The sequence below is a fragment of the Lactobacillus corticis genome (assembly GCF_018327645.1).
Taxonomy (GTDB): domain Bacteria; phylum Bacillota; class Bacilli; order Lactobacillales; family Lactobacillaceae; genus Lactobacillus; species Lactobacillus corticis.
Genome location: NZ_BMAY01000009.1, coordinates 1 through 53,741, shown reverse-complemented (window position 1 = coordinate 53,741; position 53,741 = coordinate 1). Strand labels below are relative to the sequence as shown.

The 53,741-nt window shown below is 42.7% G+C and carries 51 protein-coding genes, 16 tRNA genes, 1 rRNA gene, 1 riboswitch and 1 other annotated feature; of the genes, 18 read left to right on the top strand and 50 right to left on the bottom strand.

Annotated features, from left to right (window positions below; translation table 11 throughout):
• Positions 1 to 229: 229 nt before the first annotated feature.
• Entirely contained in the window at positions 230 to 1,093 is an 864-nt protein-coding gene (locus tag KI210_RS06545) for an alpha/beta fold hydrolase (protein ID WP_212781089.1), read from the bottom strand.
• 163 nt (positions 1,094 to 1,256) lie between these two features.
• Here KI210_RS06545 and KI210_RS06540 point away from each other — a divergent pair, with 163 nt between their 5' ends.
• Positions 1,257 to 1,868 (top strand): DedA family protein, encoded by a 612-nt coding sequence (locus tag KI210_RS06540; protein ID WP_212781088.1) that lies wholly within the window; start codon positions 1,257 to 1,259, stop codon positions 1,866 to 1,868.
• A 50-nt stretch (positions 1,869 to 1,918) separates the two neighbouring features.
• On the opposite strand, the gene KI210_RS06535 is transcribed toward KI210_RS06540, so the two are convergent.
• Both KI210_RS06535 and KI210_RS06530 read right to left on the bottom strand, forming a co-directional pair.
• Positions 1,919 to 2,479 carry a TMEM175 family protein gene (locus KI210_RS06535; protein WP_212781087.1) on the bottom strand — a complete coding sequence of 187 codons (561 nt, stop codon included), beginning with the start codon at positions 2,477 to 2,479 and terminating at the stop codon, positions 1,919 to 1,921.
• Between the two features lie 31 nt (positions 2,480 to 2,510).
• A complete protein-coding gene (locus tag KI210_RS06530) occupies positions 2,511 to 2,993 on the bottom strand; it encodes a GNAT family N-acetyltransferase (protein WP_371870190.1) in 483 nt (160 codons plus the stop codon).
• Positions 2,994 to 3,291: 298 nt separating this feature from the next.
• Here KI210_RS06530 and KI210_RS06525 point away from each other — a divergent pair, with 298 nt between their 5' ends.
• Positions 3,292 to 4,635 (top strand): APC family permease, encoded by a 1,344-nt coding sequence (locus KI210_RS06525; protein WP_212781085.1) that lies wholly within the window; start codon positions 3,292 to 3,294, stop codon positions 4,633 to 4,635.
• 44 nt (positions 4,636 to 4,679) lie between these two features.
• Here the strand turns inward: KI210_RS06525 and KI210_RS06520 are convergent, their stop codons facing one another.
• From KI210_RS06520 to KI210_RS06500, 5 genes are all read right to left on the bottom strand, one after another.
• Complete coding sequence (locus KI210_RS06520) at positions 4,680 to 6,446, bottom strand: DUF2075 domain-containing protein (RefSeq protein ID WP_212781084.1); 1,767 nt, start codon at positions 6,444 to 6,446, stop codon at positions 4,680 to 4,682.
• Between the two features lie 23 nt (positions 6,447 to 6,469).
• Positions 6,470 to 7,831: a 5-methylcytosine restriction system specificity protein McrC gene (locus KI210_RS06515; protein ID WP_212781083.1), complete on the bottom strand. Its 1,362-nt coding sequence runs from the start codon at positions 7,829 to 7,831 to the stop codon at positions 6,470 to 6,472.
• The gene (locus KI210_RS06510) at positions 7,831 to 9,270 is read right to left on the bottom strand and encodes an McrB family protein (RefSeq protein WP_212781082.1); all 1,440 of its coding nucleotides are present in this window, start codon (positions 9,268 to 9,270) and stop codon (positions 7,831 to 7,833) included. Before KI210_RS06510 ends, KI210_RS06515 begins: the two co-directional genes overlap by 1 nt.
• A gap of 65 nt (positions 9,271 to 9,335) precedes the next feature.
• A complete protein-coding gene (locus KI210_RS06505; protein ID WP_212781081.1) occupies positions 9,336 to 9,770 on the bottom strand; it encodes a hypothetical protein in 435 nt (144 codons plus the stop codon).
• Between the two features lie 30 nt (positions 9,771 to 9,800).
• Positions 9,801 to 9,977: a hypothetical protein gene (locus KI210_RS06500; RefSeq protein WP_212781080.1), complete on the bottom strand. Its 177-nt coding sequence runs from the start codon at positions 9,975 to 9,977 to the stop codon at positions 9,801 to 9,803.
• Between the two features lie 142 nt (positions 9,978 to 10,119).
• Here KI210_RS06500 and KI210_RS06495 point away from each other — a divergent pair, with 142 nt between their 5' ends.
• From KI210_RS06495 to relB, 5 genes are all read left to right on the top strand, one after another.
• On the top strand, positions 10,120 to 10,614 hold the full coding sequence (locus KI210_RS06495) for a methylated-DNA--[protein]-cysteine S-methyltransferase (RefSeq protein ID WP_212781079.1): 495 nt from the start codon (positions 10,120 to 10,122) through the stop codon (positions 10,612 to 10,614).
• 169 nt (positions 10,615 to 10,783) lie between these two features.
• Positions 10,784 to 11,278, top strand: coding sequence for a TetR/AcrR family transcriptional regulator (locus tag KI210_RS06490; RefSeq protein ID WP_212781078.1), 495 nt, complete (start codon positions 10,784 to 10,786; stop codon positions 11,276 to 11,278).
• Positions 11,279 to 11,292: 14 nt separating this feature from the next.
• Positions 11,293 to 12,303 (top strand): zinc-dependent alcohol dehydrogenase, encoded by a 1,011-nt coding sequence (locus tag KI210_RS06485; RefSeq protein ID WP_212781077.1) that lies wholly within the window; start codon positions 11,293 to 11,295, stop codon positions 12,301 to 12,303.
• Between the two features lie 121 nt (positions 12,304 to 12,424).
• A complete protein-coding gene (locus tag KI210_RS06480) occupies positions 12,425 to 14,935 on the top strand; it encodes an excinuclease ABC subunit UvrA (RefSeq protein WP_212781076.1) in 2,511 nt (836 codons plus the stop codon).
• Between the two features lie 55 nt (positions 14,936 to 14,990).
• Positions 14,991 to 15,221, top strand: a complete 231-nt coding sequence (gene relB / locus KI210_RS06475; protein WP_212781075.1) for a type II toxin-antitoxin system RelB family antitoxin — start codon at positions 14,991 to 14,993, stop codon at positions 15,219 to 15,221.
• 142 nt (positions 15,222 to 15,363) lie between these two features.
• On the opposite strand, the gene KI210_RS06470 is transcribed toward relB, so the two are convergent.
• From KI210_RS06470 to KI210_RS06450, 5 genes are all read right to left on the bottom strand, one after another.
• Positions 15,364 to 15,813 carry a hypothetical protein gene (locus KI210_RS06470; RefSeq protein WP_212781074.1) on the bottom strand — a complete coding sequence of 150 codons (450 nt, stop codon included), beginning with the start codon at positions 15,811 to 15,813 and terminating at the stop codon, positions 15,364 to 15,366.
• 470 nt (positions 15,814 to 16,283) lie between these two features.
• A complete protein-coding gene (locus KI210_RS06465; protein WP_212781073.1) occupies positions 16,284 to 16,427 on the bottom strand; it encodes a hypothetical protein in 144 nt (47 codons plus the stop codon).
• A gap of 147 nt (positions 16,428 to 16,574) precedes the next feature.
• Positions 16,575 to 17,573, bottom strand: coding sequence for a lipocalin-like domain-containing protein (locus tag KI210_RS06460; RefSeq protein ID WP_212781072.1), 999 nt, complete (start codon positions 17,571 to 17,573; stop codon positions 16,575 to 16,577).
• A gap of 24 nt (positions 17,574 to 17,597) precedes the next feature.
• Positions 17,598 to 19,133, bottom strand: a complete 1,536-nt coding sequence (locus tag KI210_RS06455) for a sialate O-acetylesterase (protein ID WP_212781071.1) — start codon at positions 19,131 to 19,133, stop codon at positions 17,598 to 17,600.
• 25 nt (positions 19,134 to 19,158) lie between these two features.
• Positions 19,159 to 20,157, bottom strand: a complete 999-nt coding sequence (locus KI210_RS06450; RefSeq protein ID WP_212781070.1) for a lipocalin-like domain-containing protein — start codon at positions 20,155 to 20,157, stop codon at positions 19,159 to 19,161.
• Positions 20,158 to 20,333: 176 nt separating this feature from the next.
• Between KI210_RS06450 and KI210_RS06445 the strand changes: the two genes are divergently transcribed.
• Entirely contained in the window at positions 20,334 to 20,912 is a 579-nt protein-coding gene (locus tag KI210_RS06445) for a TetR/AcrR family transcriptional regulator (RefSeq protein WP_212781069.1), read from the top strand.
• A gap of 100 nt (positions 20,913 to 21,012) precedes the next feature.
• On the opposite strand, the gene KI210_RS06440 is transcribed toward KI210_RS06445, so the two are convergent.
• Both KI210_RS06440 and KI210_RS06435 read right to left on the bottom strand, forming a co-directional pair.
• Positions 21,013 to 21,339 (bottom strand): hypothetical protein, encoded by a 327-nt coding sequence (locus KI210_RS06440; protein WP_212781068.1) that lies wholly within the window; start codon positions 21,337 to 21,339, stop codon positions 21,013 to 21,015.
• A 12-nt stretch (positions 21,340 to 21,351) separates the two neighbouring features.
• On the bottom strand, positions 21,352 to 21,489 hold the full coding sequence (locus KI210_RS06435) for an AbrB family transcriptional regulator (protein WP_212781067.1): 138 nt from the start codon (positions 21,487 to 21,489) through the stop codon (positions 21,352 to 21,354).
• A 185-nt stretch (positions 21,490 to 21,674) separates the two neighbouring features.
• On the opposite strand from KI210_RS06435, the gene KI210_RS06430 reads away from it, so the two are divergent.
• Positions 21,675 to 21,986 carry a type II toxin-antitoxin system RelB/DinJ family antitoxin gene (locus tag KI210_RS06430; protein ID WP_212781066.1) on the top strand — a complete coding sequence of 104 codons (312 nt, stop codon included), beginning with the start codon at positions 21,675 to 21,677 and terminating at the stop codon, positions 21,984 to 21,986.
• A 2-nt stretch (positions 21,987 to 21,988) separates the two neighbouring features.
• A complete protein-coding gene (locus tag KI210_RS06425) occupies positions 21,989 to 22,183 on the top strand; it encodes a hypothetical protein (RefSeq protein WP_212781065.1) in 195 nt (64 codons plus the stop codon).
• A gap of 939 nt (positions 22,184 to 23,122) precedes the next feature.
• Here the strand turns inward: KI210_RS06425 and KI210_RS06420 are convergent.
• The 3 genes from KI210_RS06420 to rlmD form a co-directional block, all read right to left on the bottom strand.
• On the bottom strand, positions 23,123 to 23,719 hold the full coding sequence (locus KI210_RS06420) for a DUF3841 domain-containing protein (protein ID WP_212781064.1): 597 nt from the start codon (positions 23,717 to 23,719) through the stop codon (positions 23,123 to 23,125).
• 2 nt (positions 23,720 to 23,721) lie between these two features.
• Entirely contained in the window at positions 23,722 to 24,618 is an 897-nt protein-coding gene (locus KI210_RS06415; protein ID WP_212781063.1) for a restriction endonuclease, read from the bottom strand.
• Positions 24,619 to 24,935: 317 nt separating this feature from the next.
• The gene (gene rlmD / locus KI210_RS06410) at positions 24,936 to 26,279 is read right to left on the bottom strand and encodes a 23S rRNA (uracil(1939)-C(5))-methyltransferase RlmD (RefSeq protein ID WP_212781062.1); all 1,344 of its coding nucleotides are present in this window, start codon (positions 26,277 to 26,279) and stop codon (positions 24,936 to 24,938) included.
• A gap of 454 nt (positions 26,280 to 26,733) precedes the next feature.
• On the opposite strand from rlmD, the gene nhaC reads away from it, so the two are divergent.
• Both nhaC and KI210_RS06400 read left to right on the top strand, forming a co-directional pair.
• Positions 26,734 to 28,107 (top strand): Na+/H+ antiporter NhaC, encoded by a 1,374-nt coding sequence (gene nhaC / locus KI210_RS06405; protein WP_212781061.1) that lies wholly within the window; start codon positions 26,734 to 26,736, stop codon positions 28,105 to 28,107.
• A 74-nt stretch (positions 28,108 to 28,181) separates the two neighbouring features.
• Positions 28,182 to 28,895: a Bax inhibitor-1/YccA family protein gene (locus tag KI210_RS06400; RefSeq protein ID WP_212781060.1), complete on the top strand. Its 714-nt coding sequence runs from the start codon at positions 28,182 to 28,184 to the stop codon at positions 28,893 to 28,895.
• Between the two features lie 56 nt (positions 28,896 to 28,951).
• Here KI210_RS06400 and KI210_RS06395 read toward each other — a convergent pair whose 3' ends face one another.
• From KI210_RS06395 to lysA, 7 genes are read right to left on the bottom strand one after another with little or no spacing between them, the layout of a single operon-like run.
• The gene (locus KI210_RS06395) at positions 28,952 to 30,004 is read right to left on the bottom strand and encodes an aspartate-semialdehyde dehydrogenase (protein ID WP_212781059.1); all 1,053 of its coding nucleotides are present in this window, start codon (positions 30,002 to 30,004) and stop codon (positions 28,952 to 28,954) included.
• 15 nt (positions 30,005 to 30,019) lie between these two features.
• Positions 30,020 to 31,192, bottom strand: coding sequence for an aminotransferase class I/II-fold pyridoxal phosphate-dependent enzyme (locus KI210_RS06390; protein WP_212781058.1), 1,173 nt, complete (start codon positions 31,190 to 31,192; stop codon positions 30,020 to 30,022).
• Positions 31,193 to 31,201: 9 nt separating this feature from the next.
• A complete protein-coding gene (gene dapB / locus KI210_RS06385) occupies positions 31,202 to 31,966 on the bottom strand; it encodes a 4-hydroxy-tetrahydrodipicolinate reductase (RefSeq protein WP_212781057.1) in 765 nt (254 codons plus the stop codon).
• The gene (dapA, locus tag KI210_RS06380; protein ID WP_212781056.1) at positions 31,963 to 32,889 is read right to left on the bottom strand and encodes a 4-hydroxy-tetrahydrodipicolinate synthase; all 927 of its coding nucleotides are present in this window, start codon (positions 32,887 to 32,889) and stop codon (positions 31,963 to 31,965) included. The genes dapB and dapA overlap by 4 nt, the downstream gene beginning before the upstream one ends.
• 9 nt (positions 32,890 to 32,898) lie before the next feature.
• Positions 32,899 to 34,044 (bottom strand): N-acetyldiaminopimelate deacetylase, encoded by a 1,146-nt coding sequence (locus KI210_RS06375; RefSeq protein ID WP_212781055.1) that lies wholly within the window; start codon positions 34,042 to 34,044, stop codon positions 32,899 to 32,901.
• Positions 34,044 to 34,751: a 2,3,4,5-tetrahydropyridine-2,6-dicarboxylate N-acetyltransferase gene (gene dapD, locus KI210_RS06370; RefSeq protein ID WP_212781054.1), complete on the bottom strand. Its 708-nt coding sequence runs from the start codon at positions 34,749 to 34,751 to the stop codon at positions 34,044 to 34,046. The genes KI210_RS06375 and dapD overlap by 1 nt, the downstream gene beginning before the upstream one ends.
• A 39-nt stretch (positions 34,752 to 34,790) precedes the next feature.
• Positions 34,791 to 36,107, bottom strand: a complete 1,317-nt coding sequence (gene lysA / locus KI210_RS06365; RefSeq protein WP_212781053.1) for a diaminopimelate decarboxylase — start codon at positions 36,105 to 36,107, stop codon at positions 34,791 to 34,793.
• 80 nt (positions 36,108 to 36,187) lie between these two features.
• A riboswitch (Lysine riboswitch) is annotated at positions 36,188 to 36,364 on the bottom strand.
• Positions 36,365 to 36,570: 206 nt separating this feature from the next.
• Here lysA and KI210_RS06360 point away from each other — a divergent pair.
• From KI210_RS06360 to KI210_RS06350, 3 genes are all read left to right on the top strand, one after another.
• Entirely contained in the window at positions 36,571 to 37,926 is a 1,356-nt protein-coding gene (locus KI210_RS06360) for an aspartate kinase (protein ID WP_212781052.1), read from the top strand.
• Between the two features lie 8 nt (positions 37,927 to 37,934).
• Positions 37,935 to 38,948: a diaminopimelate epimerase gene (dapF, locus tag KI210_RS06355; protein ID WP_212781051.1), complete on the top strand. Its 1,014-nt coding sequence runs from the start codon at positions 37,935 to 37,937 to the stop codon at positions 38,946 to 38,948.
• 92 nt (positions 38,949 to 39,040) lie between these two features.
• A complete protein-coding gene (locus KI210_RS06350) occupies positions 39,041 to 39,745 on the top strand; it encodes a DUF975 family protein (protein ID WP_212781050.1) in 705 nt (234 codons plus the stop codon).
• A 728-nt stretch (positions 39,746 to 40,473) separates the two neighbouring features.
• Here the strand turns inward: KI210_RS06350 and KI210_RS06345 are convergent.
• Positions 40,474 to 43,434 (bottom strand): collagen-binding domain-containing protein, encoded by a 2,961-nt coding sequence (locus KI210_RS06345; RefSeq protein WP_212781049.1) that lies wholly within the window; start codon positions 43,432 to 43,434, stop codon positions 40,474 to 40,476.
• Positions 43,435 to 43,857: 423 nt separating this feature from the next.
• Complete coding sequence (locus tag KI210_RS06340) at positions 43,858 to 44,721, bottom strand: NAD(P)-dependent oxidoreductase (protein WP_212781048.1); 864 nt, start codon at positions 44,719 to 44,721, stop codon at positions 43,858 to 43,860.
• Positions 44,722 to 44,897: 176 nt separating this feature from the next.
• Between KI210_RS06340 and KI210_RS06335 the strand changes: the two genes are divergently transcribed.
• The gene (locus tag KI210_RS06335) at positions 44,898 to 45,950 is read left to right on the top strand and encodes an acyltransferase family protein (RefSeq protein WP_212781047.1); all 1,053 of its coding nucleotides are present in this window, start codon (positions 44,898 to 44,900) and stop codon (positions 45,948 to 45,950) included.
• A 12-nt stretch (positions 45,951 to 45,962) separates the two neighbouring features.
• Here KI210_RS06335 and dhaM read toward each other — a convergent pair whose 3' ends face one another.
• Genes dhaM through dhaK form a run of 3 tightly spaced genes read right to left on the bottom strand, consistent with a single transcriptional unit; the run spans position 45,963 to position 47,922 of the window.
• Positions 45,963 to 46,331 carry a dihydroxyacetone kinase phosphoryl donor subunit DhaM gene (dhaM, locus tag KI210_RS06330; protein WP_212781046.1) on the bottom strand — a complete coding sequence of 123 codons (369 nt, stop codon included), beginning with the start codon at positions 46,329 to 46,331 and terminating at the stop codon, positions 45,963 to 45,965.
• Positions 46,331 to 46,912, bottom strand: a complete 582-nt coding sequence (gene dhaL / locus KI210_RS06325) for a dihydroxyacetone kinase subunit DhaL (RefSeq protein WP_212781090.1) — start codon at positions 46,910 to 46,912, stop codon at positions 46,331 to 46,333. The genes dhaM and dhaL overlap by 1 nt, the downstream gene beginning before the upstream one ends.
• Positions 46,913 to 46,920: 8 nt before the next feature.
• Positions 46,921 to 47,922 (bottom strand): dihydroxyacetone kinase subunit DhaK, encoded by a 1,002-nt coding sequence (dhaK, locus tag KI210_RS06320; protein ID WP_212781045.1) that lies wholly within the window; start codon positions 47,920 to 47,922, stop codon positions 46,921 to 46,923.
• Between the two features lie 155 nt (positions 47,923 to 48,077).
• Positions 48,078 to 48,324, top strand: a binding site (T-box leader).
• A 52-nt stretch (positions 48,325 to 48,376) separates the two neighbouring features.
• Here dhaK and KI210_RS06315 point away from each other — a divergent pair.
• The gene (locus KI210_RS06315) at positions 48,377 to 49,519 is read left to right on the top strand and encodes a 5-methyltetrahydropteroyltriglutamate--homocysteine S-methyltransferase (protein WP_212781044.1); all 1,143 of its coding nucleotides are present in this window, start codon (positions 48,377 to 48,379) and stop codon (positions 49,517 to 49,519) included.
• 18 nt (positions 49,520 to 49,537) lie between these two features.
• Positions 49,538 to 50,014 carry an S-ribosylhomocysteine lyase gene (locus KI210_RS06310; RefSeq protein ID WP_212781043.1) on the top strand — a complete coding sequence of 159 codons (477 nt, stop codon included), beginning with the start codon at positions 49,538 to 49,540 and terminating at the stop codon, positions 50,012 to 50,014.
• A gap of 91 nt (positions 50,015 to 50,105) precedes the next feature.
• Here the strand turns inward: KI210_RS06310 and pnuC are convergent, their stop codons facing one another.
• The 20 genes from pnuC to rrf form a co-directional block, all read right to left on the bottom strand.
• The gene (pnuC, locus tag KI210_RS06305) at positions 50,106 to 50,846 is read right to left on the bottom strand and encodes a nicotinamide riboside transporter PnuC (RefSeq protein WP_212781042.1); all 741 of its coding nucleotides are present in this window, start codon (positions 50,844 to 50,846) and stop codon (positions 50,106 to 50,108) included.
• A 229-nt stretch (positions 50,847 to 51,075) separates the two neighbouring features.
• Positions 51,076 to 51,498: a GNAT family N-acetyltransferase gene (locus tag KI210_RS06300; protein ID WP_212781041.1), complete on the bottom strand. Its 423-nt coding sequence runs from the start codon at positions 51,496 to 51,498 to the stop codon at positions 51,076 to 51,078.
• Between the two features lie 85 nt (positions 51,499 to 51,583).
• Complete coding sequence (locus KI210_RS06295; protein ID WP_212781040.1) at positions 51,584 to 52,105, bottom strand: hypothetical protein; 522 nt, start codon at positions 52,103 to 52,105, stop codon at positions 51,584 to 51,586.
• Between the two features lie 139 nt (positions 52,106 to 52,244).
• Positions 52,245 to 52,334 (bottom strand) — tRNA-Ser (locus KI210_RS06290).
• Positions 52,335 to 52,337: 3 nt separating this feature from the next.
• Positions 52,338 to 52,411 (bottom strand) — tRNA-Ile (locus tag KI210_RS06285).
• A 5-nt stretch (positions 52,412 to 52,416) separates the two neighbouring features.
• Positions 52,417 to 52,487 (bottom strand) — tRNA-Gly (locus KI210_RS06280).
• 21 nt (positions 52,488 to 52,508) lie between these two features.
• Positions 52,509 to 52,581, bottom strand: a tRNA-Phe gene (locus KI210_RS06275).
• A 6-nt stretch (positions 52,582 to 52,587) separates the two neighbouring features.
• Positions 52,588 to 52,661 (bottom strand) — tRNA-Asp (locus tag KI210_RS06270).
• Positions 52,662 to 52,664: 3 nt separating this feature from the next.
• A tRNA-Met gene (locus KI210_RS06265) sits at positions 52,665 to 52,738 on the bottom strand.
• Positions 52,739 to 52,786: 48 nt separating this feature from the next.
• Positions 52,787 to 52,860: transfer RNA gene (locus tag KI210_RS06260), tRNA-Ile, on the bottom strand.
• Positions 52,861 to 52,874: 14 nt separating this feature from the next.
• Positions 52,875 to 52,948, bottom strand: a tRNA-Met gene (locus tag KI210_RS06255).
• 28 nt (positions 52,949 to 52,976) lie between these two features.
• Positions 52,977 to 53,050, bottom strand: a tRNA-Pro gene (locus KI210_RS06250).
• A gap of 4 nt (positions 53,051 to 53,054) precedes the next feature.
• Positions 53,055 to 53,128: transfer RNA gene (locus KI210_RS06245), tRNA-Arg, on the bottom strand.
• A gap of 8 nt (positions 53,129 to 53,136) precedes the next feature.
• Positions 53,137 to 53,222, bottom strand: a tRNA-Leu gene (locus tag KI210_RS06240).
• 12 nt (positions 53,223 to 53,234) lie between these two features.
• Positions 53,235 to 53,306: transfer RNA gene (locus tag KI210_RS06235), tRNA-Gly, on the bottom strand.
• A gap of 4 nt (positions 53,307 to 53,310) precedes the next feature.
• A tRNA-Thr gene (locus KI210_RS06230) sits at positions 53,311 to 53,383 on the bottom strand.
• A gap of 7 nt (positions 53,384 to 53,390) precedes the next feature.
• A tRNA-Leu gene (locus KI210_RS06225) sits at positions 53,391 to 53,472 on the bottom strand.
• Positions 53,473 to 53,485: 13 nt separating this feature from the next.
• A tRNA-Lys gene (locus tag KI210_RS06220) sits at positions 53,486 to 53,558 on the bottom strand.
• Between the two features lie 4 nt (positions 53,559 to 53,562).
• Positions 53,563 to 53,635: transfer RNA gene (locus tag KI210_RS06215), tRNA-Val, on the bottom strand.
• Between the two features lie 8 nt (positions 53,636 to 53,643).
• Positions 53,644 to 53,741 (bottom strand): 5S ribosomal RNA (gene rrf, locus KI210_RS06210); the annotation flags it as partial.

Here is a 53,741-nt window from a genome sequence, read left to right as displayed (position 1 = left end):
AAGATCTTGGCATATCATACTCCAGATGAAATCTTTGAGAAAGAATTAGATCATATCTATCAAGCAGTATAAATGTTCAATTTATTATTGCAATTTACGTTTAACTTATTTTTATAATATTAATCAGAAACAATTTTGTCAATTTGGCAAAACAAAAACAACACTGCTTTCGGTTTTACCCAAAAGCAGCGTTGTGCAGCAAGTTACCAACTAGCTTCAAAAGTACAAGTTACTTCCCATACAAAAATTGGGCCAATAAGCGATCAACTTGCTTATTTTCGTGTAATTGACTGTGCTGAGCATGCTTAGTAATTTTCACCTCGCGATAACTCTTAGCTCGGCTTGCTAAATATCGGTATGATTGTGCCGACTGCACCGCAACCGAACCGTCAGTGCCATTGCCAATATCACCATAAATATTTAGCACCCTGATCGTCTTAGGATATGTCTGGTGCAATTTTAATAAACCGCGATAGCCATTGGAAATTTTGCTAGGCAAGCCCTCTTTGTTAAAAGTAACTTTTTTCGGGGCGTTGGGTTCGCCCAAAAAGCCATTATAGTGCCCCGCAATCGAAACCACCTTTTTAACTTGGGGCAGCTGCGACTGATTTTGATAATTTTTCAGGTAGTAGGCAATTTGCAAATTCCCCATTGAATGTCCGACCAGATTGACACTAGTAACCCCAAATTGCTTATTTAAAGCATGCAAAACATCGTAGACGTAGCGACTTGAGCGACGATAGCCACTAGCAATATCTGATGAACCGCCATTAACGCTGCGATTATTTTCTAAATTCACTTCAACAACGGCGTTTTTAGCCTTTTTCCCAAGCTGGCCGTAAAAAGCAACTTGCCCATTTTTGGCCACTTCAGCACGGATTATTTTATTAGTGGCATGCACCTGCTCCAAATAATTAGCCATTTGTTCTTCAGCATGGTAACTGCTGCCCCAACCGTGAAAAAAGACCGTTGCGGTTGGCGTGACCCGATACTTATGGGAGTCCACCTGCAAATTAGCCCGATATAAGCCAAAGCCCCCAGCTGCAACTAGCAGTAATATTGCCAACGTCCATAAAACTGTTTTTTTCTTCATTATTTTCCTCCCTGGTTATTTTTTATCTTAATCCTTAGAGTAAACTTCAAGTCAAGCATAAACTTGGCTATCATTAAGAATTTTTAATATCTATTTTGCCCTAGCTGTCACTAATAAATTTATTTGCTATAGTTAGCCTAAAGGATTTATCAGGAGAACAATGATGACTACACTTATCTCAACCCTAATCAACCAATTTGGATATCTTGCAGTCAGTATGCTTATTGCAATTGAAAATATTTTTCCACCAATTCCCTCAGAGGTAATTCTCGCTTTTAGTGGGTTCATGGTTACTAAATCTGAGCTGCAGCTAATTCACTTGATCTTCGCTTCAACTTTAGGGGCCTTGATCGGGGCCTTGATTCTCTACTGGATCGGCTCGCTGTTTAAAGAAGAAAAAATCAGCCAGCTCATTGATCGGCCCTTCTTCAAAAAGATGGGCTTCAAAAAGAACGACGTCAAAAAAGCCAACGCCTGGTTTCAACGGTATGGTATCTGGACGACATTCTTTGCCCGCTTTATCCCGATTGTCCGTAGCCTGATCTCCCTGCCGGCCGGGATGGCGAGGGTAAATCTGTTTAAATTCGCCCTGTTTACAACTTTAGGAAGTCTCATTTGGAACACCGTTTTGCTGAGCTTTGGTACTTATTTAGGGCAAAACTGGCAGCAAGTTGTTATGGTCTTTGAAGAATATTCATTAATTACCTTGATCTTGCTGGGGATTATTTTTCTGGCAGCTTCTTACTTCTGGTATGCTAAACGCATCAAAAAATAGCAGAAAAGGAGTACTTATTCGGCATGAATAGTACTCCTTTTTGTTTGCTATTAATTAATTTCATGGCTGGGCCAAATCCAGTAAACAGCGATCACGGCAATGATCAAATAAGTAACCAGTGGCCAATATAGTGCAGTAAATAGCCCGATAGTATAAAAGGTCAGAGACCAGACTGCCCGTTTATCTTTTACAAAAACCATCTTGAAAGCCTCGCCCAAACTCTTAGAAGGTAGAATGGCCATCATTAACAAGTGATAGGCAATGGCAGTAATCCAAAAAACGAAGATATACACTAAAGTGGGAACGGGCTGAAAATTAGTTTGCGTCACCCAGGCCGTCGTAAATGGAATAAACGAGGTAAAAAACAACCAACTAATGTTGGCCCAATTGATTTTCCAACTAATCTTTTTGGCTTGTTTGATTAACTTATAATGGTTTGACCAATAAATTGCGATATAAGCATAGCTTAAGGTATAGCCCAAAACCGTCGGCCACAATTTGCTTAAACTCTGCCAACTTGCACTCACTGGGGCTTTTAACTCCAATACCATAATCGTGATAATGATGGCTAAAACCCCATCGCTAAAAGCTTCTAGTCGTCCTTTATCCATATTTTTCACCTTTAATTATCGATACTGCGAACTACAATTTTTTCACCAAGTCATACCAAACTTCACCAGCATGCTCAGAATTAGACACGCCGACTTTTATAAAGCCATTATGCTGGTAAAACGGCACATTCTTGGCCAAAGAGGTTAAGGATATTGTTGCTCGTCCAGCTGCTTTGGCAACTTGGGCAAGTTCATTAAGAAGGAGCGTGCCAATACCTTGACCGCGGTAAGTCGGCGAGACGGCAATTGACAAAACCATCTGATGGCCGCCACGAGGCAAATTATGCGGAGTATGTTCATACATTTCGTCAGTCACAAATTGCTCTTTAACTGCTGGCCCCACGATAAACCCCACAACCTGATCTTGATCAGTCGCTACTAAGAAAGTATCAGGAATTTTTGCAAAACGCTCGCGGATTTGCGCAATTCCAGCTGCTTCAGCTTCGTTGAAACCAGCGCGCTCAATCGCCGCCACTTGGGGTAAATCTTGCTTGGCTACCTGTCTAACTTGGATCATCTGTCCACCTCGTTTAATTGTTTTTGTTCATTATACTGAAAAAGTCAACTAAGTTACTAGTTATGTTGCTTTTTTTAAGCTACCATGATACTATAATTAAAAATTATCAAAAGGAGAGCTCACAATGAGACATTTAAGCAATGTTGAATTTAATACTTCATCCTCCTCATCTTCTAACAACAGAAGACGAGTGATTTAGTATACCTTAAAAATTTGAGCTCAGCAGCCTAAATTTACTAGTCACTTGCAGCAGAGTGACTGGCAAATTTAGGCTTTTTGTTTTGGGAGAAAAAATATGGACAAGCAAGATAATCAACTCAGAAGAACGTTAGGCTTTGGTTCAGCCATTGCGATTGTCATCGGGACAATTATTGGTTCAGGCATCTTTTTCAAACAGGCTTCCGTCTTAGCAAGTGCGGAAAATTCCACGCTGGCCATTGCGGCTTGGATTTTTGGCGGGATTATTACTTTGGCAGCCGGCTTAACCATTGCAGAAATTGGCGCGCAAATGCCGTATACTGGCGGGCTTTATGTTTACCTTGAAAAGCTTTATGGCCGGACTTTAGGCTTTTTGGCGGGTTGGATGCAGGTCATTGTCTACGGTCCGGCGATAATTGCTGCCGTTGCCGGTTTTACGGCGATCCTGGTCTGCAATTTTCTCGGCATTAGCACAACTTGGCGCATCCCCATCGCCTTATTGCTAATCATCTTAGTCGGACTAATCAACTTTTTTGACAATCAGGTCGGAGCTGCTTTTTCAATTATCACCACTATCGGCAAGATGATCCCCATTTTCGCCATCATTATCTTTGGCTTATTCTGGGGACAAAATGATGCCTTAAACCAGACCATCGGGGAAGTTCACCAAACCGGCGGCAACTTTGGCGTGGCTGTCCTTGCCACCTTGTTCGCCTATGACGGCTGGATTTTAATTGCCAATTTAGGCGGTGAAATGAAAAATCCGCAAAAAGTTTTGCCCAAAGTAATCATCCTGGGAATTACCGCAGTTTTGCTCATTTATGCCCTCATTACGATCGGAATTTTTCGTTTTATTCCGGCAAACTTAATAAATAAACTAGGTGAAAATACCACGGCCTACTTGGCCACCAAGGCTTTTGGCCAAATCGGCGGCAAGCTGCTAACTTTAGGAATCATTATTTCCATGTTGGGCACCCTGAACGGGAAGATCATCACTTTCCCCAGAATTGTCTATGCCATGGCCAAACGGCAGGACTTGCCATTTTCACGTCAATTAGCCTATTTAACTCCCAAAGGCAAATCACCAGTTGTTGCGACGATTTCGATCATTGCCCTGGCTGGCATGATGCTAACTTGCTTTGACCCTGATCGTTTGTCGGACCTGTGCGTTTTCACCATTTATTGTTTCTATGTGCTGGCATTTTTCGGCATCTTCAAGCTGCGTAAGGAAAATCCTGTCCGGCCTTTCAGCACGCCTTTGTATCCTTTTGTGCCAATCTTGGCAATTGCTGGTGGCTTGTTTGTCATTGTCAGCGAGCTGCTCAATGATCCAGCTGGCGTAGTCTTGTTCATTGGAATTGTGGTGGTGGGCTTGCCAGTCTTTGCTTGGGTTAGACGGAAAAATAAGCAAGTTATAGTGCAGGAATTGGATGAAAACTAGGTATAAAAACAACCAGTCTTGAATGGACTGGTTGTTTTTTGGGGTTATTTACCTCTAGCAACTTCGCTCAGTTTTCTTCTCAAATTTGGATCCATCGCATAAATATACAAACCATGGACTCCCCGAGTTAGCAAGACATTTAATTCATTCCGAATTAACTCTGGAGCAAAGCTTTTCTTACTCCCGTCTTCCAAAGTTCGTCTTTGTACGGCATCCTTATTAGCATGTTTTTCTGGATAATAAACTATCTTGCCGTTTTCGTAACCAACGCTCGGCCCAATAATTACGCCGGCATAGTTTAAGTCAGAGCCTTGAATCGTGTAAATTGAGCCAACTTCATCTATCGTTTCTGGCCTTTCAGCCCAAGATAAATTCTTATTAATCCCACGCTTTTTGGCTTTTTTCTGCTCATTCCATGGCATCTTCCAATCGGAAGCAGAATCTTTTACCATCCAATAATCCTCATCTTTTGGTTTAGAAGCAGAAGAAAATTTCCAGTCAAAAGTTGCGATGATTCTAGAAATACCATTAGCGTACCCTGAATCAATATCAACTTTATTTTTAGCTTTTATAGCTTGCTCCAATTTAGCCGGACTTTCAAAGACCTTAATATCATATTTCGAATCGGTAGGCAAAGTCCCTACTATTCCCTTATCAATAAAATTATCTAACCAATTAATGGTAGCTGGATCTGCATCTATTCGGAGTTGATTATGCAAAGTTATCAGGTTGTCTTTTTCATGAGCTTCACTTTCCAATGAGGAAATCTCATCACTAGTCAAAATTTGTTGCGTCCGAACAATCTGCTTTGGGTCAAAAACTAAAATTACTATTCTTGCTCGCTTTTGCAAATCCTTCAGTTGGTTTTCTCCCCGATAAGCTTGTTTACCCTGTGTCCAGAGCAAATGCCCTTCATCAACTAAGATGACATCAACATGTTTATCTTCTGTCTTTTCACTATTGATGAAAATTGTTGGCTTATCTACTTTCCCTTTTCCTAAGCCAAGTTTCGAAGCAACATTTTGGTAAATCTTAAGTTGCTGATCATGATTAACCAATAATCTAGCTTCAACAGGTTTTCTATCAATCGGATCCGGATTACACAGATCATAAAAAAGATTGCTAAGGAGCACGGTTTTTCCAGCACCCGCTTCTCCTTCAACCAAGATTAATTGCCCTGTTTCATTGCGATCCATTGCGTCCTTCACTTTTTGAAGTATTTGGTTTTTTGCTTTCAGTTGTTCGTTAGTCAGCTTGTGGAATGGTGACGCTTTAAACAAGGCCGAGTCTCTGATAAGCTTCATTTCTGGAAAAAGATGCTTATCTTTGTAATTCAATTTCGTCCAAATATTGTTGAAGACTTCGTCTACTTCTTCTACCGGATAATATTGATCTTGGCTATTAGTACGCCGGTTGTAAAGGGCTTTGACGTTCTCCACGCTGCCTAAATACAACATAAATCTGTTTTCAATATCCAGAGTCATAGATTTATTGAAGTGTCCGTAGGCAATGACGTAAATTTGCGCAGTCTTCGATTTGGATAACTTTTTCCAATCATCCCTGTTTTTGGGATCTTCATGCAAGTGTTGCGTCGTCCTTTGAACTATATTGTTAGTTTCACCTACATACACAGAATATTGCGTGTTTCTTTGCTTTACTTTTTGATTTTTATCATTAACAACATAAACTGTTGGGTAGCGCAAAAGGAGCTTACCGTTAGGCTTATTTTCGTCTAGCTCCTTTATTTCATTTAATCCTTTTTCGCTGTATTCAAATTTTTTGATAATTGGATCAGGTAATTTTCTTTCCAATGTTATTTACCTCAATGAATGTATTAAACTTCATCAACCACTTCAGCTTGCAATAACTGCTTGACTTGCTGCGGTGCTTGATCCATCGCTTTTAAGCCAAATGCTAAACCACATATGACAACTCGATTGGCCAAGCCACCTAATCGATCGGCTGAATAATCAATTACGCGATAGCTAGTTTCATTAGCCGGATAGAACAAAATGCCCGTCTTATCAGTATTTTGTGGTTCAAATGAGCAATATGCCAGAATTTGATGTAAATCTGCTCGATGAGTTTCTTTCAGGATCTCACTCTCATTTAAACGAGCATAGTAGTTCGCCTTGTACTTGGCATCGGCCATATAAAGTCGCTCACCAATCCGAATGGTAATATCCGGCTCTAGGTATTTCAATCCCCATGAAGGAATATGACCGCTGCCGTGAATTTTACCGTTAGCAAAGACTTTACCAGATAATTCCCGTGCTGCTTGAGCTGCAATGGTTTGAACATAGCGTTCAAAAAGTTCAGCCATATCCATTCTCCAAGCATTACTTTGGGTGCTGCCATTTTTTAACACAACATTGGCCTGCTGCTTGGCCTCAGTAATACATTTGGGATCATGGGCACGTAGTTGAACTTCTTTCGTGAACTGCGGCTGAATATTAGCTACTTGCCTGGTTAAATTATTTATTTTGGTCAGATAGCGATAACGAATTTCGGCCGGAGTATCAGCAGAAAGCAAGATTTCTCGTGCTAAATCAAAGACATATCTTAGCTTTCGCCATTCAAGGTGATCGGTTGTTAAAAAGCTATCACGCGCAGGAAAAACTAACGCCTTTCTAGGGTCACTACTGGTAAGTGAATACTTCTGCCAGTCAGTACTAGCTTTCGGATAAGCATAGTCGTGCCTTCTAGTATCAAACTTTCTCCAAGTATAACGGTAAGCTGCTTCAAATAAATCAAGATATTTTACCGCTTCTGTATAAACTGGTGGTTTAAGTTGCATAGGACTGCACAGTGGCTGATCTGCAAATTCTGGAGAGATTGAAAACTCTAACTTTGCCAAAATTTGGGTTAAATCAGCAAAGACATTTTTGCCCAGATCAAACCTGGGTAATACTTGAAAATCTTTGCGAGCAATGCCATCATATGGCATCTTTAATGGGATTGCCCCAATATAATTCGAAGTCTGAAAAGCAATCGTTAATCCTTCACCCGCACCCTGGGTGACAACCTTAATCCCGAGAAAATCCAGCATAGTTTGGTTCAATTCGATGAACCGTCTCACTGCCACTTCCAAGTACCGTTTATCGACTTTTTTATCAAAAAAATCTTGGTAGATCTCTAATTTATGAAATTCTCTAGAGCTTGAAAGGCAGGGCATGCTGTAAAACAACTTACTCATTACCTAAACATCTCCTCATGGATGGTGCGCCGGAAGTAATCAACAAAGTCATCTTTTGAGCGTGCCAACATCCCGTTAGCAAGGTATTCCTTAATCAAAGGCATCACTTCATACTGCAGGCGAGTTTTAATTTCATCACCTTGATCATGCTCTGAAACAATAAAATATGCTTGGCCTGGTTGCAAATTCAACTCTTCATCAGTCGCATATTTTTCAAAAATATCACTGATATCGTTAAACTCTTTTTGACAGAATTTGTAGCCGCTATCTGGCTTCACAGCATGTGGCACCAAAGTGTACCAAGCAAACCGTCGTCTTAAAGCAAAGTCGACAACTGCCAAACTTCTATCGGCAGTGTTCATGGTGGCAATAACATACAAGTTTTCTGGAAGTTTGGTTAATGCTAGTCCTGGGCAAACCTCAATTTTTACGCCACTATTTGCCATGGTTGGTTCAAATAAGTAAAAAGCTGGCCCCAAGACACTAGCCAAGTTAGCCCGGTTAATTTCATCAATGATTAAATAAACGGGCTCATCTGCTTTTGCCTGTGCAGTTTTTATTGCCTGAACAAAAATCCCCTCATGTGCCTGATATTGCAAGTTTTCAGCGTTAACGTTGGGAAGAATGCCATAGACAAAGTCACTATATGAAGTTTCAGCATGGAATTGCGTAAAGAAGACATTACTACTCTCTGCCGTAATTTTTTTAGCCATCCGAGTTTTACCAGTACCAGGAGCACCTTGCAAAACTACATACTTTCTTTGACCGAGTAACTTTTTAATTTCAGCTTCTTCATTTAGCTTACTGTCGTCAATTAGAACGGCTTCTTGGACTTTCTTCCGCTTAGCATTGCTGGTTGGCCAATCACGCACCATTGCATACAAACCTAGGTAACGTCCTATTGTTTCTTTGCATGCCAATTCATTATTAGGATTAATTACACTAGCAGCCAAAATCACTTTGCCATAATTCTTAATGGCATTAGCTAATGTATCCGGGATTTCATTGTTATCACAAAAACTCTTGAAGCCATCTTGTGATTCAACGTCTAAAAAGTCGTTTTTAACAAATGATTCTTTTGTTAGGTCATTTCCAAGCAGGTGCTTGGTAAACATCCTTCTAGTTCCAGGCAAGGTGACAAGATCGTAGTCATTCTTAAACCCGAGACTCCCAACCACTAAAGCAATCATCCACCGGTCCTGGAGATCATCAGCTTCATTACTTGGAAACACAACGATGCTTAAGTCAGAATATGCTCCATTTTTTTCTTCACCTTCACTAATGCAGCCAAAGTAAGCTCCCTTAGCTGGAAATGGATCATTCACATTTTTTCTGGCGACATATTTAAGTCCGGATCGCCCTTTTCCACCAAAGTCTTCTGCTGTGGTGAAAAAGAATTCACGATAGCTTAAATCATTTGAGTCAAAATTTTTATACATATTGCTTCTCCAAAGTTTAGATAAATCCTTTTAAATATTAATGAGCAATAGATGCCACTAGCAACCTATTTCCATCCCCCAGTTTCTAAATCAATAAACTGATTTAACTTGATATCGGAATGGTAGTTTTTGCCATAGTCTCCTGCTTCGGTCTGCTCATCATGCTTAAAGGAAATATTGTAAAGTCGCCCTGTCTTAGTCTTACGGATCAGCTTGTTTTTCAGGAAAAATGAAATTACTTTTTTATGCCCCTCAAAATCATCATCATTTAAATAAAAACAGGAAACTCCGTCATTGGCATTGCTATGCTTGCATTCTTGAACGATGCCTTCTTCAATCGCTTCTTTGCACATTTTCTCCATAAAATTTCTATCTGAAAAGAAGTACATCCATTTTCCCACTTTATTTGGATCAAACTGAGGATCTTTGTCTGACAGATAGTAAATCCAAAAAACATTATTGATTATTCTCATTGCTCTATTTTCGCTTTCTTCATCCACGATCATTACACTAAAAATAATAGCATATTATCAGTCGTGGTGGATTCTGGCAAATAGTTCTGCCCCCGCCCAGCAGACTGCCGCACCAAGCAAAAACACTACCGTATGAACCAGCAAATTGCCTTCTTCACCCGTCCTAAATCGCAACCAGCCATCTAAACAGCCCCCGCCAACCAGGGCAAGCACCACTTTGGTCCAAGTCTTCATTTTTTCCACCATCCCATCCACAATCGTCTCAAAGAAAAGCCAAAGCTTGATATTTTTATCGCCTATTTCTTGCTATGATAAAGAAAAAGCAGTTACTTGGTCAATGCCAATAACTGCCAGTATTTTTTATATGGAGGTCCACATGTACACTACACGCTACACTTCACCCCTAGGCGAAATGACAATCTTAGCTGATGATCAAGCACTTTATGGACTTTGGTTTAATGATCAAAAATATTTTGGGGCTGGCTATGACCTAGCTGCCTATCCTCAAGGCCGCAGCCGGCAAGGGCAAGCAGCGATTGACTGGTTAACGCAATATTTTGCTGGCCAAAATCCTGACCCTTCCCAATTAAAGCTAAAACTGCAAACGACGCCTTTTCGGCAAAAGGTCTATCAAGCCTTGCTGACGGTGCCATACGGAGATACTGCTACGTACAAGCAGCTATCTGACCAGCTCCAAGGCGCGCATCCCCGTCAAAATTTAGCACGCGCAGTTGGCGGAGCAATTGCCCACAATCCGATCATGTTGATCATTCCTTGTCACCGCGTGGTGGGAACTAGTGGCCAGCTAACCGGGTATTCTGGTGGCTTAGCTAGAAAAAAGGCGCTCCTCAAGTTAGAAGAGGCAAAATAGCATCGGTGCCTTTAACGTCTAACTCCCCCTTTGCAATACTGAAAGCAACATTAGCGACTTCTTGCCGGCTTTCAACCCAACATATTTAAGAAAAGTGTTGGTTGTTGCCATCCTCCCATCCCAATATAATAAAGCATAAGGTAAATATGAAAAAGAGAGGATAATCACCATGACGGCTGCACGTAAAAAAATTCAGACTGCAGTTATCAAACTTTTAACTGAGAAATCCATTGATCAGTTGAAAGTTACTCAAATCTGTAAATTAGCTGGAATCAATCGGTCCACTTTTTACGCCAACTATGAGGACATCTACGAAATGGTTGACCAATTGCGTCAAGATATTATTGACCAGTACCAAGAAAAAATTAAAGAAGATCGGCAAAAATCTTTCCTCAACTTTTTGCTTGAGATGGCCAATAACCCAGAAACCTATCGCCTATTTTTTAATTTGGGATTGGATCAACAACTGTCAGTAGATAAAAATTTTTCTGAATGGATGACCTACCCTGCTAACAGCAGCAAACTAGATAAGGTCTTTGTGCGAAATGCCGTCAGAGCAGTTATCAAGGCATGGATTGATGATGGTTATCAAGAATCCCCTGAGGAGATCTTCAAACTCATTTATCAAAAATTACAGTTGCTAGGCATGAAAATAAGCAAGTAAGGGAGAAAGCAGCAATGAGGTCAGCAATCTATTTAGGAAAGAAAAATATTAATCTAATTGAAACAGCTATACCCAAACCTGGTCCTAAAGATGTTTTGATTCATAATCTTAATTCTAGCATCTGTGGATCTGATGTTGCAGTCTATGAACATGGTACAAAGACCGGCCACAAGATCAGTGTAGGCAGCAAATTTGGCCATGAAATGGTCTCTGAAATAGTTGAAGTTGGGAGCGCAGTTACTGATTTCCGAGTCGGACAACGAGTATATCCCTACCCGTTATATGCAGCTGGCGATCCAAGTAAAGCTGGCACTCTTGGCGGTTTTACCGAATATTTATTAATAAAAAATGCGAAACTCAACCATGATCTGTATCTTGTCCCACCGACAATCCCTAATGAAGTAGCAGCGCTCACGGAACCATTTACTGTCGCTACTCGAGCAGTCAAACGAGCCCATCCGCAAACTGGTGACCATGCCTGTGTTTATGGTGCTGGGACCATTGGAATAGCTGCAGCCTTTGCCTTGAGACATTTAGGCTGCACTAAAGTGATGATCGTTGATCATAGTGATTATCGCTTATCTTTGGCACGTAGTTTTGGTTTTGCAACAGTATATTCAGCTAAAGAAAATTTAACTCAAAAACAATTAGAGTATTTCAAACCAGGGATGAGTCTTGGTGGAACGCAAGCCAATATAAACATCACAATCGACGCTGTAGGCGTGCCAGAAATTTTGCAAGACTACCTCGACAGCAAAGTAGTTGACAGCCGGATCGTCTTAATTGGCGTTGATAAAGCAGACCAAGAAATTAATCTGCTGCAAATGATTTTTGCTTCTCAGGCTGTAATCGGTTCTGGTGGATATCGACCAAATGATGTTGAAACGGTTTTTGAAATTTTTAGTGAGAATGTAAATAACATTCAAAAAATGGTAACTAAGGTATTACCTTGGGAAAAATTAGTTGAAGGCATTGAGCTTGCAGCAAATCCAAATAAGGCACTTAATGTTCAAGTTAAATACTAAAATATTTATTCTAATTATGGGTATCCTTTCCGTTTAATGCGAAAAGGATACTTCTTTTTTTCATTTTGCTCCATTTGCATATAATGATCATATGAACCAAGTGCAAAGAAGGAGATATTTCATGCAAAAGTTACCAACTAAAATTGAAGTTCGCGGGGCTAAAGTCCACAACTTAAAAAATATTGATGTTGACATCCCCCTCCACCAATTCGTTGCGATCTCTGGCTTGTCTGGATCAGGGAAAAGCTCGCTAGCCATGGGGATTTTATACGAAGAAGGTTCGCGGCGCTACCTTGAAGCTCTTTCTACTTATACCAGGCGGCGCATCAAACTCGGCGCTCAGGCTGACGTCACCAGCGTTAAGCATATCCCTTCGGCCTTAGCCCTCAAGCAGCGGCCGCAAATTCCTTCTGCCCGGGCGACCGTGGGCACGATGAGCGAAATTTTTAACATGATTCGCCTAATTTTTTCACGGCTCGGGGCACCAGTTTGTCCAAATGGCCACCGCGTTGCCCCCAGCCTGGAAATCGCCCATGCCATGAGTCAGAGCGGCGATAAAATGGGCAAAATTACCTGCCCGGTTTGCGGGGTAAAGTTCATGGCTTTTTCTGCCGAAGATTTTGCCTTTAATGCTGATGGTGCTTGCCCCGAGTGTCATGGTACCGGAAAAGTCCGCAGTCTGGACGAATCTAAATTGATCTTAGATGAAAACCTGTCTTTAGAAGACGGAGCAGTGGCTTCTTGGCACTTGCCAGGGCGCAATTTCATGCCGACTGTCGCCGAAGCGGCCGGGGTTCGGATCAACGTTCCATACCGGGAATTGACCGCAAAAGAAAAAGATTTTGTCTTGAATGGACCAGAAAAGAAATATAAAGTTGATTTTCACTCTAGCACCGGCCGAGTATTTCATGATTTCAACGCGCTTTACGAAAATGCTCACCAAGCGGTGATTGCCTCGGCTAAATCGAGCAAAAGCGAACGGGCCCAAAAGCGGATCAGTGAATTTTTCCATTATTCAACTTGCCCCACCTGCCGCGGCACCAGGCTTCGCCCAGAACTATTAACGCAATTAGCCGGTGGGTTAAACATCGCCGAGGTCAGCGACCTCACCTTGGGTGAACTGCCTAATTGGCAAAATAAGGTCACTAGCAGTTTGCCTGCCAACATGCACACTTTGGCAGAAAACCTGTTCAAAGAATTTAACGACGACCTCCGGCCCCTTCTTGAATTAGGGCTAGATTATTTGACGCTTTCCCGCAATGGCAACACGCTTTCAACGGGCGAACTGCAGCGAATTCAGCTGTCCCGCACCCTGCGCACCGCTACTACGGGTGTCCTTTACATCTTGGATGAACCCTCAATCGGGCTTCATCCCGACAATATCAAGGGCCTCTTGCATGTCTTTCGCGAATTAGTCGCCCAAGGAAATTCGCTCGTTGTGGTGGACCACAATGTTGATATTATCAAGGCAGCCGACTGGATTATTGAAATTGGTCCGGGCTCGGGGGATGCTGGTGGCGAAATCATCGCCCAAGGTTCGCCTAAAACTATCACCCAGCAATCAGCTTCAAAGATTGCTCCTTATTTAAATGGTTCAGCTAAATTAGCAGCGCGCAAAATTGCAACTACCCCTGCAACCAGAGCTATCGACTTCAGAGTGCAAAACTACTACAACTTAAAAGATGTTCAGGCTCAGATTCCGCTTAACCGTTTGACAGCGGTCACTGGTTTTTCCGGGGCGGGTAAAACTAGTCTGATTCTCGATAATTTAGTACCGGGAATTCAAGCGCAAAATCGCCAGCAAACTCTGCCAGCCAGCTTAACCTACCTGCACTCGCCTTTAAAGCAAGTTGTAAGCGTTGATGCTGCCCCAATTGGTAAAAGTTTACGCTCCACCGTTGCTACCTACACCAGTATCATGGATAATTTGCGTAAGTTATTTGCTCAGCAAAAGTCGGCAAAAGAAAAGCACTACACGGCTAGCTATTTTTCCTACAACAACAAACAAGGTGCCTGTCCAACTTGTGGAGGTGCCGGCGTAGTAACGCTCGATATTCAATTTTTGCCTGACATGCAGCAAGTGTGCCCAGAGTGTCATGGCGACCGCTACAATCAAACCGTGCAAGCTGTTAAATGGCAGGGTTATTCGATTGTCGATCTGTTAAAGTTAGACGTTAAAGCTGGCCTAAAAGTTTTCAAGGACGTGCCGAAAATTTATGATGAACTGGTCCTTCTTCAAGAAGTTGGCTTGGACTATCTGCACTTAGGTGAAGGCACGCCAAGTCTGTCAGGTGGTGAAGCGCAGCGGCTAAAGCTGGTCAAGCACCTCAACCACAAGCAGGATACGACCCTCTTCGTGTTTGATGAACCAACGATTGGCCTCCACCCAGAAGACGTCAAGACCTTAGTTCATGTGATGCAGGAGTTGCTGGATCGCGGGGCGACAATTGTGACTATTACCCACGATTTAAACTTGATTGCTAATAGTGACTACATGCTCGATTTGGGACCACGTGGCGGCAGCAAGGGCGGCCGAATTGTGGCCAAGGGCCAGCCAAGGGAATTAATCAAAGAGCCAAAAACACTGACAACTAAATACCTGGCTGAATATTTGCACAGGTATGAGCAGTAAATAGAATGCAAATGCGTTCTTTTATGCTATAAATTAATTTGAGGAGGCTATCAAAATGGCACAAGCTACTAAATATACGACTATTAGTTTTGACAAGGATATCTTAACTATGATCCACAAACAAGCCAATCTTGACGGGATTTCAGCAACCGAATTCATGCGTAATGCAATTCTAGAAAAACTCGAAGATACTCTCGATTACCAAGATGCTGTGCGCAATTTACGTACATCTAATGGCGAAACAGTATCAAGAGACGATGTGAAAAAACAACTGGGGCTTGATTAATGCAATACACATGGTCTTTTGATAAGAAAGCATTAAAAGATTTTCAAAAGCGGCAACACCATCAAGGGCAAAATGAATTAAACCCGAACGTAAAATACAGCTCCTAGCCTCAGTAGTTCGAGGTTGGGAGCTGTTTTGGCTATTACCATTCATATTTATCAAATTCATCCTCATCAAGGACTTCTTTGATGAAAATGGAAATAGACATCACCGTATTATCGTTAATATCGTCTTCTATCCAATATCCTGCTTTAGAATTCCAATCTTCATTCCAGTCATCATACTCTAAGCTTGAGTCAAGGATCTTTGCTTTTTCCATTGACATCCCAATTCTTATCCCATTTTCAAGAATCCATTTGGAACTATCATCTATTATATAAATTTTGAAAAGTTTATCATTTGCAAAAAAGAAATTTAGATGATTTGTAGCGTGTATAATAATCCATTTTACAGGGGGTGTGCAATTATCATTATTCCACACTTCAGTAGAATAATTTATTTTATTTTTGTTTAAGAGACCTTCAATTTCTTTTTGAGGAGATAGCAATTTATAATCTCCAACTCCTACAAAAAGTTTGATAATATTGTTCATTTATTTTCTTCTAAATAGTAACGTGGCTGTTTCTTTATTGTCTGTTTTATAATTAGCTTCATTTGCCTAATCTTCCCGTAATCGGACATACTAATTTTTACATACGGCACATTTCCGTGTCGAGAACTACGGCATTTTGAGGTTCGGAGCTGTTTTTGTTCTTATTCTGCCATTGCCAATTGTAATCGCGTCTGGTCATCAACACTAATTGAACTATCTATCTCTATCAGACGAGCTTTAATTTCTTCAATAAATCAAGCAGTTCATTTCTATGTTTATCTAAAGTTTTTGGGTTAAAGCAGCACCTTTGCCATGTGACTCAAACTCATAAAAGCCTTGAGCATTCAATATTCCATGCTGCTAATTTTGCATCTTCATCTATCAATCTGTTACCAGTAGTAGGACCTCCAGTAAATGGATCTGCTGGCCGATAAGTTCTTAATTGCATAATTTTTTGCTAAATCAAATTTTTAATAGTTGCTGGCATCGCTGATATTTCCCCGGTTGATTGCTGAAGCAGCCTTACTCCATTCACTAGAATTAGAATCAATTGGTCCTAAATCTTGATAGTTGATGTTATACCTCAATAATTCAGGATTAGTTGAGGCCTGCATGGCGTTCTCAATAATGTCGGGGGCCCCTTTGGGACCGCCTTGAATTAGCAAAAAAAGGAAGCGTAGGCATCTCCCACACTCCCTATCTGTTTAAACTATTTTTAAATTGTGCATGCTATTACTTTTTTTAACAATCTGTATAATATCTTAATCGTCTAATTGAATACCACCTATCATTTCAACAATCATAAATGAGTCTACCTTTTTTCCATTCGCAATACCTTTTACAGAAAAAGGAGCTTGTGATCCAGAAAGAGCAGCTGCAGCGGGTTGAATAAACTCTTGATTTTCTACCATAACCTGATAGTCCAATTCAATATTTACCACAGGGATAGAAATATGAAATTTTTTAGGATAAATATTCTTAGTCTGGCTACTTGTCCACACATCTGAATACGTTACAGTTGCAGGTGTATATAATTGACCGCCATTCTCCATTACAACAGTGGCATATGTATATCGCTTTCCATTCAGATAATTGTCCCAAAGAGAGAACGCACCAACTCCCGTTGATACTCCTGCTGGATTAAAGCCAATCCACGTCCACGAAGGTGCTCTGAATTCCTTAGATGTAAAGTCTTTAATAGACATCTGATCATTAATCTGTCTATCAAACCATGCCGATGCATTTTTGATTTCATAGGTCTTACCTGCCAAAGTAATTGTGCCGTTTGCACACATATTTGGCCATGCATATTCCCAGCAATCACTGGTGTTAAAAAGTTTGAAAAAACCTGCACCGGAATTAAAAAGAGTGGTGTCTCCAGGAGTTAAAATGAGATCGACTCTATCATCATCAACTGCTACATTTAGATGCATTTTCTTTTCATTACCCTTTAGTCCGCCATAAATAGATTGAACATTCAGCTCCTTTTCGGAAGTAAAGGTTTGATGATCTACAGGAAGACAGTCAGCCTTTGCAAACCAGATATCTCTTGTCAGATCCATCATGCATATTTCAACACTAGAATTCATTTCCTTGCCTATGGCCATAGTAGACTGATGCCAGGTAAAGCCTATTTTTGATCCGTCTACCTCGGTATTTAGGTTAATATACCATGAGTCTACCTCATGATCTCTTTCAGCTGTAAGAGACTTGTATTCATCAACTAAAGTGATAAGTCCTTCATTTTTCATTTCTTTCATTGCTATTTATCCTTTCTTCTGATTTTAGATTTTAACCATAAAAGGTTTGGCTGGAATTTCAGCTGCATTATAAAGGTTAACTTCATAATACGGTGTTGTCGCAAAAGTAATGGTTACACTTTCTGGGAAATCTCCAATTAGATGCAAAACATTTTCTGAAATATCAAACTGCTTTACCTCTACCTCTTGAATGTATGCGTCAGTAACTGTAAGGTCATTAACCTTTTCGCCCTTGATTTTTAAACCGTCTGCGTTTGCAAAATACAAATCAATTCCTTCGGAGGTTCTCTTAGCTTCCACAAATTCTGGTGCTTCACAGAGAATATCTTCACCATAAATTTTCCCAGTTGCCATAAGAGCTAGTCTTTCTCCAACTACTCTCTTATGTTTCGGGTGAACATCCCAGTACATTCCAGCATCTGATGTGCTAATCATATATGTGTTTGCAACATCCTTAGATACTTTCTCCTGTTGTCTTCTGACTTCAGGGAAATGTACTCCAGTTGTTCCGAGCATTTCTCCAAATGGAGCTAACTGCACGAATAAAAACGGCATTTCTTCATTCCAAAGCTTTCTCCAACTTGTGATAAGTGCCTTCATGACATCGCCATAAATAGATGCCCTCTTCTCATCACTCTCTCCTTGGTAATAAATAAATCCTCTGGCAGTAAATGGTGCAATAGTTTTAAGCATAAACTTATATAAAGCACCAGGTCTTCTCTCATCAAATGGTCCAAGCTCTTCTCCACCCATAAAACTAAGTTTATCTGGTGGAACAACTTTCAATAATAGCTTTTGTTCCTTTTCACCCATTCCAGGATAGAAAATTTTCTTTGCCGGTGCAGGAAGATCCTTCAAAGGATTAGATCTATTATTTAGAGGATTCTTACGAAATGCCTCTTTATATTCATCATTATCTAAAGCAGATACATTTAGCTCATATGAATCAATCCAAGCTTTACCTGCTCCCTTTTTTAGTTCTTCAGGATCTGTCCATGTACAAGCTGGTGTTCCATTCCAATCACACGCTACGACTCCAACTGGAACCTCAAGTGTCTTTTGAAGTTTTGCTGCAAAGTAATAGCAAACAGCCGAGAAGTTTGGAAGATCTTTCTTAGTGCATGATCTCCAATATCCGTATGCTGAGTAATCATGTTCTGTAATTTGTCCTTCATATGAAACTTTAGGTGTATCAAAGAAATGAATATCTGGATTCATTGGTCCATTCAATACAGATTTTTTCTCAGCATCATAAGCTAGAAAATATTCCATGTTTGACTGTCCACCAGCAATCCAGACCTCTCCTATGCTGACATCTTTATAGGTTAAAGTCGTTTCACCGTTTGTAATCTTAAGTACTAAATTTCTGGCAGCTTCCTGTTCCGGCAAATCAAGCTCCCATGTGCCATCTTTTTTTACTTCAGTGGAAGCGGAGACTGTTTTATCTCCGATCAGAGAAACTGTTACATTTTTACCGGTATCACCTTCGCCCCAAATATGAATTTTCTTTTGACGCTGTAAAACCATATTATCTCCGAATACGATTGCGCTTTTTAACATAGCTTTTTTCTCCTTTTATCGAAATTTATTTGCTCCAGTCCCCTACGAGTTCTACAAATGTATTTCCTGTTACTTTTTTTCCGTCAAAAATACCATCAACTTCTGCAGTGCCTTCATACTTGATTCCAGTTACTTTGCTGATGATTTCGGCTTCCTTAAATACAACAGATACATTTAACACGGAATTATTATATGGCAATTCAATTTTGAACCGAGTTGGATAGGAATGTCCGGTTGCCGGGCTTACCCAACGATGACTGGCCTCAATTGGCTTCATGACAGCAAGGACGTGACTCCCATCTGGATACATAACTGTACAATGGATCTCCATTTTCTTATTATCAAATTGTGTGCATTGGAAAGGAACAACAACCACACCCGAGTCCAAAACTATGTTCATCCACAGCCAGTTTGTGCTGGCCATCTGATCCTGATCCGCTAAAGTAGCTGGCATTTTGCCGTACTGGCGATCAAACCATGTGGTCCCATCGGTAATCGGGTATTGAGTTCCTTCAATCGTTATCGTTCCCCTTGTTGCCATAGCTGGAATTCCATAGTCATACTGATCTTCACCGATGAAATGGACATAACTGTTGCCACATACCTGAAGAACCGGATCATCATAGGCTCTTGTTGTTGTCAGATCGATCGCAGCATCTTTCAGATTCACTTTGCAAGTGAATCCGCTTAGGTCGCCTTCAAATGTGAGATCCTTTGTTTTTAACGAGAACCTTTCTTCATCTAACTTAAACATTCCATCTGGAAAAATAAAATCGTATTGTTTGTACCATCCCGTTGTAAGATTGGTAATGCTGACGTTCAGGGTTGCCACCCGCTGTGGTCCTTTTTGAACAACGCCGGTATGTACTTGAAGAGAAAGCTTTTGGTCATTGCTTAAGAGATTGGAAACAATAAACCAGGATTCCAATTGATATTTGCCTTTGTGGTATGGAAGTTCTGCAGCCGGATCAACTGCTGGCCATGCTTCTTTTTTAAATCCTTTGTAATTATTTTCTGTACTCATAGACTTTTCCTCCTTTAATTGTCATCGTGTACTGTTAATTGACGTGCTGTATACTAAGTAGTATATTTTGAATATAAAAAAGTGCAATAGGTCAAAATCCACCATATGTCAATTAATTGACATTATTCTTATTGTGTCTTTTAAATCTTATGCTAGACAAAGGAATCAATATCATTATGGAAAAGAAATTAGATCTCAGAGTTCAGAAAACATACAAAGCTTTAACTGAATCATGCCTGAAATTGTTAGGGAAAAAACCTTTTGAAAGTATTACTGTCAATGAAATCTGTGAAGAGGCAATGGTCAGACGTGCTACTTTTTACAAGCATTTTGCCGACAAATACGAATTATTTGAATTTATCACACACGAATTTCAAAGGAATTTTGCCGATATGGCAAAAAAGATGAACACAAGTGATCGTGAAGAAGGCTATTTTCTTAATTCGATTGTACTGGTTTTGAATTTTCTAGATCAGAATAAAACTTTATATCGCTTGTATGCCACCGGTAATTTGCCTGCATCATTAATGACTTCTCTAGAAGAAGCATGTTTACAAGAATTAGATATATATATCAGAAATTTAATTAATAATGGTGTAATTTCACCAATCCCCCCAGATGTTCTGAAGTATATGCTTTCCGGAGCCATTTTAAACGCCGCTAAATGGTGGTATTACCATAGAAATACTGTTACTAAGGAAGAAATGACTACCCAAATGCAAATTTTTATCCGCAATGCAATCGGCATATGTTGATTTTCTTTCATATTTACATGCATGGTTATCGCCATATATCTTTTTCAAAAAGTAACAGCTCCCCTCCTCGGCATTTCGAGGTTGGGAGCTGTCTTAGTACTTATTCTTCCGTTAACAATTGTAATCGTGTCTGGTCATCAATACTAATTGAGCCATCTATCTCTATCAGACGAATTTTAATTTTATTCAATAAATCAAGCAGTTCATTTCTATGCTTATCAAAAGTTTTTGGGTTAAAGTAGCAACTTTTGCCATGTGACTCAAACTCATAACATTCATCATAGAGCCTTGAGCATTCAGTATTCCATGCTGCTAATTTTGCGTCCTCATCTATCAATCGGTTACCAGTAGTAGGACGTCCAGTAAATGGATCTGACGGCCAAATTGGCCCATGCATAAACTCAAGCATTAACTTAATCTTTTGCATTCTAATTTGCTCCTAGCCGTTTACCATCCAGTCATGAAAGTCAGGTGATTGTTTAGGGTCATAGTGACCATTCTCATCAATTTCAATATTCTCAACTGAGATACCTTTAATCAACTTAGAGCAATCGTCTGCAGTTGGAATTTTATCCATGTCAATCACCTCAGTTAACCATACTCATAGGTATTTTCCCATAAATACCCAGTTATATCCACGAAAGGAATTGATAGCATTTCTGCTTTTAATTTTACATTTTTGCTATATGATTGCAAATGATGGCCAACAGATTGCAAAAATGCTATTATGATACCAATCATTAAAGTATGGAGGTAGCTAATATGACAACTGCAACTAAAAAGACGGCAAGTGTTTTCACCAGGGTCACTCCCGAACTAAAAAATCAGGCTGAAGATGTATTAGACAAACTTCAAATCCCAATGTCAACTGCCCTCAGTATGTTCTTGCAACAGGTCGTGGAGCAGCAGGGGATTCCTTTTGAATTGAAACTTCACCGTAAGCCTTTAGATGCTTCCAAATTGTCTAAAGAACAGTTTGATCAAAAAATTCAAAAAGGATTTGATGACTTTAAAAACGGTGATACATACACTGTTGACCAAGTTCGCCAAGCATTACGTGATAGGAATCGCTAATTATGGCTAAACATTGGAAAGTTATTTATTCGAAACATGCTCGACAAGATCTATTTAACATTGAAGATCTCAATTACATGCCACAAAAATCCCCGCATTATCCTGAAGAGAAAGAAAAAGTAGTACAAATTATCAGAATTATGTACAGCGGACAAGATGCTTCTAAGCATTTAACTAATTCATCAAAAACTAACTAAGCATGGCTATAATACCCTGTGGACTTTGGTCTGCAGGCTTTTTGTTATTTCTATGGTAAAATATCATCAGGCCGGAAGTGATGACTAGCTACCATTATGGAAGGCTTAGTGATAAGGACATGGTCGCATCACCCCTCAAACATTTCTAGACACGCGAGGTGATGACTATGTTAAATTGGAGAGAATCGAGGAATCGGCATTACTGCTGCCATAGTTATCGTGGCAATCGGCCAGTTGATCATCGACTGTGCTAAAGCCTACGCGATAATAAAAAAAGCTAACCATAAAGGCTAGCTCAAACTCGATCATTCCAGATCACGCTTGAGGGTAACGAGATGCAGCTCGTTGCCCTCTTTTCATTTACAATAATATCTAATCTAACAATATTTTTCAACTTTTCTGCTAAGCGTTCTTCTATGGTAGAATACCATCAGGCTGGAAATGATGATTAGCTACCATCATGGAAGGCTTAGCAGTAAACGTGGCTACACGCCCCTCAAATAATCCAGGCTGTGGAGGTGAAAGTCATGTTAATTAGGAAAAGACTGGAAGAGTGGCAATCACTGCCGCCATAGTTATCGTGGCAATTGGCCAGTTGATTATCGACTGTGCTAAAGCCTACGCGATAATAAAAAAAGCTAACCATAAAAGTTAGCTATCCTTCAGTCACCTAAGCTGTGTTTGAGGGTAACGAGATGCAGCTCGTTGCCCTCTTTTCTTCTGTTATCATATCTGATCTATTCGAATTTTTCAACTTTTTAGCCGGCAGTTTTCTGTTAGCTTTTTTCTTTTGCTACGGTTTACTTTTTGGCTTCCACTGGCTTATCAGTGGAGGTATTTTTCCCATAAATAACCAGTTAAATCCACGAAAGAAATTGATAGTATTTCTGCTTTTATTTTTACGTTTTAGCTATATGATTGCAAATGATTGCCGATAAATTATATTGAATAAATTTCACAAACTTTTTTCTTTTTCCTCAATCGCCAAACTCTACGGATTTGTTCTTTCCTAAGTGACCAAAAGCAAGCTTGAACACTATCACCATTCTTATCCCATTCACCATACCGTGGAGTAATATCAAAAATTCGTTGCCACGAGTTTTCTTTTACTTGTCGCTGCTGGTCCTTTGGCAAACTTTCAAACCACTTATCTTGATGATTCCATTCTTTTTCACTTGTTGCATCAGAGTAGAACCAATTATTCAGTACAAAATGCCATGATTCAAAATCACTAAGTAAAACCTGATTTTCTGGGATTTCAAGTTCAATACAAACTTCATCTGGATAATCCAGTGCCCACCTAAAATCAGGCCGTTGATGCTTATAATCGTGACTACGATACCAAGCCCAGATCGGATAAGCATTTGGTCTCTTTGAAGGGCCAATTTTGTTAATCATCTGCTGGATCATCCAGTTATAAGCTTTTGAAAATCCATCATATTTTAAGTTAGTTGACAATTCAGGATTACAGTAAAAAATTCCCTGGTCTAAAATTTCTTGATACACTTCATATGGCTGGATTGTCCAAATAATCATAGTTAGTCTTTATCCAAGTAAAAGTCCTTCAACCGATAGGTTGTCACTGGTTCCACATAATAATTATATTTAGCCACCAAATCACAAATTTGATCACCATTAATTAATGTGATAATTCTAGTGCCCTCACGAGCCGTTTTAACAGCTTCTCTAGTAAAGTCAGAATTAGTAATAAAAATTCCAAATTCAGCATTAAACTTATCCATTGCGCCACGGAACTTATCAATTTCGGGAGCTGACACTTTACCCTGCCAACGTTTAGCCTGAAGTGCTACCCGTGTAGTCCGGTAATCATCCGAACGAACGTAGCCAAAGCCATCTACACCACCGTCGGCAACATACTGAACCCCAATTTCATCGTCAACATCAATACCCATCTTAGTAAGCAGACCTCGACAAAAGAGTTCAAACTTCTTTGGATCCATATTCATCAATGCATCAAGGAGCTGTTGACGCCATGGTTCATCGACTTCATCCGTATCTTCTTGACCAGCAGCAGTTTTATCTGCTGAAACTTGTTCAACTTTATCCTTATTTTTTCGATGGGGCATTTTGCTTTCAGAAATTGATCTAACATCCCTATCAGCATCAAAATTGTTGATATCAACATTGCGTCCCTTTTTAGAAAGCTCTAAATCGCGTCCATTCTCTGTATCAATAAAACCAGCCAAAATCAGATGCTTAACCGCAAAATTGAAATTCCATTGAAAGGGTTTGTAAATCCTACGACTCTTTTTTGAGGTACGGGTTTCATCAATCTCATTTTCACTGAACACTTCAGAATTATCATGAAGTTCCTGCAACACTTGTTTTCTGGTTACCTGGCCACCAAGGTTATGCATTGCAATGAGGATTTCTTTCATCGCCTTATTTTGAATTTCAATTTGTCGATTTGCCATCTTGTTACCTGCCTTAAAAATCTTATTATATTAATTTTATACGCCAAGTACACAATTGTCCTGCTAAATTTCAGCTTTTTTCGACTATATCGCTAAAACTCAATAGTGTACTTGTTAACTCGACCCTCGACACCAAATTAGCCAATTGTTGTGTCAACTACAGGCACTGTCACATCAGTAATTCTCCCAACATTGCACTACCTTCATACACTCAACCCTCCAGCCCAAAATAGAAAAAATGTACTAATTCCAATCATCCAGAAAGGAAAAAGTACACTTTTAATCATCGATAAATACCGTCACTGATTCACCAGTCCTTACTTCGTAAGGACAACGACTGCTTCGACATGCGGCGTCTGTGGGAACATATCAACTGGTTGAATCTCATTCGTCTTGTAGCCATATTCAGCTAACAACCCCAAGTCCCGCACCAAGGTAGCCGGGTTACATGAAATATAAGCAATCTTGCGCGGCTTCGTTGCCACGGCCGCCTTAATAAATTCTGGCGTCAGCCCTTTTCTTGGCGGATCAACAAAAATCACATCCGTCTTCAAGCCTTCGCTGGCCCAGCGCGGCATCATTACTTCAGCCTTGCCCGTTACATATTTGGCGTTGTGGATACCGTTCAGTTTAGCATTGGCTTCACTATCCTTAACCGCATCCCGCACAACTTCAACCCCGCGAACGGCCTTAACATGCTTAGCTACGCTGAGGCCAATCGTCCCAATTCCAGAGTAGGCATCGATCACTACGCTGTCTTTAGTTAATCCGGCTTGCTTAATGGCCAAATCGTACAAGCGTGGTGTTTGCAATGAATTGATTTGGAAAAAGCTTTGCGGAGAAATCTTAAATTCCAAATCGCCAATCTTATCAGTAATTTGGGCATCCCCCCAAATTAGGTAGTCGTCCTTACCCAAAATGACGTTGGTCTTCTTAGGATTGTAGTTGAGTAAAACCCCAGATACATTAGCCAACTGGGAAATTTCTTCAGCTACTTTTGGCAACTGTTTAAAGTCCTTGTGCAGGCAGACTAAAATTACCATCATCTGGCCATTAGCCTTGCTGCGGCGAATCTCCAAATAGCGTACCTCACCCTGGTGGTTTACTTCATCATAGGCGGGCACGCGATACTTGCGCAAAATGTCGCGGACTGCGACCAAAGTCCGATCAATTGCCGGATCCGTGGTGAAGAAATCTTCCATTGGCACTAAGTCATGCGAGTGCCGCCGGAAAAAGCCAATTTCTAGTTTGCCATTAACGTTTCTTACCGGCACTTGGGCCTTGTTGCGGTAGCCCGTTTGTTCCGGACTAGGCAAAGTTGGCAGAACCTTGATTTCTTCCAAGTGAGCCTTTTTCAATAAACCGATAACTTGTTGCTGCTTAAATTCTAGCTGCTTGTCATACTTTAAGTGGGCCAGGCCCGCTAAACCCGTCTGCATCCACTGGTTGAGCTTTACCTTGATGCGGTCAGGACTTTCGGTGATAATTTCAGTAATCTTGGCAAAAGCAAACTTCTTTTTCACCTTTAAAATTTTGGCTTTGACCACTTCTCCCGGCAAAGCGTTATTGACAAAGACCGTGATGCCTTCATAGTGGGCTACTCCCATGGCTTCGTATGATAAGTCGGTAATTTCTAATTGGACAATTTGATTTTTTTCCATCTTATTATTCCTTTTGTCTTCAATCTAAGTTCTATTATAACCTAGCCTATTAGTCACTGGGGCCGTTAATGCCTCTAGCCCCTCAAGTAGACCAATGATAAATTTGCTGGCTTGGGCAACCTGCTAAAACTCGATTAAATAATCTTAGCATATTTGGACCAAATTTCTTGATCAAATTTTCTTGACAGCCATTTTTAAGCTTGTTATCATAGTCCACAACAACCAACGTTTCAGTAGTCGCCTCGTTAAGAGTTCAGAGATCTGGTGGTAGGTGCAAACCAGTCAGGCGAGGAGTTAGACGAATTACGGCGTTTGGTAAAAATTCGGAATTACTCAGACCCGTTATCGTCTGATCGAGTGCACCAATAGTGCAATGTGGGTGGTACCGCGGTTATTGATCGTCCCGCTGATTCTTAATTGAATCGGCGGGATTTTTCTTTTGGAGGAAAACATTATGCAAAGCAGGAAAATTACTTTTGCCGAATCGCTGGCTATTTTAATTATTTTATTAATCATTCTCGGGGTGGCCGTCATCAACTTTGGCCTCTCACCCGAAGTGCCAGTCTTGCTGGTGGTGGGGCTCTTGGTCTTTTGGCTGCGGGCACGCGGCTTTCTCTTTGATGAGATTCAAGCAGGCATCCAAGATGGCGTCAGCATTGCCATTATTCCCATTTTGATCTTCATTTTGATTGGTGCCTTGATTGCCGTATGGATTAAGGCCGGGATCATCCCTTCGATCATGGTGCTTGGGTTCAAGCTAATCAGTGGCCAATTTTTCGTACCCTCGGTCTTCTTGGTTTGTGCCGTCGTAGGCGTGGCCATCGGGAGCGGCTTTACCACTATTTCCACGGTCGGGATTGCCTTGTTAGGGATTGGTGCCAGCATGAATCAAAACTTGCCCCTCGTGGCCGGCGCCATTGTTTCAGGAGCCGTGTTTGGGGACAAGATGTCGCCTTTGTCCGACTCGACTAATCTTTCTTCAGCCGTAGCGGAAAGCGAACTTTTTGCCCATATTAAAAACATGATGTGGTCAACCATCCCCGCCTTTTTGGTTTCCTTGTTGCTGTTCTGGCTTTTAGGCAGTCGGGGACAGGTTGACAGCAGCAAAATTCAAACTACCGTCAAGGTGCTAGAAAGCAACTTCAACGTTTCTTGGCTGGCACTTATCCCGATCTTGTTAATGTTCCTCTGTGCCTGGAAAAAAATCCCCGCTGTTCCCACCTTATTCTTAAATATTTTCGTAACGGCCGGCTTAATTTGGCTGGAGCATCCCCAAGAAAGCGTCCAAAGTTTTGCTAATTTAATTACCAATGGCTTTGTTGCTAAAACCAGCAGCACGCAAGTCAATACCTTGCTCTCCCGCGGGGGAATTATGAGCATGATGGCAACCACGGCTTTAATCATTTCAACTTTAACCTTAGGTGGCTTGCTGATGAAATTTAAGATTGTGCAAACAGCCATGGAACCGCTGGTTAAGCATTTGAACCAACCAGGTACCTTAATTCTGGCCACCCTGTTGTCAGGAATTGGCATTAACTTATTTGTTGGTGAACAATACTTGTCAGTCATTTTGCCGGGGCGGGCTTTTAAGGAGCCATTTGAACGCATCAGCCTCTCTCCCCTGGCCCTAAGCCGGACGCTGGAAGATGGCGGATCAGTGATCAACTACCTGATCCCTTGGGGCGTAGCTGGTTCTTTTGCTGCTAGTGCCTTGGGCGTACCCGTGATTGATTTTCTGCCATTTGCCTTCTTCAGCCTCTTCTCGCCGGTTTTCTCATTCTTAAGCGGTTTTACTGGTATTGGTTTAAAGTGGCAAAAGCGTAAGTAATATTGCTTTATTCCCGTCCATTTCTATGTTATATTATGATCCATAGATCTAAGATGTATGGAAAGGACGATTAAATGGATAACTTTTCACAGCCAGAACGGCGTAAAGTTGTTGATGTATCTGCTGTAAACAGCTTTTTAACCAAGATGTATGGAATTATGGCCTTGGCAGTTTTAGTCTCAGCTTTAACTGCTTACCTGACCATGACGGTTTTCCGGGTTCCGATTATGAGCTTTTTCGCTCGGCACCAAATTCTTTTATGGTTAACTTTATTCGTGCCAATCGGTTTGGCCATGGGGACTAGTTTCCAAGGGATGAAGAACCCTGGAGCAGCAATGTTCATGCTCATGTTGATGGCGGTTATTTATGGCTTTGAGTTTTCACTCTTTGCCGGCATGTATACCGGATCCACGATCGCCTCAGCCTTTATTTCAGCCGCTGCGGTCTTTGTCGGCATGGCCGCCTATGGTACCTTTACCAAGCGCAGCCTGAGCAATGTCGGTGCCTATGCTTCGGCCGCAATTTGGGGATTAATCGCAGTCTTCGTAGTAAACATGTTTTTACGGAACTCGATGATTAACTACATCTTCTCAATCATTGCCGTAGTGATCTTCACGGTCTTGACGGCTTGGGATGCACAGAAGATGAGACAAATCTACGAACAATACTCTAGCGAAATTTCCACTTCTGGCTTGGCAGTCATTGGTGCCATGCAGCTTTACCTAGATTTCATCAATATTTTCTTATACTTACTAGAAATCTTTGGTATTGGCGACAACAACAATTAAACAACAAAACCCCTAAACTAGGTTTAGTCCTAATTTAGGGGTTTATTTTTTCGATTTTAAAGCAGGTCGCGGTCAACCAAATATTCCGCTATTTGCACCGTATTCCACGCAGCTCCCTTTAACAAGTTATCGGAAACGACCCACATGTTGAAGGCACCCGGGTTTTCATAGTCGGGCCGCACGCGTCCCACAAAAGTCTCCCGTTTGCCAACAGCATTGATTGGTTGTGGATAAACCTGGTGCTTAATGTCATCTTCAAGGACGACCCCAGGTGCTTTTTGCAAAACTTTCCACAAATCTTCAACCGTGGCTGTTTGGTCTTCCACTGTAAAGTAAACTGATTCACCATGAGCAATTGGGACCGGCACGCGCACACAGGTTGCGGTAACCTTAATGTCCTTGGCATTCATGTCGCCGAGCATGATCTTCTTAGTTTCATGGATCATCTTCCACTCTTCATGAGAGTAACCCGAATCCTCTAAAACGTCAATCTGGGGCAAGAGGTTAAAGGCCAAGGGATAATGCTTGGCTTCCCCCTTGGTTGGCAAAATAGCTGCGTGCATTTCTTTGCCATCAAGATAGTCTTGGGCTTCTTGATAAAGTTCGTTTAAGGCTGACTGACCTGCCCCAGAAGCTGCTTGATACGTCGAAACAATTATTTGCTTTAAACCAAAAGCTTTTCTGATCGGCTCCAAAGCAACCATCATCTGAATGGTTGAACAGTTGGGGTTAGCAATAATGCCGTGATGGTGGGCTAAAGCATCGGGATTAACTTCAGGTACTACAAGGGGCACTTCTGGGTCCATCCGAAAAGCACTCGTATTATCAACGCAAACTGCCCCGCGCTTGACTGCTTCAGGCAAAAAGCGCTTGGAAACCGCCCCACCGGCTGAGGAAAGCACCAAATCCACGCCCGCAAAGCTTTCTGGGGTGGTTTCTTCAACCACTAATTTTTGTCCCTTAAATGCCAATTCCGTTCCAGCAGAACGACTTGAGGCCAATAGCTTCAAACTTTTTACAGGAATGGTTGATTGGGCTAATTGCTTGATCATCCGCCGGCCAACTGCACCGGTTGCTCCTAAGATTGCGACTGAATATCCTTGACTCATGCTTGTGCTTGCTCCTTATAAAAATTGCTTAATGCGCGCCATTGCTTCTTTAATATCATCCATGCTGGCTGCATATGATAAACGAACGTAGCCTTCGCCGCCCTTGCCAAAAGCTGAACCTGGGGTTACGCCAACTTTTGCTTGGTAAGCCAGGTCGTTGGCAAAAGCGACATCATCGCCCTGATAGCTTGCCGGGATTTGGGCAAAAATATAGAAGGCCCCTTGCGGATAAACCGTTTTTAGTCCGGCTTCTTTCAATTGGGCCAAAATATAATCGCGGCGCGTTTGGTAAATTTTGGCAGCTTCAACTGGATCATTTTGGCCGTGTTCAAAGGCTTCAATTGCAGCAGCTTGCACATTGTCGGTAATTGAGGTCACCATGAGGGCATGCAGCTTGCCTAATTTTTTCATAATGGCCGCCGGACCAGCCAAATATCCTAAACGGTAGCCGGTCATGGCATGGGATTTGGACAAGCCCGAAATAAAAATGGTTTGTTCTGGCAAAGCCGTTGCCATTGAGTAGTGCTCAACCCCGTAGCACAAATCAGAATAAATTTCGTCGGTAATGATGTAAAGATGATGCTTTTTTGCCACCTGCGCCAATTCTTGAACTAATTCCTTAGGATATTGCACGCCGGTTGGGTTGCTAGGATAGTTGAGAATTAACGCTTTTACGCGATCGCCTTCTTGTGCCAGGACTTTTTCGAGGTGTTCAGGAGTGAGTAAGAAGTTGTCTTTTGACGTATCTATTTGGATCGGCGTCGCCCCGGCCAGCGTGACAACCGGGAAGTACAAGGCAAAGGTCGGCGTCGGAATTACCACCTTGTCGCCTTCATTCAAAATTCCCCTTAAGGCTACATTAATAGCTTCTGTCGCCCCGCAGGTGACGATCACTTCAGTTGCGGGATCATAGTCAACTTGCCGGGTCCGCTTTAAATATTGGCTGATGGCCTGGCGCAAACGCGGCTTGCCCATTTGGGGCGCATAATGTGAGTCATTTTCCTCAATACTCTTAATGGCGGCTTGTTTAACGTGTTCGGGCACGTTCAAATCCGGTTCACCGATCGTCAACTTAATAATTCCCGGAATAGCAGAAACCTTTACGTCAAAAGCTCTAATTCCTGACGGACCGACTTGGGCCAAACGTTGACTGTTAATGTCTGCTAACTCTGCTGCTAATTTTGGCATGTTTTTCTCCTATAAAATATTCTCTAACCCAACTACTAAATGATCCAGCTCAGCTACTTTTAACAAGGCCACTTTGACTCCGCTCATAAAGGAACTCCGATCAAACGAATCCTGGCGAATCGTTAAAGCTTCACCCGGTCCGCCAAATAAAACCTGCTCATGGGCAATGTAGCCCGGCAAGCGGACCGCGTGAATTTTCACGCCTTGATAATCGCCCCCACGAACGCCAGCTAAAGTTTCTTCGCTGTTAGCTGACTCGGGTGAATTTTGGCGCGCCTGGGCAATTAATTTTGCAGTCGCCAGGGCGGTGCCGGAAGGGGCATCTTTTTTATCCGCATGATGCATTTCAATAATTTCGGCATCGGGGAAAAACTCCGCTGCCAGCTGGGCAAACTTCATTAATAAGACGGCCGACATCCCAAAATTGGGCGCAATCAATCCGCCGACGCCTTCAGTTTGCGCCAGCTTTTGCAAGAGCTGCACTTGCTCATCCGTCAGCCCTGTAGTTCCGACGATCGGTCGCATGTGGTGCTGCAAGGCAAATTGCACATTTTCAAAAACGGCCTGCGGCGTCGTAAAGTCCACCCAAATATCATAAGACTCGTTAATTTCGCTTAGCTTGCGATAAATTTTGGCTTGGGCGGGCAAATTACCCTGCTTGCCGCTGGGAGCAAGGCCTGCTGCTACTTCAAAATCCGGCATCCCGGCCACGAGATCAACGGCTTTTTGGCCCATTGCCCCGGTGTAGCCTGCTATTAATACGCGTTTCATCATGCTTGCTCCTCACCTAAATCTAAGGGCAATTTGCTAGCTAAAGCATTTTCGGCTAAACCTAAGCGTTTAGCTAATTGCCCCTTTTCCGCATCGTCTAAAGCCAGAATTGGCAAACGACACCCGCCAGTCTTAAAACCTTGCGCATTCAAGACGGCCTTAACAGGCGCCGGCGACGGGAACATGAACAAAGCCTGCATCCGCGGAATCAACCAGCGAATCAGCCGCCCGCTTTTAGCATAATTGCCATCGTACAAGGCATCATACATCTCCCGCATTTGCTTAGCATAAAGATGACTAGCCACCGACACCACGCCATTTGCTCCTAACACGCGAGCATCCAGTGCTTGGGCATCTTCACCGGTGAAAACCGCAAAATTAGCGGGGCTATGATCAACAATTGCCGCTAATTCAGTCAAATCAGCACATTGCTTGATCCCGGCAATGTTATCATGCTGTGCCAATTTTAAAATCGTTGCCACTTCCATTTTGACGCCGGTTCGACCAGGAATATTGTAGATAATTACCGGCATTTGCAACTCATCCGCTACCTTGCTAAAGTGGGCCAACATGCCTTTTTGGTTGGGCTTGTTATAAGGAGGAACAACCACCAAACCATAATCAATCCCCGAAAGAGCTGCCACTTCATTGCCGAATTCAATCGTCTCCTGGGTATTGTTGCTGCCAATCCCAGCAATTACTGGTACGCGGCCATTAACAATTTGACCAAATTCTCGATACAGAGCCAACTTTTCCTCATGGCTTAAAGTCGGCGTTTCACCGGTCGTGCCCCCAATGACAAAACCGTTAGAGCCTTGTTCAATTAAATACTCAGTTAAATTTCTTAAGGCCGCAAAATCGATTTGCCCCTGTTCATCAAAAGGCGTCACAATCGCGGTAATCAAGTCTGCATCTTGTAATTGCATATTTACCTCCTACTGGGCCATTCTAGCCTGTAAAAAACCGATAATTGCTGTAATCCCTGGCATAATTGCTTGTTCACTAGGATTAAATTCCGCTGAATGCAATTGGTGGGTATCAGCTACGCCCAACCAAAACATGGTGCCTGGAATCTTGGCCAGCAAATAGCCAAAATCTTCACCAGTCATGGCTGGTGGCGTTTCAACATATTCAACTTCGGGATTTGTGGACATGTAGTCGATAAATTTTTGGGTCAACAGCGGATTGTTTTCCACGGGCCAATAGCCGCCTTGATTAAGCTCAAGCTCAACCTTGATGCCATAACTCAGCGCAATCCCGTCGCAAACTGCCTGCAATTTTTGATCCAGCTCTTCAATCATCGTTTGCGTTAAGCCGCGAATCGTACCCTCAATTCTGGCGTGGCCCGCAATGACGTTGCGAATGCTGCCAGCGCGAATTTTGCCCAGAGTAATCACCCCGGCTTCAATCGGATTAATTTCCCGGGAAATAATCGTTTGCACCTGCATAATTAAGGCCGCACTCGCCACCACGGTATCTTGGGCCTTCTGGGGAAAAGCTGCATGTCCACTCTTGCCCCATAAGTCAATATTAACCTCGGTCGTGCCGGCAAACAAGGTACCTTGGCGGCAGCCAATCGCCCCAGCTGGCAAGTTAGGATTATCGTGCAGTCCGTAAAATTCATCGATCTGCCAGTCCCCAGTAAATAAGCCTAATTCATAGGCCTTTTTGCCGCCGCTTTCGGCTTCTTCGGCCGGTTGAAAGAAAAAGATTAAATTATCTTGGGGCTGGTGCTCACTAAAATAACTCAAAATTCCTAAAGCAACGGTCATATGCAAGTCATGCCCACAGGCATGCATGACGCCGGGATGTTGGGAGCTAAAAGCTAAGCCCGTCGCCTCAGTTACGGGCAAGGCATCAATATCAGCGCGGTAGCCGATCGTGCGCTTTGGCTTTTGCCCTTGAACTTTAACCATGATCATAGTGGGTAATTCCTTGCTAGTTCGAATGGTCAACCAGTCTTGAGGCAGCTGCTTGATTACGCTTAGGAGATAGGCCTGCGTTTGAAATTCATGCAAGGCTAATTCTGGAATTTGATGCAAATGGCGCCGAATGGCAATCAGATCTGCTTCTTTTAACATTACAGCTTCCTCAAATCTGCTTCTAAGCCAGTCTTGCTAGTGGTCTTGGCATCGACATCTTTAATATAGCGGGCTGGCACGCCGGCAACCACTGTGTGAGGCGCAACGTCGCTCGTGACCACGGCACCCGCGGCAACAACTGCGCCTTGTCCAACATGAACGCCTTCTAGCACTACGGCATTTGCACCAATTAAAACATCATCATCAATTTGGACAGGTTGAGCACTAGCGGGTTCAACTACTCCAGCTAACACCGTCCCGGCGCCAATGTGACAATTTTTGCCGACCAAAGCGCGGCCACCCAGGACTGCACCCATATCAATCATGGACCCAGCACCAATCTCGGCTCCAATATTAATCACTGCCCCCATCATGATGACGGCATTATCGCCGATTACCACTTGGTCGCGAATAATTGCGCCTGGTTCAATGCGGGCATTAATTTCCTTAACATCCAAAAGCGGAACGGCGGAATTGCGCGCATTGTTTTCGACCCTAACTTGGTCAAAGTCGTGGGCAGCTAAAAATGGCTTGATAACTTGCCAATCGCCAAAGATCACGCCGGTCTTTTTTTCCACAAAAGCCTCTACGTCAGTTGGAAAAACAACTTGATCCAACTGCTCACCCTTGAGATAGACCTTAACGGGCGTTTTCTTGGGAGCATTCCCGATATAATTGATAATTTTTTCTGCATCTAATTCAGCCATGATTTACTCCTATTTTTTCTACCTTATTATTTATCACGATTATTGCTTGTTCTGATCATATGGCAAATCTAAGCTAGTCAAATCTTCCCAGCTTTCACGCTTGACTACTAATTGTGCGTGGCCGTTTTCCACAAATACCACTGCTGGGCGAGGATTTCGGTTATAGTTTGATGCCATTGAATAGCCATAGGCTCCCGTATCAAGCATGGCCAGCACTTGACCCGGCACGAGGTGGGGCAATTGCTGGTGCCAAGCTAAGATATCGCCTGACTCGCAATACTTGCCCACAATCCGGACGCTTTCGCTAGCTGCTTTCCTTGGATCATTGGCTAAAACCACTTCATATTCTGCGCGGTACAAAGCCGGACGGATATTATCGCCCATGCCGCCATCAACGGCCACAAATGGCTCATAACCGGGAAGATCTTTTCTTGAACCCACGGTATACAGATTATAGCCAGCTGGCCCGACGATTGAGCGCCCCGGTTCAATCCAAATCTCCGGAATTGCCAAACCATTAGCCTGGCAGCTGCTTTTAACCGTTTTAATAATTGCTTTGACGAACTCAGCTGGCGCAAGGGGCGTATCTTGGCTGGTATATTTAATGCCAAAACCGCCCCCGACGTTTAAGACCTGACAGTCAAAAGCAAAAGCATCTTTCCAGTGCTTGGCCACTTCAACTAGTTTTCGGCTAGCTCCCTCAAACCCCCGGACGTCAAAAATTTGGGAGCCAATATGGGCATGCAGTCCCAGAACTTGTAAGCGCGGATTAGCCAAACATTGCTTTAAAGCTTGGTCGGCCTGACCACTAGCGAGGTCAAAACCAAATTTGCTGTCAACCTGGCCAGTTTGAATATATTCATTAGTATGAGCTGAAATCCCGGGGCTGATCCGCAGCAAGATTTGGGCCTGGGCAGCTTGCTCTTTTAAGACCTGATCTAAGAGCTGAATTTCATAAAAGTTATCCACAATGATAGTCCCAACACCCGACTTAACTGCCAGGGTCAACTCCTCATAGGACTTGTTATTGCCGTGAAAACTTACTTTTGCCATCGGAAAGCCGGCCTTTAGGGCCGTAACTAATTCGCCGCCAGAAACCACATCACAATGAATCCCCTCTGAGGCAATCAGCTGATACATGGCAACGGTAGCAAAGGCCTTGCTGGCATAGCTAACTTCATAAGGCTGGTGATATTTTTCAAAAACTTGTTTGAATGAACGGATTTGTTTGCGGATTTGACCAACATCATATACCACTAAAGGCGTGCCATATTCTTGCGCGAGCGTCAGACTATCGACGCCACCAATTGTTAAATGTCCTTGTTCATTAATCTGATCTGCAATTTGTCCGTTCATTGCGGGCCTCCTGAGCAATAAAAAAATCCTTGAACCAACACATTAGTCCAGGGATTTCGTTCTCGCTGTTAATCAAAAATTGACATCGATAGCGCCCCGTGGACTCATGTGTCCCACGACAGTCTGCAGCTTCTTCAACTACAGCCCAGCTCCTTGCTTGCCACGGCAAGGGCTTCGGCGACCGCGCCTTTCAATGAACTCGCGCCTGGCAGGCAGACAATCCATTTACTAATCTTAGTCGCGCCTCTTCGAATGTTGGTTTAAGCTTATGCTTTATTATTAACCGTGTCAAGGTATTTTTTAATTTTTAATCCTGATAAAAATTATTTTTTCATTTTAATTCTACTTAATATCAGCAAAAATTGCATTTTTAAAGTTTGACAAAATTATTTTTTTCTTGCATGCTTGACGCTGAAAGTTAGAAAATTACTAAATAACGAGTTAAACAAAGAGAGTACAAGCAATGAAAGTAGTAAAATTCGGCGGCTCTTCATTAGCCGATGGACCCGCGGTAAACCATGCTTTATCCATCATCAAAAGCGATCCCGAACGGCAGGTAATCGTCGTTTCAGCTCCGGGCAAAAGATTTGAAAATGATATTAAAGTAACGGACTTATTAATCAAATATGCGCAAGCTGCCCTGGCTCAGGCAGATGAAAAAATGCAGGCCCTGCAGCAAGAAATTTTTAACCGCTATGTGGCAATTGCGGACTATTTTGGCCTAGCCAGCTCTGACTTAACCGCAATTAAACAGCAATTGGCAGCTTTGCCGCAGGCCGCCTATCCTACCAAACAATACCTGCTGGGGGCTTTTAAGGCCCATGGCGAACGGCTAAATGCCCAATTGATCAGCTTAATTTTGCAAAAGCAAGGCCTCAAGGCCCGCTACGTGGACCCTAAAGAAGCCGGCATTAAGGTTACCGGTACGCCCAACAACGCTACGGTCTTGCCGGAAAGTTATGCTTATTTAGAACAATTTAACTATCAAGCTGATGAAAAATTGATCTTTCCTGGCTTTTTTGGCTTTACCTTAGCTGGTCATATTGCGACCTTTTCTCGCGGCGGCTCCGACATTACCGGCGCAATCTTAGCCCGCGGTTTTCACGCAAGGCTGTATGAGAATTTTACTGATGTGGACGCCATTTTTGCGGCCAATCCCGCGGTCGTTGACCACCCTAAGCCGATTAAAGTAATGACCTATCGCGAAATGCGAGAATTATCCTATGCGGGCTTTTCGGTCTTTCATGATGAGGCTTTAATTCCTGCAATTGGCGGCAGCATCCCGATTAATGTAAAAAATACAGCTCACCCCGACCATCCCGGCACCATGATTGTGCCCGAAAAAGGTTTTGTGCCCTCCCAAATTGTGACTGGGATTGCCAGCGGCAAGCATTTTTCGGCTCTTTACATGCATAAGTATTTGCTGAACAAGGAAAATGGCTTTACCCTGAAAATCTTGGAAATTCTCAACAAATACGGCGTTCCGTATGAACACATGCCATCAGGGATTGATGATATCACCATTATTTTTGATCGGCACAAGTTAACCGACGAGTTAATCGATGCTATCTGTGAAGATGTCCAAAATGCGGTTAACCCCGATCGGTTGGAATGGATCAATGATTATGCCATCACTATGATTGTGGGCGAAGGGATGCAGTCGCACAACGCCATTAGCGGCATTATCGCAGCGCTAGCCAACAAAGTTCATGTCTCGATGGTTAACCAGGGGGCGTCGGAAATTTCCGTCATGATTGGAACCCCTAAAAAAGATGCCGATCTAGCAGTAAGTGCCATTTATGATTATTTTTTTAACTGAGGTAAATTATGACTCAATTGCTCAAAGTTCACGGTTCCCAAAACAATTTCTTCATTTTGGACCAAACCACTCTCACTACCCCGCTAACCCAGCCGGAGTTAGTGCATTTAGCCCAAGTCTTGGCCAATCCGAAAACCGGTTTGCTGGCTGGCAGCGATGGCTTATTAGTGGTCGATCGCTCCACGCATCCCGGTGTGCTTGGAAAAATGCAAGTCATCAATGCCGACGGCAGCATTGCTTCGATGTGCGGCAATGGTTTGCGCACTGTGGCGCGCTATTTAAGCGAAAAATATCAGCTAGCCAAATTCAAAGTCGAAACCATGAATGCGGATTTGGAAGTCCGCCAAGCCGCTGATTTTGCTCCCGGCGTTCCCGCCTTTGCCGTGGAAATCTCCCCGGTCAGTTTTGACCTAAAGACTCTTCCCTTAACAAATATTGGGCACCAGCGCTTATTGGACCAGTATGTCCCAGAATTTGCCCCGGGACTCAAATTCTCAGCTTTAGCCGTCCCTAACCCGCATTTAATTGCCTATGTAAAGCAAGCTGACCTAACCGGCCCGCTATTAGGCGAACTGGGTAAACGGCTAAATGGCCCTAACCCTTACTTTACCGACGGGGTGAATATTAATTTTGCCCAGATTTTAGGCAAGAACAAGTTATTTATCCGCACGTATGAACGCGGCGTCGGCTTTACAAATGCTTGTGGGACGGGGATGTCAGCAACCTCATTGGCTTTTGCCCTAACCCATCCGGATTTAGGGACTTTTGACCAAGAAATCACCGCCTATAACCCCGGGGGCTTGGTAAAAACCGTCTTACGCCACCAAGCAGACAAATATTGGATTGAATTAATCGGCAATGCCACCGTGACTCATCGGATTGAATTGCCTGAGGCTAGTCTGCACACGGCTCAAAAGCTTTCAGCGGAAATTACGGCAACCGGAGAACAGGAAAATTATCAAGCTTTTGTCGAAAGCCTGCCAAGATTAAACTCCCTGCAAGTATTTGGCGACCCATCATAGCGCAAAACATTTTTAGTGCATTAATGTTACGAAAATGTTACAATCTTTTTTAGTAAAAAAATAATTATGCATTTTTTCGGGGAGGAAAAAACATGGAAGTAACTCGTGCTGAGTTAAAGGCCCAAGCCAAAAATGATTTGAAGGGTAATTGGGGTTGGGCGCTAATTGTCGAACTCTTAACCAGTTTGATTATGTATCTTGTACCCTACATTGTGGTTTTGCTGTTCTTTGGTTTCACTGCTTTTAATGGCTTTATTGTTTTTGCGAGTGATTCAAGCGCAAGCGTTGTGATGACCCCCAAATACGCCTTGATGACGCTAGTTTTAATGATCGTCGGTTTGTTCACTTCGGTGTTCCATACCAGTAAGGTCATTGCGATGCAACGCTTGGCCGAAGGCCGCAAGGATGACATCCCGGCAGCAATCGTCAGCGCCTTTACTAAAGGGCGATTTGGTTCGATGTTTTGGAGCGGAATTGTCCAAGGAATTTTTCTAGCCCTTTGGAGCCTCCTGTTAATTATTCCGGGCATCATTAAGCATTACTCCTATGCCATGACCTACTACATTATTGAAGATGCCAAAGAGCGCGGTGAAGAAATTCAAGTAATCGACGCCATTAACCAGTCTCGGGCTTTAATGGACGGCCACAAGATGGATTTATTCATTCTTGATTTAAGTTTCATTGGTTGGCATATTCTTTGCTTGTGTACTTTCGGAATCGGCTATTTGTGGCTAAGCCCATATATTCAAACTACCACGTCAAAATTCTACTTAAGTTTATTAGATCAGCAAAAATAAAAAAATAAGATAAAAAAACCGTTAGACCTCATGTCTAACGGCTTTTTTTAGGGAAAAATGTAAATGTGTTGTATTGAAAGTCGAAACCAGGGATGTGAATGATTTTATGCGTAATCTGCAAGCTAAATCAGCCGCATTGTGCGCTACGTCTAATCAGCTATCGCAGATCGAGGTAGCCTTCATGCTCCCGCGTTTGTGGCTTCGCAAGGCAGCAATCATGACCGCCCTTGTTCCCAAATATTAAATTCTATCTCGACATTAAACTATTTTCATTCGTATAATAACAAAAATAGCCCCCCGTACGGGGGTTCTCACACACATATGCAAGCGACTAGTATGTTATCGTTTGCACTATTATATTTTACCCCCCCCCGGCGAATTTTGCAAGAGGTTCTTTATATTAACATGCATTAAATAATAAAATCTTTATTCAACTTCATGTTTACTGAATGTAAAATATCCCGAACTTGGACTACTTTAGTAAAACCGGTTACTTCTACCATTTGACAAAGTTTTAATTACAAGGCTTAAATTAAAAATTTAACATTTCGGCTTTATATGCATATGCAGTCAACTTTTTATATCGTTCAATTAACTGGTTTTGATTGATAATATCTAGCTTATATTTGCTTACTATTCATTAGCATTTTCTCAGGAGATGAGAAAAATCACCAAATGATTACTTGGTGATTTTCTATTAATATTCAGTTATATTGAGAATAAAATTGTTATTTATTCTGGTTCTTACGGTTTGTAGTAAAGGTTAAGTAGGATGCATGCGAAATTAGCAACATTGCTAAAACTGTAGGAAGATCTTTTTCACCAGTTTGAGGCAATTCTGCTTGATCTGCCGGTTGAGTGGCATTTGTTGGCATTGGCTGATCAGCTACATGTTGAATGAGTTGAGTAGTAGCGGGATGCTTGCTTGATCCTGAGGTTGTTTGATGCTTTTGCGCTTTAAAAATAGCGGGGAAAAATGACGTGTGAAGAGTTGGAAATTCAATTTTCGGACCTTGAGTTATTGTTATATCAGCTAACTGATCCATGTCAGTATTATCCATTGATGCTACTGGTGCTTCTGAATCACTCTTTGGTTGATCCTTGTCACTATTATCAGTTGGCGCTGCTGGCGTTTCTGTACCATCCTTCGGCTGCTCCTGATCAGTGTTATCCGTTGGGACTACTGGCGTTTCTGTATCGTCTTTCGGCTGTTCCTGATCAGTGTTATCCGTTGGAGCATCTGGTGCTTCAGTATCATCCGTTGGCTGATCTTTGTCAGTGTCATCTGCCGGGACTACTGGAGTTTCTGAATCGTCTTTCGGTTGTTCCTGATCAGTATCATCCGTTGGGACTACTGGCGTTTCTGTATCATCCTTTGGTTGTTCCTGATCTGTGTTATCCGTTGGAGCTTCTGGAGTGTCGATATCGTCTTTTGGTTGATCCTTGTCACTATTATCAGTTGGCGCTACTGGCGTTTCTGTATCATCCTTCGGCTGCTCCTGATCAGTGTTATCCGTTGGGACTACTGGCGTTTCTGTATCATCCTTCGGCTGCTCCTGATCAGTGTTATCAGTTGGGACTACTGGCGTTTCTGTATCATCCTTTGGTTGTTCCTGATCAGTATTATCCGTTGGAGCTTCTGGAGTGTCGGTATCATCCTTTGGTTGTTCCTGATCAGTGTTATCTGTTGGAGTATCTGAAGTTTCAGTATCATCCTTCGGCTGATTTTTGTCAGTGTTATCTGTCGGGACTACTGGCGTTTCTGTATCATCCTTCGGCTGCTCCTGATCAGTGTTATCCGTTGGAACTACTGGCGTTTCAGTATCGTCTTTCGGTTGTTCCTGATCTGTGTTATCAGTTGGCGCTACTGGTACTTCAGTATCATCCTTTGGTTGTTCCTGATCAGTGTTATCAGTTGGAGCATCTGGCGTTTCTGTATCATCCTTTGGCTGTTCCTGATCAGTGTTATCAGTTGGCACATCTGAAGTGTCGGTATCATCCTTTGGTTGATCTTTGTCAGTGTTATCAGTTGGAGTATCTGGAGTTTCTGTATCATCCTTCGGCTGTTCCTGATCTGTGTTATCCGTTGGGGCTTCTGGTGTTTCAGTGTCATCCTTCGGCTGCTCCTGATCTGTGTTATCCGTTGGGGCATCTGGCGTATCTGTATCATCCTTTGGTTGTTCCTGATCTGTGTTATCCGTTGGAGCATCTGGAGTGTCGGTATCGTCTTTCGGTTGTTCCTGATCAGTATTATCCGTTGGGGTATCTGGCGTTTCAGTATCATCCTTCGGTTGTTCCTGATCTGTGTTATCCGTTGGAGCTTCTGGAGTGTCAATATCATCCTTTGGCTGTTCCTGATCAGTATTATCCGTTGGAGCATCTGGAGTTTCAGTATCATCCTTCGGTTGTTCCTGATCTGTGTTATCCGTTGGGGTATCTGGCGTTTCTGTATCATCCTTTGGTTGTTCCTGATCAGTATTATCTGTTGGAGTATCTGGCGTTTCTGTATCATCCTTCGGCTGTTCCTGATCAGTGTTATCCGATGGAGCATCTGGTGTTTCTGTATCGGCCACCTTCATATTTTGCAAATCCCATCGGTGGCTTTCGCCGCCAACTATATTAACTTTTTCGGCAACAATATTACCGTCCACATTGACATACGCATTTACCGTCGCATTTGGTGCCAAAATACTACCCATAAAACGACCAGAACTAAAGTTAATGGTGCTTGCTGTTGTACCAAAATTCCATAAAAGATGGTTCGGCTTTGCATGGCTTTCACCATTAGCTATTTCTTGCCCATCAGTGTATACCAGCTTCGTCTGGGTATTTATCCACACCTGGTCTCCTGCATTTTCAAGCCCAGTAACATTCACCACGACAGTTGCACCATCTAGAGCAGAATCTAAGCCAATAATTGACAAAGGCTGCGACGCCGATAAATATTCTACTGGCACGTTAACATAAACAATCCCCTGTTTGCCGGCATTGACAACGTTAACCTTACGCTGATTCATATCTGAAAAGTCGCTTTCGACCCCATCAGAATTTTCTTGTTTAGCTAGTTTTTCAGCTTTCTGTGCTAAGTTTTTCAAAGATTCAGCTATATCAATATAGTTATCATCGCGAACAATCGTTCCATCACTGACTTCCGCAGCTTTTTTCCCATGAACAGAAACCTGATCATCACTAACCTCAGTTCCCAGAACCACTCTGCTGCCTTTATCATTTCGAAAAGCTTGGTTATTAAGTTGTCCTAAAATGCACCGACAAAAGTTTAAATCCCACTCGGTAAGATTGTCAGATTCTCCTCTTGTACCGAAGTCGTTCCATGACTGTAAAATATTAGCAGCAATATTGCCGTTGGTATCACACGAAGTATTAACCTCATTAGCAAAAATATGAAATAGTGATGCTAAACCTAAGACATTTTTGTTATTAATTGTTTCAGGATCAATTCCATGTTCTTTTAAATACTGACAAGCAGTAATATCACCTTTAACCAAGGCTTCATACTCGGCTTCTTGCACAACTTTTGCCGTACTTAAATCAACAGAATTTGTTGATGCATCAACATTATGGGCGACAAATAACAGGCTGGTGCCGAGTAATACCGACACCATCCCGACAGTTAATTTACGTAATGACCAGCGCTGCTTTTTGCAACTAGTATCTAGCTTTCTTTTCAAAACCATATTCTCCAATATTCATCATTCATAAAAAAATAACCCCTTCGGGGTCACTCACACACATGTTAAACGATTATCATGTTATCGTTTACATCATCAAATATTACCGAACAATCATGATCTTGTCTATAGTTAATTTAGTGAACATGCATTAAATAAATACTAATCTTATGTTTTTCTTTTCTACGTAAATATTTGCAACCAATTCTATAAAACAATCAAGAATTTTATTTTTGATAGTTATTTTTAAAAGAAAGGTTCATTACCAGCTCATTACGATTATTTTTTATATCTATAGCTTCATATTTATATTTTTCATTTCAAACTATTTAACTTGCTGGCAGCACTGCTTTTTTTATTAAATAACCTGATTTTAGATAAAAAAACTGGATACCAAAGTATCCAGTAGTCATTAGCTAGTGCTTATTTCCAATACAATTTAACCAGTGCCTGAGTCCCGTCATTGCCTAACCGTTTTTGGACCACAAGCTTTTCATACAATTCCTTAGCCCGATCAGTTCCCGGCAAGTTTAAATGCATCCGGTCTGCTTCCTCGAGCGCTATTCTGAGATCCTTCAAAAAGTGCTTAGCAAAAAATCCGGGAGTATAATCTTGGCGCAAAATTCGCGGTCCATAGTTTTCTAGACTCCAATTAGCCGCCGCACCGCTGTTAATGGTCGAGCAAATTTGATCAAGATCAAGTCCTGCGGCCCGGGCGTAAGCCAAGGCTTCACACATGCCCACCATGGTTCCGGCAATCATAATTTGGTTCGCCATTTTAGCTTGCTGCCCCATCCCTGGGCCACCAAAATATTCGATCCGTGAACCTAAGACTGAAAAAATCTTCTTAGCACGGCGAAAATCTTTAGCGTCGCCACCAACCATGATTGTCAAAGTTCCTTTTCGTGCTCCAATATCGCCACCCGAAACCGGGGCGTCGAGGACATGCAAGTCCGCATTTTGGGCATAATCTGCTATCCGGCGATCAATTGCGGGACTGCTGGTAGTCATATCAATTAATACCTGCTTGGGCGTTGCCACCGACAAAATGCCATCTTTACCAAAATAGATTTCTTCAACGTCTTGTGGGAACCCAACGATTGATAGCACAAAGTCGCTATTTTCAGTAGCGGCTTTAGGAGAATCCGCCCACTTTGCTCCAGCTTTCAAAACTGTTTGCGCATGTGCCTTTGTCCGGTTGAAAACTTTTACTTCATAGCCGGCTTTTAATAAATTCATAATCATTCCCGTGCCCATCACACCAGTTCCAATAAAACCGATTTGCATAGTTGGCCTCCAAGTCTATCATCAAATTCTTATAACTACAGTTAATTATAGTCGAAAAAACCATCAGGTTAAACTTTAATACCTGCAAAACCAATTTGTGTCAGGTGGTTTGAAATCTCAAATCTAATCGGTTATAAATTCATTTTTTGTTAAAATATAAGCAGGAGGACCTTGCTATGAATGAATCCCGTGCGGACTTAGGTGATTATTTAAAAGTATTTGCTTCAACTGCAGTAATCATGCAGCCAATCATTGCTTGGGGCATCCAAGCCTATCCTCAGGATCAGGCATTTCAAATTTTTGCCGGCATGACTATTAATTTAGTAAAATTTACTGCTCCCGCTTTTATTTACGGCATCTTATTTTCAACTACGCGCCAATGGCTGAAGCAGCCCATCAGCTATCGGACTTATCTTAAACGTTCCTGGTGGCAATTATTTTTACCCACGATCATATGGACGCTGCTATACATGCTGGTGTATCCCGGCTTGGTCCAACACGGTGGTTACGGCAACTGGTGGTCATACCTAAGCAAATTTGTTAACGGAAATGCTGCTCCGCATTTATGGTATAACACGATGATGTTACAATTCGTTATCTTCATGCCGGTTTTCTGGTCCTTAACACGCTTTGGCAAGCCAGCCAAACGTGCGTTTTGGCTAGGCAACAGCAGCTTGCTTTTTCAATTGGTCTGGTATGTTGTTTGCAGCGTTTTGATCTTTACCCCCGCAAACAAGCAATTTTACTGGGTTGATCGCTTAGGCGTCAGCTTCCTGGTTTACGGCGTTTTAGGAACTTTATCAGCTGTCCATTGGGAAACAATTCGGAAGTTATTTGCTAAGTATTGGCTAATTTCATTTATGGCCGCAATTATTGCTTATTATTTGACTAATGGCGAACTGGCCTGCAGACATTTTCCGGTAGCAATCCAAGCAGCTAGCTATTATAAACCAAGCATGATGCTGTACGATTTGGCAGTAATTGGCATAATTGGTGCCCTCGCCGTTAATGTAAAGAGCCCTAAAATTAACGCCTTAGTCCATAATTTGAGTGGTATCGCCTACCTCGCATATTTATCTAATGTGTTTTGGTCTCGTTATTTATGGGAGTTGCTCCAGCAATATTTCATCCCCCAAGCTGCCGTAATTTTATGTTACTTGGCTAGTTGGGTCTTATCATTTTTGTCCGCTTATTTAACTAAAAAAGCAGCCAAGAGAATTCGTTCTTGACTGCTATTTTTATTATTTTATTTTCAACGGAGCCAGCTGGGCTTCAATTTCGGGCAATTTCACACCCGCTTCAAGCAGAGCGGCGGCTGAATAAGCACTTTCGACTAGTGCCGTATCATACAAATGAATTGGCTTGTCACTCATTTCACTGGCTAATTCTAAATTCATCTTAGCACTGCCCAAGTCATAAAAAGTCAGCAGTTCATCTGCCGGATTATCGGCAAAAGCCGTCATAATTTTTGTGACGCTAGTGCCGATTTCATCATCATCGGTACCGCCAGCAGCGGTAATCGGCACGTCTTTGGCAACTTGCTGCAACAGTTTAGGTAAACCTTGGGCAAGTTCAGGGACGTGAGACACAATCACAATACCGTAATTCATCATGCCACCGCCTTTAACAAGGCCTTGAATAAGTAGCCGCTGGACATTGCGCCAGGATCGATATGACCTTTAGAGCGTTCGCCTAAATAACTAGCCCGCCCCTTTTTTGCAATCAAAGGCTTGGTAGCTTCAACTGCTTCATCAATTTTGGCATCAGTCAAAGTCCCTTGAGCTAGTTCTGGCAAAACTGCTTCCCACACGTCGACCATGGTCTTGTCGCCCGCCGCTGCTCCACCACGCTTCTTAATTCCGGCTAAAGCTGCTGCTAGGAGGCTATTTAGTTCGCTGGTTTGCGCCGCCTGCTTGCTCATTTCCAAAAAGGCCGTGCCATATAAAGGACCAGAAGCTCCACCCACTTTAGTAATTAAAGCCATCGCCGTTTGTTTGAATAAGCCAGCTAAATCAGCAGGAGCTTTTTGAGCAAGGCTGGTTTCTACTGCTTCCATGCCCCGAGCCATATTGAAGCCATGGTCGGCGTCGCCAATTGGCGTATCCAGATCACTCAAATACGCCTTGTTTTTTTCAATTTCATCGCCAAATAATTCTAACCACTTAGTGGCTTGATCTAAAGCTAAGTCCATAATGCCTCCTAATTGTTCCATGCAATCGTCTTAACTGGATAGCGCAAGTAGTCCAGCCAAGCTTCATCTGCCAGTTCCAAAATCGTTAACGACAAGCCCGCCATATCAATTGAGGTCATGTAATTTCCAACCCGCATAAAGTCTGGTTTAATGCCTTTTTCCTCTAATTGATTCAGCAGGTCATGGCTGAAGATGTATTGTTCCATCAATGGCGTTGCGCCCATGCCGTTGACCAAAACCGCATAGCTCTTATCTTCGCTTAAGTGCAATTCGCTATCTAATTTACCTAACAATTCTTGGCAAAGTTCATTGCTTGGCTTAATTTTTTCCGTCCGGTAGCCTGGTTCAGAGTGGATGCCGACGCCATATTCAATTTCGTCTTCTTTTAGTTCAAAACCTGGCTTGCCCACTTCTGGAACCGTAGCTGCATTAAGCGCGACCCCGATCGTTTTAATGTGAGGCAAAACGGCCTGAGCTAAGGCAGCAATTTCATCCAAACTGGCCCCCTGGTCAGCGGCTGCGCCTAAAATCTTATGCATTAAAATAGTCCCGGCAACCCCGCGGCGACCTTGGGTGTAAAGGCTGTTTTCGACTGCAATATCATCGTCAACCACAATTGATTTAACCCGAATATCGTCCATTTCCGCCAAATCTTTAGCCATATCGAAGTTCATGACATCGCCTGAGTAGTTTTTGACCACCATGAAGACGCCCTTGCCATGATCAGCTGCTTTGATGGCTTCATAGATCTGATCTGGCGTAGGCGAAGTAAAGACTTGACCACAAACGGCTGCACTAAGCATCCCCTTGCCCACGAAACCAGCGTGAGCCGGTTCATGTCCGCTGCCGCCACCAGAAATCAAGCCGACCTTGCCCTCCATGGTGTCGCTATCAGCCCGCACCACAGCTTCAGTTTCAGGAATCAGTTCAACAATGTCAGGATAGGAACGAACCAGTCCGTCAACCATTTCTGCTACGACTTGGCTGGGATCATTAATTATCTTTTTCATGTTTTGGTCCTTTCTGTAAACTATGAGTTATCTCTTATTGTTTCTGCCTTAAGTTTACCATGAAAACGTATTCAGTTTTGGCTGGCTGAAAACTTTTTTCAAAAATAGCCTTGCAATTTGCTATTTAGGCGTGCATAATAACCTACAACAAGATTAAAAATGCTTAGAAAAGATGAGTAACAACTGAAATGCGTTTCAGAGAGCTGGGACAGGTGCAAGCCAGTACGCAAGCAGGTTGCGAAGATGGTCTTGGAGCATACAAGTAGCAAGCTTTGCAAGCTATTTGCGGGCGGTGCCCGTTAGCGCACCCGAGTTTTCGACGGAGAACTTAGTAAGGATACATTCGTAAGACTGTATCGAATTAGGGTGGTACCGCGTTAAATAGAAATTAGCGTCCCTAGAAGCATTGCTGATGCTTCTAGGGATTTTTTTATTGCTGCAGGAGGCTTTTTAAATGACAAAAGTTCACTATGACATCGTTGGTAGTTTTTTACGTCCCCAAGAATTAAAACAAGCCCGGACTGATTTTGCCGCTGGTAAAATCAGCCATGACCAATTGACCCAGATTGAGAATAAGTGCATTAAAGAGCTGGTCGCTAAAGAAGCCCAGCATGGCCTTAAGATTGTAACTGACGGTGAATTTCGTCGCAGCTACTGGCATCTTGACACTTTTTGGGGCTTTGCCGGAATTGACCATGTAAAATCGGAACACGGCTACTTCTTCCATGGTGAAGAAACCAGAAACGATAGCGCCAGACTTAGTGGTCGAATTAGCTTTAGCGGCGATCATCCTGACTTAAGAAGTTTTAAATACCTCAAGAGTTTGACGGAAGGTACTAACTTAACGCCGCGGCAAAGCATCCCGGCCCCTAGCCAGCTTTTCTTGGAACTATATCGTGGAAGCGCAAATCAAGATGCCGTTAAAAAATATTATTCTGATACGGCTGCGTTAATTGCTGACATTGCCCAAGCCTATCATGACCTAATCCTCGCCCTTTACGAGGCTGGCGCCAGAGATGTAAAGCTGGACGACTGCACCTGGGGGTTGTTAGCTGACGACGATGTCTGGGCTCATGCTGGCGATAGCAGCGATTTTGCCTTTAGTCGCGACGAATATAAGGACCTCTTTTTGCAGCTAAACAACGCCGCAATTAAGGATTTGCCTAGTGATTTACGCTTGTCGACTCACGTCTGCCGGGGCAACTATCATTCAACTTATGCTGATAGCGGAAGTTATGATTCGGTTGCCAAGTGGCTGTTGGCCCAAGAAAACGTCGATGCTTTTTACCTCGAATACGACGATGCTCGGTCCGGCAATTTTGAACCATTGCAAGAAGTACCTGCTGATAAAGACGTGGTGTTGGGGTTAATTACTAGTAAACGGCCACAGCTTGAGGGCAAAGAAGAAGTCAAGCATCGGATTAAAGAAGCCAGCGAATATGTTGATTTACCGCACCTTTCTTTGTCAACCCAGTGCGGTTTTGCCTCGACTGAAGAAGGCAACATCTTGACTGAAGCCGAAGAATGGGCAAAAATTCAATTAGTAGAAACAATTGCCAACGAGGTTTGGACCCCAGCAATTGAAAATAAAGATTAATCAAGGAGGAAATTTATTATGGCTAAAGTTGAAAGTTTTACTCTGGATCACACGAAAGTTAAGGCACCTTACGTCCGCCTCATTACCGTCGAAACTGGACCAAAGGGCGATAAAATCAGCAACTATGACTTGCGGCTGGTACAACCAAATACCAACGCCATTCCAACTGCCGGCTTGCACACCATTGAACACCTTTTGGCCGGTCTTTTGCGCGATCGTCTGACTGGCGTGATTGACTGTTCCCCATTTGGCTGCCGGACTGGTTTCCACTTGATTACCTGGGGCGAACACAGTACGACTGAAGTGGCTAAAGCTCTAAAGAGCTCACTAGAAGCGATTGCCTATGACATTAAATGGGAAGATGTCCAAGGAACGACGATTGAGTCCTGTGGTAATTACCGCGACCATTCCTTGTTCTCGGCCAAAGAATGGAGCAAAACCATTTTGGAACAAGGAATTTCCGACAAACCATTTGAACGGCATGTCGTAGAATAAATTTGCTAATAAATTGCTGAACCATTTCCTAATTTTTGCCATTTAAAAACCCCAAAGGCTAGTAATTGCCTTGGGGCTTTTTTGCTAATTATTAATCTTTAATTTCGGCTAAGCCTGCCTTGCGCCGGCCAGCATTAAACCATGGCGAAACCGTAAAGGCCAGCACATCGTTGATCACATAAATCAGTGAGTTAACTGCCATTGCCAGGGTTGCGTCTCCTTGAGCATAAGTAATGGCCCACAGAATCAGTTGAAAAATCCCACTGGCAGTCCACCAGAAGTACTGGTTGTTATAGCGCAAAAAGCACATTACCCCTGCCGTCAAGGAAATAGCAAAACTGATCGCATCAATCCACGGGCGCGGATCATTAGTAAACTTGCCGATCAAAAAGCCACTAACGACGGAAACCAACAAAGTTCCCACAATAGCTACCAGCCAACCCTGGGCGGTAAACTTGCGCAAGTGGTGCTTGGTGTCCTCATTCCAAGATCTAACCGCAAAAATAACCGGAATATCTAAAGTGGCAATATAGGCAATTTGTTCAAAAATTGATAAATAATTTTTGGCTGACCAGCCGGCGTAAATAAAGCAAGCTGCTGAGATTAACCCTAGCCAGCCGTTAATCGCCTTCGTGGCATTAATTGCCAACACACACAAGGTTCCTAGCATGGTTCCAATAAAAGTAATCAAGGTTACGGCATCAATTTTATTTTGCAGCAAAATCGCTAATTGGAAGCCAAAGGCAAAGAACCATAAGCAGTAGTTCTGAACCGGCCAGCCCTTTAATTGCTTCCATAACCAAATAAAATAGTTTTCGTGTTGCTCTTTCATCAACAAGTCTCCTTTTGCTTTTAGGTCACAAAATACTAGATCTTGTGCCTTATCCGCTTTTTCTTGAAAAAAGCATCGATTACTAGTATACCGGAATGACATTTTTTAGCAAGTAAGGAGCTGCTTTTTTACCATTTGTTTACTAATTTTCTATAGCATTTCCCGATCACCAGCATGGTTAGAAAAACTGCGCCATAAGAAAAACTCTATCTAGTTAGATAGAGTTCGTTTATTTATCCCAAGTCATTAAATAATCGCTTTCGCCCGTATCAGGATCTTCGCCAGCTTTTGCGATCTTGAATCCTTGAGCTTGATAAAACTTCACGGCTGGCTGATTCTTTTGATAAGCATGCAGACTTAAGTGACGGTGATAATTTTTCGTATTATTGAGCAGGCTGCTGCCAACGCCACGCCCGCGCGCCTCAGCCCTAACAAAAAGGCCCTCAATCTCGTCGCCATCTAGGCCAATAAAGCCTTCAATTTTTCCAGCTTCTTCTGCCACAAACACCTGTGCCTGGGCAATTTGGTGCTTTACCCAGGGAAACTGGTCTTCCCAGTACTTTTTAGGTAAAAAATTGTGGGCGGTAATATTGCTGTCGAGCCAAATACCAGCTATTTGGTCCAAGTCGCCGAATTTCATTGGTCTAATCATAATGGTCTCCCTTTTATCTTGAAAGTGTTTTCTATTAGACATTATCAAGTAAAATACAGAACCTTGCAAATTTTAAGCTTTTGGCTTATCTCCTAAAGGTATCGCGATTAAATCCATTTTCAAAGACCAACTTGGAACCAGTACGTGTTAGATTACCAGCCGCCGAGCTTTGGAACAATTGCAGCCAGTTCTGGTCAGTAAATGAAATGCTACTCTTTTTAATACGGTAAAGGTTAATCCATTTATGTTTTATTCCGTATTTTTCTGCCTTCATCAGCTTAGAACTGCTGAATTTCGATGCTTTAGGTAGTTTATAAAGCTTGCAGTTTCCCTTTAAGCCACGCTTGCCGTGAGCAGTAGTAAAGGTAATCGTATGAGCGGTAATCCGCAGCTTACGGTATGGATGGAGATACTTCTTTTGTAACCCCGTATTCTTACCGTAACTTCCAGCTGAAGTTTTATAAAGATACCAAGTGCCTCTAATTCGTTTAGGAGTAGTTTGCTGCTTGGCTCCATAAGCGGCAGCTTGCGTAGTTTTAGCTCCGATTAAACCGAAAGTTAGCACTAATACGAAAGCAAATATGAGTTTTAAAGCTTTTTTGTTCATTTCTCGCTCCTCCATTTATTATCAAATAACCCCTTCATTATAAAGTAAGTTTCTCATTTAAACCAGTGCAATCTTTGGCAATTTAAGAACATAAAAAAAGATCAAGAACATTGATAATCAACATCCTTGATCAACATAGCGGAGTAGGAGAGATTCGAACCCTCGCGCCGAGATAACTCGACCTACACCCTTAGCAGGGGCGCCTCTTCAGCCACTTGAGTACTACTCCATATGGGCCTAAATGGACTTGAACCATCGACCTCACGCTTATCAGGCGTGCGCTCTAACCAGCTGAGCTATAGGCCCATAAAAGCGGGTAACGAGAATCGAACTCGCGACTAAAGCTTGGAAGGCTTTTGTTTTACCACTAAACCATACCCGCACGTCATATGTAAAAGTGCAATGGCGCGGGACGGAATCGAACCGCCGACACAAGGAGCTTCAATCCTTTGCTCTACCAACTGAGCTACCGAGCCATTCTACGGTCCATGCGGGATTTGAACCCGCGATCTCCTCCGTGACAGGGAGGCGAGATAAACCACTGCTCCAATGGACCATATTGCGGGAGCTGGATTTGAACCAACGACCTTCGGGTTATGAGCCCGACGAGCTACCAGACTGCTCCATCCCGCGATAATACGTGCTTATATTCAATTTAAACCATGAACTCAAAGAGTCCAATGGACCTTGTAGGACTCGAACCTACGACGGGACGGTTATGAGCCGTCTGCTCTAACCAACTGAGCTAAAGGTCCAAGTTTACAAGTAATAGCGGCGGGGGGGATCGAACCCTCGACCTCTCGGGTATGAACCGAACGCTCTAGCCAGCTGAGCTACACCGCCATCCTGTAACCTCTTTATTCAGTTACAATCGGGAAGACAGGATTTGAACCTGCGACCCCCTGGTCCCAAACCAGGTGCTCTACCAAACTGAGCCACTTCCCGGAAATGCACCCTGTAGGACTTGAACCTACAACCTTCTGATTCGTAGTCAGACACTCTATCCAGTTGCGCTAAGGGTGCTCAATAAGTGCCTCGGACCGGAGTCGAACCGGTACGGTCAAAACTGACCGCGGGATTTTAAGTCCCGTGCGTCTACCAATTCCGCCACCAAGGCAAATTTATTGAAAGCGGAAGACGGGATTCGAACCCGCGACCCCCACCATGGCAAGGTGATGTTCTACCACTGAACTACTTCCGCAAAATGCCGATTATACGACTTGAACGTACGACCCCCTGTTTACAAGACAGGTGCTCTACCAACTGAGCTAAATCGGCTTATAAATACGGGTGGTGGGACTTGAACCCACACGTCCGAAAACACTAGAACCTAAATCTAGCGCGTCTGCCAATTCCGCCACACCCGCAAGTTTTGGGCCATGAGTCGTGACGGGCTTGAACCGTCGACCCTCTGATTAAAAGTCAGATGCTCTACCGACTGAGCTAACGACTCGATATAGAGGATACAGGGCTCGAACCTGTGACCTCCTGCTTGTAAGGCAGATGCTCTCCCAGCTGAGCTAATCCTCCATATTTAAGCGCGGCGACTTCCTACCCTCGCAGGCAGTTGCCCACCAACTACTCTCGGCGTTAAGAAGCTTAACTTCTGTGTTCGGCATGGGTACAGGTGTTTCCT

Bases quoted from the DNA above. Each gene is read 5' to 3' on its own strand.
- KI210_RS06415 (WP_212781063.1), bottom strand. From the start codon at position 24,618: ATGGCAAATCGACAAATTGAAATTCAAAATAAGGCGATGAAAGAAATC.
- dhaK (WP_212781045.1), bottom strand. From the start codon at position 47,922: ATGAAAAAGATAATTAATGATCCCAGCCAAGTCGTAGCAGAAATGGTT.
- KI210_RS06500 (WP_212781080.1), bottom strand. From the start codon at position 9,977: ATGAAGACTTGGACCAAAGTGGTGCTTGCCCTGGTTGGCGGGGGCTGT.
- KI210_RS06425 (WP_212781065.1), top strand. From the start codon at position 21,989: ATGGCTAAACATTGGAAAGTTATTTATTCGAAACATGCTCGACAAGAT.
- lysA (WP_212781053.1), bottom strand. From the start codon at position 36,107: ATGAACGGACAAATTGCAGATCAGATTAATGAACAAGGACATTTAACA.
- KI210_RS06420 (WP_212781064.1), bottom strand. From the start codon at position 23,719: ATGATTATTTGGACAATCCAGCCATATGAAGTGTATCAAGAAATTTTA.
- KI210_RS06480 (WP_212781076.1), top strand. From the start codon at position 12,425: ATGCAAAAGTTACCAACTAAAATTGAAGTTCGCGGGGCTAAAGTCCAC.
- dapB (WP_212781057.1), bottom strand. From the start codon at position 31,966: ATGATGAAACGCGTATTAATAGCAGGCTACACCGGGGCAATGGGCCAA.
- KI210_RS06350 (WP_212781050.1), top strand. From the start codon at position 39,041: ATGGAAGTAACTCGTGCTGAGTTAAAGGCCCAAGCCAAAAATGATTTG.
- KI210_RS06525 (WP_212781085.1), top strand. From the start codon at position 3,292: ATGGACAAGCAAGATAATCAACTCAGAAGAACGTTAGGCTTTGGTTCA.
- KI210_RS06430 (WP_212781066.1), top strand. From the start codon at position 21,675: ATGACAACTGCAACTAAAAAGACGGCAAGTGTTTTCACCAGGGTCACT.
- dapA (WP_212781056.1), bottom strand. From the start codon at position 32,889: ATGCAATTACAAGATGCAGACTTGATTACCGCGATTGTGACGCCTTTT.
- KI210_RS06535 (WP_212781087.1), bottom strand. From the start codon at position 2,479: ATGGATAAAGGACGACTAGAAGCTTTTAGCGATGGGGTTTTAGCCATC.
- nhaC (WP_212781061.1), top strand. From the start codon at position 26,734: ATGCAAAGCAGGAAAATTACTTTTGCCGAATCGCTGGCTATTTTAATT.
- KI210_RS06540 (WP_212781088.1), top strand. From the start codon at position 1,257: ATGACTACACTTATCTCAACCCTAATCAACCAATTTGGATATCTTGCA.
- KI210_RS06440 (WP_212781068.1), bottom strand. From the start codon at position 21,339: ATGCAAAAGATTAAGTTAATGCTTGAGTTTATGCATGGGCCAATTTGG.
- KI210_RS06310 (WP_212781043.1), top strand. From the start codon at position 49,538: ATGGCTAAAGTTGAAAGTTTTACTCTGGATCACACGAAAGTTAAGGCA.
- KI210_RS06490 (WP_212781078.1), top strand. From the start codon at position 10,784: ATGACGGCTGCACGTAAAAAAATTCAGACTGCAGTTATCAAACTTTTA.
- KI210_RS06375 (WP_212781055.1), bottom strand. From the start codon at position 34,044: ATGTTAAAAGAAGCAGATCTGATTGCCATTCGGCGCCATTTGCATCAA.
- KI210_RS06300 (WP_212781041.1), bottom strand. From the start codon at position 51,498: ATGATTAGACCAATGAAATTCGGCGACTTGGACCAAATAGCTGGTATT.
- KI210_RS06460 (WP_212781072.1), bottom strand. From the start codon at position 17,573: ATGAAAGAAATGAAAAATGAAGGACTTATCACTTTAGTTGATGAATAC.
- KI210_RS06400 (WP_212781060.1), top strand. From the start codon at position 28,182: ATGGATAACTTTTCACAGCCAGAACGGCGTAAAGTTGTTGATGTATCT.
- KI210_RS06390 (WP_212781058.1), bottom strand. From the start codon at position 31,192: ATGCCAAAATTAGCAGCAGAGTTAGCAGACATTAACAGTCAACGTTTG.
- KI210_RS06315 (WP_212781044.1), top strand. From the start codon at position 48,377: ATGACAAAAGTTCACTATGACATCGTTGGTAGTTTTTTACGTCCCCAA.
- KI210_RS06445 (WP_212781069.1), top strand. From the start codon at position 20,334: ATGGAAAAGAAATTAGATCTCAGAGTTCAGAAAACATACAAAGCTTTA.
- KI210_RS06495 (WP_212781079.1), top strand. From the start codon at position 10,120: ATGTACACTACACGCTACACTTCACCCCTAGGCGAAATGACAATCTTA.
- KI210_RS06465 (WP_212781073.1), bottom strand. From the start codon at position 16,427: ATGCAGGCCTCAACTAATCCTGAATTATTGAGGTATAACATCAACTAT.
- dapD (WP_212781054.1), bottom strand. From the start codon at position 34,751: ATGGCTGAATTAGATGCAGAAAAAATTATCAATTATATCGGGAATGCT.
- KI210_RS06340 (WP_212781048.1), bottom strand. From the start codon at position 44,721: ATGCAAATCGGTTTTATTGGAACTGGTGTGATGGGCACGGGAATGATT.
- relB (WP_212781075.1), top strand. From the start codon at position 14,991: ATGGCACAAGCTACTAAATATACGACTATTAGTTTTGACAAGGATATC.
- dhaL (WP_212781090.1), bottom strand. From the start codon at position 46,912: ATGGACTTAGCTTTAGATCAAGCCACTAAGTGGTTAGAATTATTTGGC.
- KI210_RS06295 (WP_212781040.1), bottom strand. From the start codon at position 52,105: ATGAACAAAAAAGCTTTAAAACTCATATTTGCTTTCGTATTAGTGCTA.
- KI210_RS06470 (WP_212781074.1), bottom strand. From the start codon at position 15,813: ATGAACAATATTATCAAACTTTTTGTAGGAGTTGGAGATTATAAATTG.
- KI210_RS06510 (WP_212781082.1), bottom strand. From the start codon at position 9,270: ATGTATAAAAATTTTGACTCAAATGATTTAAGCTATCGTGAATTCTTT.
- dapF (WP_212781051.1), top strand. From the start codon at position 37,935: ATGACTCAATTGCTCAAAGTTCACGGTTCCCAAAACAATTTCTTCATT.
- KI210_RS06455 (WP_212781071.1), bottom strand. From the start codon at position 19,133: ATGTTAAAAAGCGCAATCGTATTCGGAGATAATATGGTTTTACAGCGT.
- KI210_RS06485 (WP_212781077.1), top strand. From the start codon at position 11,293: ATGAGGTCAGCAATCTATTTAGGAAAGAAAAATATTAATCTAATTGAA.
- rlmD (WP_212781062.1), bottom strand. From the start codon at position 26,279: ATGGAAAAAAATCAAATTGTCCAATTAGAAATTACCGACTTATCATAC.
- KI210_RS06545 (WP_212781089.1), bottom strand. From the start codon at position 1,093: ATGAAGAAAAAAACAGTTTTATGGACGTTGGCAATATTACTGCTAGTT.
- KI210_RS06335 (WP_212781047.1), top strand. From the start codon at position 44,898: ATGAATGAATCCCGTGCGGACTTAGGTGATTATTTAAAAGTATTTGCT.
- pnuC (WP_212781042.1), bottom strand. From the start codon at position 50,846: ATGAAAGAGCAACACGAAAACTATTTTATTTGGTTATGGAAGCAATTA.
- dhaM (WP_212781046.1), bottom strand. From the start codon at position 46,331: ATGAATTACGGTATTGTGATTGTGTCTCACGTCCCTGAACTTGCCCAA.
- KI210_RS06515 (WP_212781083.1), bottom strand. From the start codon at position 7,831: ATGAGTAAGTTGTTTTACAGCATGCCCTGCCTTTCAAGCTCTAGAGAA.
- KI210_RS06395 (WP_212781059.1), bottom strand. From the start codon at position 30,004: ATGAGTCAAGGATATTCAGTCGCAATCTTAGGAGCAACCGGTGCAGTT.
- KI210_RS06450 (WP_212781070.1), bottom strand. From the start codon at position 20,157: ATGAGTACAGAAAATAATTACAAAGGATTTAAAAAAGAAGCATGGCCA.
- KI210_RS06435 (WP_212781067.1), bottom strand. From the start codon at position 21,489: ATGGATAAAATTCCAACTGCAGACGATTGCTCTAAGTTGATTAAAGGT.
- KI210_RS06360 (WP_212781052.1), top strand. From the start codon at position 36,571: ATGAAAGTAGTAAAATTCGGCGGCTCTTCATTAGCCGATGGACCCGCG.